Source organism: Pseudomonas sp. USHLN015 (genome assembly GCF_037153275.1).
GTDB lineage: Bacteria > Pseudomonadota > Gammaproteobacteria > Pseudomonadales > Pseudomonadaceae > Metapseudomonas > Metapseudomonas tohonis.
Window position 1 is genome coordinate 271,263 of the sequence record NZ_JBBCKP010000011.1, and the last position, 57,349, is coordinate 328,611.

The following is a 57,349-nucleotide window of genomic DNA, read 5'->3' on the forward strand; positions in this document are numbered from 1 at the left end:
GCGCGGCTGGGAGGCCAGCAGGCGCTCTTCCATCAGCGGCGGGTAGCCGCCACCGATATCCGAATGGACGCCTGGCAGGCTGATCTCCTGGTGATGCGGGGCCACGCTGTTGAGCGCGAAGTTCCAGCGCCGCTCGGAGCCTGCCACCAACTGGACTACCTTGCGCGCGCAACCGGGAGGCAAGTAGAGGTTGATGCCGGGGTTGTCGGCGTTGGCCGGGCTCCAGTCGCCCCGCAGCGGGTCGACCGTGGCCGCCACGGTATCGAACAGGCCGATGAAGTTGAGGCGGGTATCGCGCTGCCAGTCGAAGCTTCTGGCCAGGCCGCCCTGGCCGCCCCGGAGTACCTCGGCCAGCAGGCCTCCATCGGGTTTGAGCACTTCGTTGGCGAAGTGCCGAGCTGCCGCCGCGCCGCGACTGAAACCGAATAGATCGAACTCCAGTGCACGGATCTGGATGCCAGGGTTGGTTTCCAGGAAGCGTCGTATCTGTCCTCTGATCTGATCCGGGCTCTGTGCCACCCGATGCAGGATGCCGGTATCGCCCCGCCCGCTGGCCTGGGCCGGCAGTAGGGAGTCCGAGCCGCCGCTAGTGGTGCCGATGCCTTCCAGGTACACCGGGACGTAGCCGGTATCGGCTTCTGGCCCCAGGCGTATGGTCGTGTTGTCCTGATACAGCCTGCTCAGATGCGCCACATTGCTCGGCGCATTGCCGTAGCTGTTGTCAGGCACTTTGCGGAAGAAACCGCCCTCGTCCGGGTCGCGGTAACCGTAGCGGGCGCAGTGGCTGATGAGGGCGCTCAACGCTTCTTCGTCGAACTGCTGGCGATCCTCGCGCCTGCACTGTTCGGTGAGTGCCGAATTGGCCTGGTTGTTTCCGGTGCCATCGAAGAACAGGCCCAGGCGCAGCGTGATGCCGATGTCCTCTTTCTTCTCTTCCTCGCTTTTCAGCCCATGTCCTTGCAGGTCGCTCCTGGCGGGCTCAGACGTGCTTGTGGCGCGCGTTGTGGCAAATGGTGCCGCGGTGCCTCCAGGTGTCGAGCCAGAGGAGGTGGCGCTCCGATTGGAGTTGTACGTTGCGCTGGATAGCGAGTGGATCAGAAGCGAGCCGCAGGGGCAGCTGCTGGCGCTGTCCAGCGTACCTGCCATCTTTCGTCCTCGGCTGAGCATGTGAGCGATGCCGCCGACGATCAGGTAGACCTTGCCATCCTTGCCACAGGTGACACGGTCGCCCTCCCGGGCGTGGACGACGCCGCGCCATTTGACCTGGTTGTCGCCCTCCAGAACCGTTCCCCCACAGGTGGTTTTGTCGCCTGCGCGAATGAAATGCCCAATAGCCATGTCGATCCCCCATCCCCTGTCGTTGAGCGGAGCCCGCGCGCCTGGAGCGCCCGGCCGTGAACCGCGCCAGCAGCCCGCAATCAGGGCAGGGGCGCGAGGTCTCAAGGCTCGGGATGTGGCAAGGGAAAGGAAATCGGAAAGGGCTGAAGGTGGGGTGTGTCCTGTCCGTAAAGGCTCAACGCATCCGGCCGGGCCTGGAAGGCACGCAATGCGCTGAAGGGTTGGCTGTCACGCGGCGTGGGGCGAGTGAGACCCTTCGCCAAACTAAAGATTGGCTATACCTGCTGTGGGTTCCTGGCCTTACTGGCGGGTGTTAATTATCTGACTCACGGCTTCCCGATTTCGGGGCTGGGTATCGGTCCGCTAAAGGATGCAGGTCAGCGGAAACATGGACATGTTGAACAACAATAACGAGCGGCTCATCCGCCTGCGGGACATAGACAAGCGCTATCGGCTCGCCGAGCAGGAGCTGCGCATCCTCGGCGGCGTCTCCCTGGAGATCGCCCGGGGCGAGAGCTGCGCCATTCTTGGCAGTTCCGGCTCGGGCAAGAGCACGCTGCTGAACATTCTCGGCCTGCTGGACCTGCCCACCAGCGGCTTCTACCACCTCGCCGGGCACGATGTATTCACGGCCAGCCCGGATGACCTGGCGGCGCTGCGCAACCGCCTCATCGGCTTCGTCTTCCAGAGCTTCAACCTGCTGCCCCGGCTCAGCGCGCTGGACAATGTCGCGCTGCCGCTCAGCTACCGCGGCGTGGCCCTGCGCGAGTCCCGCGAGCGGGCTCACGCCATGCTCGAACGGGTGGGGCTCGCGGCCCGCGCCGGGCACTTGCCGGCGGACCTTTCGGGCGGCCAGCGGCAGCGGGTGGCCATCGCCCGCGCGCTGGTGGGCGAGCCGGCGCTGATCCTCGCCGACGAGCCCACCGGCAACCTCGACGCCGCCACCGCCGAAGACATCATGCAGCTGCTGCTGGAGCTCAACCGCGCCAGCGGCGTGACCCTGGTGATCGTCACCCACGACCCCGGCATCGCCGCGCGGCTGGAACGGCGCATCCGCGTGCGCGAGGGCAGGGTGGTGGACGAGGCGGTCCCGGCATGACGCTGCTGAACGCCGCTCCGGCCCCCTCGCTGTCGCAGCTGCTGCACGAGGCGCTGGGCAGCCTGCGCAACCTCGGGCGGCGCTCGTTGCTGGCGCTGCTGGGGATCGTCATGGGCAGTTGCTCGGTCATCGCCTTGCTGAACATCGGGCAGAACGCCGCCGACCAGGCCATGAGCGTGTTCCGCGAGATGGGCACCGAGGCGGTGGTGGTGCAGCTGCCTTCGTCCCCCCGGGGCGCCGATGGCCTGCCGCTGGCGCTGGACGGCCCGACGCTGGAGGCGGACGTGCCCGGCATCGAGCACGCCAGCCCGCTGGTGCTCTACAGCAGCCAGGTGGTGTTCCACGGGCGCACCCGCAACCTGGCGCTGGTCGGCGCCGATGCGTCGCTGGGCGAGGCCGCGCGGTTGCGGGTGGCGCAGGGACGCTACCTGTCGGTTTTCGATGCCCGCCAGACTTTCGTTGTGGTCGGTGCCGAAGCGGCCCTGGCGCTGGGGGTTGCCGGTGATCCGCTGGAGGTGGGCGACAGCCTGCGCATCGACGACTACCAGTTCCAGGTGATCGGCATCCTCAAGCCCCAGGGCGCGGGCGGCATCATCCCCTTCACCGCCGATGAGTCGCTGTTCCTGCCGTTGGCGGGGATGGCGCGGGTCAACCCGGCGCCGAACATCGGCACGCTGATCGCGCGGGTGGTGCCGGGGCGGGACGTGCCCAGCACCGGCGAGCGGCTGCTGCAACGGATCAATCGCGAGATCGCCGGCGAACAGAAGGGCACGCTGCAGGTTGCCCAGCAGATGATCGATGCTATGCAGCAGCAGACCCGCACCTTCACCTACCTGCTGGCGGCCCTGGGCGGCATCTCCCTGGTGGGCGGCGGGGTGGGGGTGATGAACGTGATGCTGATGAACGTCAGCGAGCGACGCCGCGAGATCGGAGTGCGCATGGCGCTCGGCGCGCGGCGGCGGGACATCCGCAACCTGTTCCTGGTGGAGGCGGTGGCGCTGACCGCCGCCGGCGCGGTATCCGGGGCGCTGCTCGGCGTGGCCGCCGCCTGGGGCTACGCGCGTATCTCCGGCTGGGAGTTCGCCATGGCGGCCTCGGCGTTGCCGCTGGGCATGGGCAGCACGCTGCTGGTGGGGCTGTTCTTCGGCCTGTACCCGGCCATCTCGGCGGCGCGCCTGCAACCGGTGGAGGCGTTGCGCGATGCCTAGTCGCCTGCTCGCCGTGCTTCTCCTGGCCCTGGTCCTGCCCGCCCAGGCCAAGCCCTGGGGCGAGGAGCGCCTGGACCCTTCCGCGCCGACCATGGAGCGCCAGGGCAATGGCCCGTTGCTCAGCGAGCAGATGGCCGACCTGACGCTGCTGGACGCCGTGTTCCTCGGCCTGCGCAACAACCGCAGCATCCAGAGCGGCTACCTGCGGCGCATCGCCGAGAAGTTCGACCTGCGCGTCGCCGAGGACGTCTTCAATCCCAAGCTCTACATCACTGGCAGCTACCGGGCCAACCGCAACCACCAGGACCGCTACCGCGATGGCCGCATCGGCCCGACGGCCACCCTGCTGAACGAGTACGGCACGCAACTCGCGCTGGGCTGGAGCACGGGCTACAACGACGCCGACCGGGCCGGGCGCCAGCGCAACGATGGCGTCGACCTGAGCATCATCCAGCCCCTGCTGCGCGGCGCCGGGCGCGAGGTGAACACCGCGCCGGTGCGCCTGGCCCAGCTGTCGGAGCAGGCCAACCGGCTCAACCTGAAGTCCAGCGTGTCGCAGACGGTGACCGCCATCATCAGCGCCTACCGCAACCTGCTGCGCGCCCAGGAGCAGCAGCGCATCGCCCGTGCCGCGCTGGAGCGCACCCAGCAACTGGTCTCGGTCAACCGCTCGATGATCGAGGCCGGGCGCATGGCCGAGTTCGAGATCGTGCAGACCGAGGCCGACCTCGCCACCCAGGAGCTGAGCGTGGAGGAGGCCGCCAACCAGCTGGACTCCGCGCGCCTGGAGCTGCTGCGCCTGCTGGCCCTGGACCTGTCCTCGCAGGTGCGCGCCAGCGACGCCCTGGAAGCCGAGCGCATCGAGGTCAACCGTGAGCAGGCGGTGCGGCTGGCCGAGCAGCAGCAACCGGACTACCTGCGCCAGCTGATCAACCGCCAGCAGGCGGACATCAACCTGGTGGTGGCGAAGAACCAGCGGCTCTGGGACCTGTCCCTGGAAGTGGGCGGCAGCCAGACGCGGGACCGCTACGACTACCCGCACACCAGCGGCAGCGACCGTTCCTGGGACAGCTACGCCGGGGTTCGCGTGGACATCCCCATCGGCGACCTGACGCGGCGCCAGGGCGAGGTGCAGGCACGGGTCAACGTCGAGGACCAGGAGCTGCAGGTGGCCGACGCGCGGCAGGCGCTGGAGCGCAACGTCACCGACGTGGTGCGGGACGTGGGCACGCGCTGGCGCCAGCTGGAGATCGCCAACCGTGCGCTGGAGCTGTCGCGGCGCAAGCTGGACATCGAGCGCGACAAGCTCAACGCCGGGCGCTCCAGCAACTTCCAGGTGCTCAGCTTCGAGAGTGACCTGCGCAACGCCGAGAACGCCCGCCTCAATGCGCTGATCGCCTACCTCGAGGCGCAGACGCAACTGGACCTGGCCCTGGGCATGACGCTCGACAGATGGGACATCTCGCTCAATGACTACTGACCGTTCCCCGCTGGCCCGTCGCGGCCTGCTGCTCGCCGTCGCCGTGCTGGTCATCGCCGGCATCACCTGGGGCCTGCGCGAGGCGCCCGGGGCGGCGCCGGCGGCCATGCACTGGCAGCGTGTGGACCCGGCGCCGCTGGAGCACAGCATCGGCCTGGTGGGGCGCATCGAACCGGACAGGACCCTGGCGCTGGGTGCGCCTTTCGCCGGCATCGTGGCCGAATCCCTGGTGGAGCCGGGGCAGCGGGTCCAGGCCGGGCAACTGCTGCTGCGCATGGACGCGGCCGAGACCGAGGTGCAGCAGCGCGACGCGCTGTCGGCCCTGCTCAAGGCGCGGCGCGCGGTGCAGGAGCTCAAGGACTGGGAAAGCGGCGAGGAGATGTCCCGCGCGCGGCGGACCCTGCGCAGCGCCCAGCTGGCCCTGGCCAGCACCGAGAAGAAGCTCGGCCAGACCCGCGCGTTGTTCGAGCGCGGCATCATCCCGCGCAACGAGCTGGAGGACCTGGAGCAGCAGGCGCGCCTGCAGCGCATGGACCTGAGCGCCGCGGAGCGCGACCTGGCCCGCTCCCAGGCGCGTGGTAGCGGCGAGTACCTGCAGATCGCCGAGATGGAGCTGGCCAACGCGGAGGTCAAGCACGACGCGCTGCGCAAGCTGCTGGAGGCACGGGAGATCAAGGCGCCCTTCGCCGGCATCGTGGTGCCGGCCCCGGGGCTGAGCCTGGATGACGCCGCGCGCGGGCCGGTGCAGGCCGGCTCCCAGGTGACCCAGGGCGCGCCGCTGTTCGGCCTGGCCAGCATTGAGCGTCTGAAGATCGTGGCACGGGTTTCCGAACTGGACGTCAACCAGCTGCGCGAAGGCATGGCGGTGGACGTGCAGGGCGACGGCTTCGAGGGCGAGGCGCTGCACGGGACCGTCAGCGTGGTGGGCGGCCAGGCGCTGCCGAGCACGCAGGGTGGCGCGCAGTTCGAAGTGATGGTCGCCATCCCCGATCTGAACGAGGAGCAGATGCGCCGTGTACGGCTGGGCATGAGCGCACGCCTGTCGATCCTCGCCTACCGCAACGAATCCGCCATGGTCGTGCCCCCCGGCGCCCTGCGCAGCGTGGACGGGCGCTGGCTGCTGGACTACCGCCCCAGCCTGGAACAGCCCGCGCGGGAAGTGCAGGTCCGCACCGGCCGTGCGACGCCGGCGGGTGTCGAGGTATTCGGCCTGGAGCCAGGGTTCGTCGGCATCTCCGGCTGAGCCTCCGCGTTTCGCATCCCCCGCCGGGTATTCCCCGGCCTACGCTGATCCCTCCGCAATCCCCGTAGGTTGGCGCCGAGTGCAGCGAGGCCCAACGCCATGGGGCCCGCTGAGACGCCGATGCGTTGGGCTTGGTGCTTCGGCCCATCGGCTTTCTGCTTCCAATTCGCACGATCGCGCGTACTACCGGGCTTTCTGCCCGCAGATTCGCCGTGGATGGGCGCGGATTCATTTTTCGAACAGTCAATTCATGCACCAGAACGATGCGCGGAGAGGAGGGGTGTCCGTTATGGAAACACCCGTCAAGGCCCGATTTGTCGGGACAGTCAGCTATATGGCGCACGGCCTTTGACGCAGGTGTGTAGGAAGTTCACGTTTTTGCGGCTCCGCTGGCAGGCTCTGGGGCGGGGGTGCCCAACCTTTTGCTAGGTATGAAATGCGGTCCAGCGACCTAATCTCGTTCCCGGCGCTACCCACTGGGAAGTCACCCACGAACGGCACGAGCCCGGGTCCCACAGGTAGATCGCCCACGAGTAACAACCCCTGGCGAGTCGGTAAAGATCGCTACGCATTGGAACGCAGCAGGGAGGTGGCAACGGATGCTCCATTTTTCGCCTGATTCAGGCATCGCCCCTATCACTTGCCGGGAATCTGCCGCCCGGCTCCCTCGCCTCGTATCGAGCCTCGTGCCCGACCCGATGCGTCCTCTCCGCCCCGGTGGCGGAAGCGGTGGAAACCCTCTCGCAGGCCGTCGTGTGTCCATGGCCCTGCATCGAAACGAGCGTGATTGAGCGACAGCGTTGAGGAACTCGTCCGGCACCTGCCTCGGCAGGTACCGGCCCGATCAGTGCCATGCGGACGTTGTTGGATGGATGACATGACGCAGCCTGGATAGCTGCACTTCGATTGTTATTTGTCTGCAACGGAAGTTGGCCTGGGAACTTGCCCGGAAACAGTGTGTGTCGTTGTTGATCGTTATCGGAGTTGGAATGATTTCCGCCGGTAATTCTAACAGCGGGTTGATGGGCAAGTTTGAAAAGCGGTCATGGGTTAAACAGGAAGGTCTTCGTGGTGTATTCCCAGTGACCAAAAACAAAACCATGTTTTGCTTATCAACCAAGGAACGAAAACAATGAAAATGTCCAAACTCTCCGTTGCTACCGCTGCTCTGGCCCTGTGCATGGGTGCTTCCTCGGCCATGGCCGTGACCATCACCCCGGCCAACACCGCCTTCTCCGCCAAGGGTGTTTCGGTGGTCAAGCCCGGTCTGCTGATCCCCGCAGTGACCTGCAACGTTGAATTCATCGGAACCACCTCGGTTGGCGGCGCTGACAAAGCCACCATCACTGCCGTGAACATCACCGGCGGCACCCTCTGCAGCGCAGCAAGCGCCGCTGGCCTGCCCTGGACCCTGACCGCATCCAGCCTCACCGCTGGCAACGTCAGCGGTGTCAAGTTCACCGTGGCCGGTATCAACTGCAGCAGCTCCCCGGTCACCGTGAATGGTGTCTGGAGCAACGCTGACAACAAGCTCACCCTGAACCCGAACCAGCCGGTTGGCTCTTGCACCATCCAGAGCCTGTATGTGAATCCGACCCCGGCATTCACGCTGGTTCCGTAAGCGTGAACGGCCTTCCCATCCCAGGGTGGGAAGGCCGCTTTCATTGTAATTGGAATACTGTCGCGATATGGGTTCAGCACAGTGGGCAAGTTAATAAACGTTTCGAGCCATTAGTGAGGAAGTTTGATTTCCTGAACTATCAGTTGTGCAGGACACGCCCCGTGAGGCAGAAAATTATAATAAGCAAGGAGTTGTCATGAAGACGTATTCGAAGCGCCCCTCTCTTTTCAATTTCACGCGCAAACGCAGTTTGCTGAGCCTGGCCATCCTCGGTGCCGTGATCGGTGCCCAGCAAGCCGAAGCCGGTGCCTTTGCCGTACCCACCTATGGCACGCCCGGTTGGGGCCGCGCCTTCGCCGGCGGTTCGGTGTGGAAGAACGACCCCAGCGCCGCTTTCAACAACCCGGCCGCCATGGCCTTCATCGAGCGGCCCATCGGCCAGGTGTCGGCGATCTATGCCGATATCGACATGAAGTTCAAAGGGCAGGCCTATGACTACCAAGGCAACCCGCGCGTCGAATACGACGACGTGAACGATGTCGGCGGCCCCAACGCCCGGGCATTGGGCGATGGGGGCAACGGTGGCTTCAGCAAGTGGCTGCCTACGCAGTTCCTGGTGATCCCGGTCGGCGATCGTTTCGCTTTCGGTCTCGCGCAGGTCGTACCCATGGGCATGCGCAGCACCTGGGACAAGAATTTCGTCGGCAAGGACTTCGCCCTTGACACCAAGATCGAGACCGCAGCCTTGGCAGGTTCGTTGTCGTTCAAGATCGATGATCAGTGGGCCGTGGGTGGGGGCGTGGTGATCCAGCGCACCCAAGGCTTTGTCGGGCAGAACGTCGACCTGCTGGCCGCTGCCGGCGCTGCGCCCAACTCGCCATTGAACGGTGTGCCGGCAGGCGCGTCGAAGGCGACGATGCGGGTCAAGGTCGATAACATTTCGCCCGGCTGGTTCGCCAGCGTTGCCTGGAAGCCGACCGCGCGGGACACCCTGGGCCTTGCCTATCACGCCAAGATCAAGAACGAGCTGGATGGTGACTACAACTGGCATTTCAACGATGCCACCGGCATGGCTCCCTTCGACTCCATCGGCCTGATGAACCCGGACGCTCTTGCCCTCGTCTATCCGGGCCTGGTGTTGAATCCCAATGGCGACCATGCCGAATCGCGCATGGACATTCCCGCCATGGCCACCCTGGACTGGGTGCATGACTTCAACGACAGCTTCAGCCTGGCCGCCAGCGTGACCTGGACCGAATGGTCGTCCTTCCAGTCCCTGAAGCTGACCTCCCACGGCAACCTGATCGTCGACATCCCCTACAACTACAAGGACACCTGGATGTACTCGGTGGGCGGTGACTACCGCTTCAACGACCAACTGACCCTGCGTGCAGGCGTAGCGATGGACCAGACGCCGACCCGCAACTCCACCCGCGATGCGCGCATCCCCGACGGCGACCGCACCTTCGTCTCCCTCGGCGGCAGCTACCGCTTCGCCTCCGACCCGAACCTGAGCGTGGATGTGGCCTATTCCCGCCAGTTCGTCGACGAGGGGCGCCTGCGCACCCAGAACCAGGATCGCCTGGGTGGTGGCCGCATCGACGGTGAAGTGGAGTCCAAGGGGCAGATCTTCAGCGTCTCGGCCACCTACATGTTCTAACCGCCGTTGAAAAACGCAGACGCCGCAGCGGCAACGCAGTCGGTTTTTCAATAGCCTGCAAGGCTGGAAATTCCCCACCTGTGCTCTCGATCGTCACCCGGTTCCCGGGGCATCGGGCCGATCAGAACAGGCGGGGAAGTTGGGGCGGGTCCGGGCTCGTGTCCTCACCACGGGTGGGCCTGCCCCCTTTTTACGTCGGCCGCCGGAAGGAATCAGCGGCCATTCTCTTTCCGCCGGGCAGGCCTGTCGCCCGTGCCGAAACCCTCGCGCCGCAAAGTCTGAACCCTTGGCCCATCCGGCCCTCTGGATAAAGAGGCGACCGAACGGGGGACGGGGAATGAGACGAGTGGGCCGGCGACCATGAGCTTCCTGCTGTGGATGGCAGTGCTCGGCGTGCTGTTGCTGATCCTGGCGCTGGCCTCGGCTTACCTGCGCTGGCTGCCGGTCACGTCCTCCTTGCTCTATCTCGCCTGCGGGCTGGCCATCGGGCCCCTGGGGCTGAACCTGTGGCGGGACGACTTCATCGACATCGCCCCCTGGCTCGAGCACCTCACCGAAGTCGCCGTGCTGATCTCCCTGTTCATCGGCGGCCTCAAGCTGCGCCTGCCCTTGCGCCATCCGAGCTGGATCAAGGCCTGGGTCCTGGCCGGGCCGGTGCTGGTGCTGACCATCGCCCTGGCCACCTGGATCGGCTACCAGTGGCTGGGGTTCGGACTGGGGGCGGCGCTGCTGTACGCCGCGATCCTGTCGCCCACCGACCCGGTGCTGGCCAGCCTGGTGCAGGTCAACCACGCCCGTGACGATGACGCCCTGCGCTTCAGCCTGTCCGGCGAGGCGGGGCTGAACGACGGCATGGCGTTTTCCTTCGTGGCCGGCGCACTGGTGCTGCTGGGCCTGCGGCAGGACGGGCCCTGGGAGTGGGCATTGCTGTCCTTCGCCTGGGCCGTGCCCGTGGCGCTGGCGCTGGGCTTCTTCCTCGGCAACCGGGTGGGTCGCCTGGCCATCAGCGCGCGGGTGCGCAGTGTCGATACGGCGATCTCCGCCAACGTCTTCCTGGGCATGGCGCTGGTGTCCCTGTCCTATGTCGGAGCGGAGCTGCTGGAGGCCTGGGGCTTTCTCGCCGCCTTCGCCGCCGGGGTCGGCCTGCGCCATGCCGAGATCCGCTCCAGCGGTGGCTCCGAGGTGCCGGCGGAGGAGAGCACGGTGCTCAAGGCCGGGCTGTCCGACGACGGCCTGCCGGTGAGCATCGAATATGGCGAGGATCGCCGCGAGCACCGCAAGATCGCCGCCGGCACCCTGATCGTCGACATCCTCTCCTTCGGCGGATTGCTCGAACGGGCGCTGGAGGTGGTGCTGGTGATGATTCTGGGCGCCACCCTCAGCGCCTGCTGGGACTGGCGCGGCGTGTGGCTCGCCCTGGCGCTGTTCTGCCTGGTGCGACCGCTGGCCTGCTGGCTCCTGTTGCCGCGCACGGGCCTGGATCGCTGGCAACGGCTGCTGGTGGGCTGGTTCGGCGTGCGCGGCATCGGCAGCCTCTACTACCTGTGCTTCGCCCTCGATCACGGCGTGGAAGGCGCGGCGGCGCGCGAGGCCATGGGCATCAGCCTCACCGTGGTGGCCTGCAGCCTGCTGCTCCACGGGCTCAGCACCCAGCCGCTGCTGGACCTCTACGAGGCCCGGCAGCGCAGGGCGGGGGCAAGGCTCAGTCGGCGATGAGGTTGCGGCGGTCGTCCTTGGCGCCGGCGCCCACCAGCACCTGCGCCTCGTCCTCGCTGATCAGTGCGTTGCCGGCCGGGCAATGGATCACCGAGGCGCGCAGGTCGGCGTCGGTGGTGATGACGATGTCGCGGATCGGCATTTCGCTGTGGTTGCCGTCCAGTTCGATGGCGCAGGTGCCGCCATCCAGGTCGATGGTCACGGGCATGTCGGTGTCCTCGTGTGGCTGGGCTCGCTCGGTAGAAGCGCGGCCGCCCGCAAAGGTTCAGGCGGGGCGACCGCAGGCTCAGGAATAGAAGGCCGAGTGGTGGGGGAAATCGCCCACCCGCTCGCCGATGACCATTTCCGCCACCCAGCTCGTCAGCAGGCTGGTGTAGGCCTTCTGGCTGCGGTCGCCGCTGAGCGCGTGGTCGGCGCCATCGAGGATGCGGTGGGTCAGCGAATGGGCCCGTTCGAAGGCCGAGCGGTAGCTCATGATGGTCGGATGCGGCACATAGTCGTCGTGCTCGGACTCGACGATCAGCACGTCCCCTTCGAATGCCGCGCAGGCGGCCAGGGCCCGGTTCTCCGAGGGGCGCACGGCGGTGAGCCGGTAGCTCGCCAGGCGCTGGCGGTCGAGGGCGTCCTTGGGGCGCTGCCACTCTTCGTCCCAGTACAGGGCCGGCACCCGCAGGGCGAGCCAGCGCACCGCGCGCAGGGTGCTGAGGAGGGTGGCCAGGTAGCCGCCGTAGCTGCTGCCGATCACCGCGATGGCCGAGGTGTCGGTGGCCGGATGGCTGGCCAGCAGGTCGTAGGCGGCGACGAGGTCGGCGAGGTTGTCCTCGCGCGTCACCGTCTTCTTCTGCACCTCGGTCTTCTCGTGGCCGCGCAGGTCGAAGGTCAGGCACACGCAACCCAGGCCGGCGATGCCCTTGGCGCGTGCCAGGTCGCGTTGCTGGCTGCCGCCCCAGCCGTGGACGAAGAGGATGCCCGGCACCTTGGCCGCCGGGGTCAGGAAAGTCCCGGCGATCTGCTCGTTGCCCACCTGGATATCCACGCTTTCACTACGCGTCGCCATAAGGTTCCACCCGTGCGAATTTGACGATGGGGCCGACCTCGGCGTCGTGCCCCCGGTAGAGCAGTGCCGCGCCGCCGGGCACCTCGAAGTCGCCGTAGCGCTCGACCGTCGCGGTGCGGATGCGGGTCAGCGCCGGGTCGGCGGCGAAGGCCTCGATGGCCAGCACCTCCGCGGCGCTGGCACCGCCGATGCGCCAGGATTGCTCCAGCACGCCCGAGCGCAACTGGCCGCGTGCATTGATGCCCTGGGCGATGTCGTAGTTGCGTCGCGAGGCGATGAAGCCCGGGAAGCAGGCCTGGGCCGCCTGCTCGTACGCCCGCGCCTGCTCGATGGCCAGGCGCACCGGCTCGTTGCCGGCGAGGCTCAGCAGGTCCTGCCAGCCGCCGCGTGCCACCACCAGCTCGGAGCCGCCATAGACGCAGGTGCCGGCGTTGTCCTCGGTCTGCGACTGGGTGCCGAAGTAGCTGGCGGTGATCCCGGCCAGTTGCACCTGGCCGACGCTGTAGGTGACGACGTCCTCGAGCTGCTCCTCCAGCACCAGGCCCCAGGTGGCGATCTCGTCGAGGTCCTGGGTGGCGATGGCCTCGCGCAACTGCTCGTCGTCGGTCACCCGGCACTGGCCGCGCCCGGCGGTGGCGCGCACCGGCTTGACCCGCAGCGGCCCGTTCAGCAGCAGGCGGATACCGGCCTGCATGGCGTCGTCGATGTTGAAGGCGCTGTAGCCGCCGAGCACGGCGCGCCCGGTGAGGTGGGAGAAGCCTTCCGACCAGCCCGGCGGCGCATGGGCGGCTGGGCCGGGCAGGGGATGGGTGATGGCCTTGGTGGCCATGAAGGGCTCGGCGACCAGGCCGCCGAAGAAGTCGGCGTCGGAGCGGATGCCCAGCTCGCGCGCCGTGCTGCGGCCGATCAGGGTGTCGTTGGGGATGAAGTAGTGCGCCCGGGCGTCGCCCTCCCGGTGCAGACCGAGGAAGGGCGAGCCGAGCAGGGCGGCGATGCGCTCGCCGAGCCATTGGTGGGTACAGCGCTCGTGCTCGGGAGCGTTATGGCGCACATCGAGCAGGGCGACGCCCTGGCGGTTCGATGGGGCATCTGGCATGGATGGCTCCTCATGAGGGGCGGGAGGGGCAGGTCAGGGCGTCTGCCAGGTGCCGCCACCGTTCTCGCAATCGATCTTCGCCTGCGCCGGGTCACGGGCCTGGTAGTGGTAGATGACCACCTTGGCGTCGGCGGGGATGTTCACCGGGTCGCTGCCTTCCTCGCCGCTGGAGCCGGGGTTGGCCAGGGCCTCCTGGGTCAGGGCACCGGTGCAGCGGCCGAACCAGCCGCTCTTGCAACTGGCCACCTTGTGTTTTTCGCTCTGCAGCATGTCCTTGCTCTCGTTGCTGCAGGACCAGTCCACCGAGCCGGCCGGCATGCCCGGGTACTCGTAGCAGGTCTGGGCTTCGACGCCCGGGACCTGGCTGCTGGCCGGTCGGGTCTGCACCTGGCAGGCGTCGGCCAGCGCCAGGGACGAGGCCAGGCAGCCGGCCAGCAGCAAGGGCATCCTGAGGGTCATCGCGTCTCTCCTCGCGCACCGTCGGCGCGCCATCTGTACGGCTACTGCTGGAAGGGGGTCTTCACCAGGCTCGCCGGGCTGACCAGTTGCCTGCCCGGAGGCACACGCTCGACCACCGGCAGGGGGTGCAGCCGATGCACGCTGGCGCGTGGGCGGGCAGGGGCGATGCCACGGTAGAGGGCGGCGGCGCCGACCAGGATGTCGGCGAGCCCGAGCAGACCATGGGTGGCGACGCCCTTGCGGATGAGCAGGAGGCCGCCACCGATGGCGACCAGGCGTTGCAGGCTGGAGGGTTCGGCCATGGGATTCTCCTCGTGGCGAGTGGTGTCAGGATGCCTGTTTCAGCGCTTTCACCAGCTCGTCCTTGCGCATGCTGGAACGGCCGGGAATCTTCTTCGCCCGGGCGCGGATCATCAGGTCCGCCTTGCTGGCATCCTCCAGGCGGGTGCCGGGGCGCGGCGCCCCGTGCCTGGTCGCCACCGCCTGGCGTGCCGAGGATTTGCGCGCAGCCGCCTTGCTCGCCGAGGAGGTGCTGCGGCCCGAGCCGCCGGCCTTCTCTCCGCCGCCCGACTGCTTGTTCACCGTGGCCCAGGCCCGCGCTTCGGCTTCGCCATGGGCGATGCCCTTCTGCTCGTAGCTCGCCTCGATATGGGCGGCCTTGCGCTTCTGTTCTTCGGTGTATTTGGCTTTGCTTCCGCGTGGCATGGGAAACCTCCTTGAATCGCGTTCGTCTCGCCCCGCCGGCGGTGCGCCGCTGCGGAGCCCTCAGGATTTCTGAATGGCGGTACGGGGCAGAGTTCAGGTTTTTTGCCCCCCGGGCATGACCGGCGGTCGCGGTGCGGCGTGCGTAATGCACGATTAGGTTGAACTCCCGGCGCCTTCCGGCGGACTCACTCCCTATGAGGAAATCGCGGCCCCGGCGTGCGCCTGCACGCCCTTGCGCGGGTCGCTCCGGGCTCCGGCGCAGGCCGCTTTCCCGTATCCGATCAGCAGACTGGGCAGAAGGACGAGGTGACATGAAAAGAGATTGGGAGCTGATCCGCGCATTGCTGCTGGAGATCGAGGCGCTCGGCCATGGCCAGCACTTCCACCCGCAGCCGCTCGCCGGCCATGGGCTGGAGATGGTCAGCCACAACCTGCACCTGATGTGCCAGGCGGGGTTGGCCGAGTGCACGCCGCATCATCCCTGGAACGGCGACCCGGTGATGATCGCCAAGGGGCTCACCCTCGCAGGACACGACCTGCTCGACCTCATCCGCGATGAAGCCGCCTGGCGCGCGAAGCGGCAGTTCATCGAGCAGCGCATGGGCGGCGTGAGCCTGGAGACCCTGCGCTCCACCGCCATCCCACCCGCCGTGGGCGACGCGGCGCGCCAGCTGCGCCTGGCGCAGAACGACGCCCAGTTCAGCTGAAGGGCGCAGGGCGCCGGGCACACCGCTCGTGCCACACCCGCCATCCACACCACCGGGCAAGGAGCAGCACATGTCCACCGAGCAAACCAGCGCAACGGCCGGCCCGACCCCGGTCGAGGCGTTCAAGCAGAACATCCTCGCCAAGCTCAAGTACGCCGTGGGCAAGGACCCGCGCAATGCCTACAGCCATGACTGGTTCGAGGCCGTCGCCCTGGCCGCGCGCGACCACCTGGTGGACAACTGGGAAGAGACCGAGGCACAGGTCGACCGCAAGCAGCACAAGCGCGTGTACTACCTGTCCCTGGAATTTCTCATCGGCCGCCTGCTGGTGGATTGCCTGAGCAACCTCGGCCTGCTGGAGACCGCCCGTGCGGCGCTTGCCGAACTGGACGTGGAGCTGGAGACCATCCGCCAGGTCGAGCCCGACGCGGCCCTCGGCAATGGCGGCCTCGGTCGCCTGGCCGCGTGCTTCATGGAAAGCATGGCGACCCTCGGCCTCGCCGCCCACGGCTACGGCATCCGCTACGAGCACGGCCTGTTCAAGCAGGTGGTCAGCGATGGCTGGCAGCAGGAGCACACCGAGACCTGGCTGGACTTCGGCAACCCCTGGGAGTTCGAGCGCCCCGAGGTCAGCTACAACATCGGCTTCGGCGGCAGCGTGCGCACCGAGGATGACGGCGGCGAGATGCCGCGGCTGACCTGGGAGCCCAACGAAACGCTGCGCGCCATCGCCTACGACACCCCCGTGGTGGGGTGGCGCGGCTCCAGCGTCAACACGCTGCGGCTGTGGCGTGCCCGCGCCATGGAAGACCTGCAGCTGGAGCGCTTCAACGCCGGTGACCACTTCGGCGCCGTGGCCGACGTGGTGCGCGCCGAGAGCATCTCGCGCGTGCTGTACCCGGCCGACAGCACCGAGGCCGGCCAGGAACTGCGCCTGCGCCAGGAATACTTCTTCGTTTCCGCCTCGCTGCAGGACCTGCTGCACCGCCACATGGCCGCCCATGGCGACATCCGCTCGCTGCCGGACAAGGCCGCCATCCAGCTCAACGACACCCATCCGGCCATCGCCGTGGCCGAGCTGATGCGCCAGCTGGTCGACGTCTACCGCATCGACTGGAACGAAGCCTGGGGCATGACCGTGGCGACGCTGTCCTACACCAACCACACGCTGCTGCCGGAGGCCCTGGAGTCCTGGCCGGTATCGCTGATGGAACGCCTGCTGCCGCGGCACATGCAGATCATCTACCTGATCAACGCCTACCACATCGACTCGCTCCGGGCGCAGGGCATCCACGATTTCGACCTGCTGCGCTCGGTGTCGCTGATCGAAGAGGACCACGGCCGCCGCGTGCGCATGGGCAACCTGGCCTTTCTCGGCTCGCACAGCATCAACGGCGTCTCGGCGCTGCACACCGACCTGATGCGCGAAACGGTGTTCCGCGACCTGCACCGGCTCTACCCGCAGCGCATCAGCAACAAGACCAACGGCGTGACCTTCCGCCGCTGGCTGTACCAGGTGAACCCGCTGCTCACCGGCTCCCTGGTCGACGCCCTCGGCGAGGACCTGCTGGATGCCCCGGAGGAGCGCCTTCGCGATCTCGAGCCGTACGCCGACAAGGCCGGCTTCCGCAAACAGTTCGCCGCCCACCGCCAGCACAGCAAGCGCGCCCTGGCGAGCCTGGTGCAGGAGCGCCTGGGCATCCACCTCGACACCGAGGCGATCTTCGACGTACAGGTCAAGCGCATCCACGAATACAAGCGCCAGCTGCTCAACCTGCTGCACACCGTGGCGCTGTACCAGGCCATCCGCAACGAGCCGACCACCGACTGGGTGCCCCGGGTGAAGATCTTCGCCGGCAAGGCCGCGGCCAGCTACCACCAGGCCAAGCTGATCATCAAGCTGGCCAACGACATCGCCCGCACCATCAACGCCGACCCGACCGTGCGCGGGCTGCTCAAGGTGGTGTTCATCCCCAACTACAACGTCAGCCTGGCGGAGGTGATCATCCCGGCGGCGGACCTCTCCGAGCAGATCTCCACCGCCGGCCTGGAAGCCTCCGGCACCAGCAACATGAAGTTCGCCCTCAACGGCGCGCTGACCATCGGCACCCTGGATGGCGCCAACGTCGAGATGAGCCAGCTGATCGGTGCCGAGCACATGTTCATCTTCGGCATGACCGCTGCACAGGTGGAGCAGCGCAAGCGCGCCGGCGAGCTGGACATGAGCGCGGTGGTGGCCGGGTCCGAACGCCTGGCCGGCGCCCTGGAGGCGGTGCGGCGTGGCGTCTTCTCGCCGGACGACCCGCAGCGCTACGAAGCGCTGGTGGAGCACCTGGTGCGTGACGACCGCTTCATGGTCTGCGCCGACTTCGACGCCTACTGGCACGCCCAGCGCCGCGTCGACGCCGCCTGGCAGAAGCCCGCGCAATGGTGGAAGTCAGCGGTGCTCAACACCGCCCGCGCCGGCTGGTTCTCCTCCGACCGCACCATCGGCGAGTACGCCGCCGACATCTGGAAGGTGCCCACCAACCGGGATTGACCCGGAACAAGGGGAGGGCGGCGGGCGTCTGCAACAGGCTCCGCCGGTGGAGGTGAAAAGCGACCTCCACCCTACGCAGTGGTCACGCCTCGGGCGGGGCTGCCTGTAGGGGCGACTTCAGTCGCCAAGCGGCGCACAGCGCCGCCAACGCTTCATCCGTCCACCGTCCGAAGCCCCCGTTGGCACGCCTGGAGAGGTGAAATGCAGCCCTACCAGAATCCCGCCTGGCGGCGTTCGGTGACGTAGTCCAGGGGCAGGGCGAAGGCCTTGAGGAAGAAGGCGGCGAGGCGGGTGTCGATCACCGTTTCGTTGATCGAGGCCAGTTGGGCGGGGAGGGTGCGGGTCTCGTCGTTGCAGGCGTAGAACTCCTCGTGCACCACGCCCCGGTTGCCCACGTCGGCGATGATCCGGTAGCTGCTGGTACGCGTCCCCGGGTTGCTCGCGGCGAGGCGCAGCTGGGGCTGCAGCGGGTCGCTGCTGCCCATCTCCACGGTCACTTCGATGCCGCCACGGCGGGCGTGGCGCGCCGCTTCCTCGAACAACGGCAGGGCCTGGTCGACCAGGGCCGCCTCGACGTCGCGGAGAAAGTGGCGGGCGTCCTCGGGGAGAGGGGAGTTGCTCGGTTCCGGGGCGGCTGGATTCATGGCGGTGCTCCGTCGGGTCATGGCCTGAGGGCCTGCCACTCTTCGAGCAGCGTGGGCCCCAGTTCGAATAGAGCCTCGCGGTCGGCATAGGTTTCACGCGTGATGCCCACCACCGTCAGCTGGCGGTCGCCGTCCTGCAGGCGGATGGTCAGGGTGCCGTCCGCTTCGATCACGCAGCGGCCATGGTGGATCGGCTGCAGGCGCTGGTTGAAGCGGTCTTCGATTTCCCGGGCACTGGGCGGATTGCTGGGCACGGCAGCCACCTCGTATCGCTGGGTGAGTGAAGGCTTCCATGCGCTGTGACGTTGCCTCCCAACCTTAAACCCCCAGGCCCGGGCGTAAATGCTGGCCAACGGCCCAATGACCGGTAGGGCCGGGAATCGCCCCTGTTTACATCGGCTTGCGTGGGTGAAAAAAAGCCTGGCGGTTAATTGGCGGCGGCGCCTGTGATTGCGCACGCCTATCGGCCGCTCTGGGCCCGCCATTGAGCCGCTCAATCGTGGCCGCGCGCCCCGGGGCTGCGAGGCGCAAATAGATAGAACCTCTGCGCAGCGGTGCCCTCAGACCTAGTAGGCGCCGGATTGGCGTCTGCTCCACGACAACGTCAGATCAACGTCAGATCAATGACCAGAGAGGACTCGTGCAATGGCTCAACACCGAGGTGGCAAAGGCAACTTCGCAGAAGACCCGCAACGCGCATCCGAAGCCGGCAAGAAGGGCGGACATGTAAGTGGCGGCAATTTCAGGAACGATCCGGCGCGCGCCTCCGCGGCCGGCCGCAAGGGAGGACAGCGCAGCCACAGCAATAGCAACAGCAGCAGTGACTGACGCCCAACGGGGGGCGGCGGCATGCGGCCGCCGCTCCCCACCCTGCCGCACCACGCCGTGATTCGCCGAGCACGCGCAACGCGTCGCCAGAATGAGCGCCTGACTGGGCGCCGTATCCCGCCAGGAGATCCCCATGCCCACCCAGAAGCAGACCGTTAGCCAGCTCGCCGGTACCGACACCCCCGACCGTGAGAACGACAATCGCAAGCTCGAGCAGTTGGAGGCGTTCCGCGAGGACGCCACCGACGAGGCGCTGACCACCAACACCGGCACGCGCATCGCCGACAACCAGAACAGCCTGAAGGCCGGCGAACGCGGGCCCTCGCTGCTGGAAGACTTCATCCTGCGCGAGAAGATCACCCACTTCGACCACGAACGCATTCCCGAGCGCATCGTCCATGCGCGCGGCGCGGCGGCCCACGGCTACTTCCAGGTCTACGAGCCGCTGGCCGAGCTGACCAAGGCCGACTTCCTCAACGAGCCGGGGAAGAAGACCCCGGTGTTCGTGCGCTTCTCCACCGTGCAGGGCCCGCGTGGCTCCGCCGATACGGTGCGCGACGTGCGTGGCTTCGCGGTGAAGTTCTATACCGATGAAGGCAATTTCGATCTGGTGGGCAACAACATGCCGGTGTTCTTCATCCAGGACGCCATCAAGTTCCCCGACTTCGTCCATGCGGTGAAGCCCGAGCCGCACAATGAGATCCCCACCGGCGCCTCCGCCCACGACACCTTCTGGGACTTCGTCTCCCTGGTGCCCGAGTCCGCGCACATGGTGCTCTGGACCATGTCCGACCGCGCCATCCCGGTGGCCTATCGCGGCATGCAGGGCTTCGGCGTGCACACTTTCCGCCTGGTCAACGCCGAAGGGCGCAGCGTCTTCGTCAAGTTCCACTGGCGGCCGCTGTCGGGCGTCTATTCGCTGGTCTGGGACGAGGCGCAGAAGCTCGCCGGCAAGGACCCGGATTTCCAGCGTCGCACGCTCTGGGAAGACATCGAGAAGGGCGACTACCCGGAATGGGAGCTGGGCCTGCAGGTGATCCCCGAGGAGGATGAGCACAAGTTCGACTTCGACCTGCTCGACCCCACCAAGCTGGTGCCCGAGGAGCTGGTGCCGGTGCGCAAGGTGGGGCGCATGGTGCTCAACCGCAACCCGGACAACTTCTTCGCCGAGACCGAGCAGGCGGCCTTCCACCCCGGCCACCTGGTGCCGGGCATCGACTTCAGCAACGACCCGCTGCTGCAGGGGCGGCTGTTCTCCTACACCGACACGCAGCTCTCGCGCCTCGGCGGGCCGAACTTCAACGAGCTGCCCATCAACCGCCCGCTGTGCCCGTTCCACAACAACCAGCGTGACGCCCAGCACCGGCAGACGGTGAACAAGGGGCGAGCCGCCTACGAGCCCAACTCCATCGATGGCGGCTGGCCGAAGGAGACGCCGCCGGCGCCGCGCCATGGTGGGTTCAGCAGCTACCCCGAGCCGCTGTCGGGCACCAAGCTGCGCAAGCGCGCCGATTCCTTCGCCGATCACTTCTCCCAGGCCCGGCTGTTCTACAACAGCCTGAGCGAGACGGAGAAGGATCATGTGGTCGCCGCCTACAGCTTCGAATTGGGCAAGGTCGAGCGGGTGCACATCCGCGAGCGCCAGGTGCACGATATCCTCGCCAACATCGACCTCGACCTGGCCCGGCAGGTGGCGGAGAACCTTGGCCTGACGCCGCCCCAGGCGCCCACGGTGCAGGTGCCGGAAGGCTCGTTGAAGGCCTCGCCCGCGTTGAGCCAGATGAACCTGCTGTCGGGTGACATCAAGTCGCGCAAGGTGGCGATCCTGATCGCCAACGGCGTGCAGGGCAGTGACGTCGAGTTCCTCCAGGGCGAGCTGGCCAAGGCCGGTGCCAGTGCCAAGCTGCTGGCGCCCAGCTCGGCGCCGGTGAACACCGCCGAGGGCAAGCAACTGGTTCCCGACGCCACCATCGCCGGGTTGCCTTCCATCGCCTTCGACGCGGTGTTCGTGCCCGCCGGCGACAGCGCGGCGAAGACCCTGGGCAAAGATGGCGATGCGCTGCACTACGTGCTGGAAGCGTACAAGCACCTCAAGGCCATCACCCTCTGCGGGGCGGCGGGCGACCTGGCCAGCCAGCTCTACCTGGAGGCCGACGAGGGGCTGATCAGCGGTGCGACCGCCAAGGATGTGGTCAAGCCGCTCTTCGAGGCCATCGCCCGGCACCGGGTCTGGGCACGCGAGCCCAAGGCCAAGGCGGTGCCGGCCTAGCGCCGGCCATCACGGGGCGGCGCGAGTCGCCTCGTGTTCCACCTGGACGTGCACGCGCTGGCGCACGTGTGCGGACAGGCGGGCTTCATCCAGTACCGCAGCGGCGAAGCGGCGCAGGGCGCTCACGGCGTCCGGCTCGTTGCTGTGCGCTGGCTTGAGGAAGTCGTCCTGGCCGAACAGGTCGTCGCCACCGATGCCGGGTGCGTCCACCAGGGTCCAGTCGATGTCGCTGTCCACCAGGCGTCGCTGCAACTGCTCGCCGGGCTCGGCGGGGTGGCCCGATTCCTCGTCCAGCCAGTGGAAGTCGGCGATCACCAGCAGGCGCCTGACGCCGGCCACGGCCAGGCCGTCGAGCAGGGCGGTGATGGCGCTGAATTCCACATCGAAGCCGGGGCCATTGCGGCGTGAGGCGAGCAGGGGCTGGCTGCACAGGTTGCACAGCACCAGGTCCATCCCCGCCACCGCGTGGCTGACGCCGAGGGCGTCGAACGGATCGCCGGGCTTGGCGCGGATGCCGGGCCGCGAGGGGATGGCGTTGAGGTCGTCGAGCAGCGCCATCGTTTCCCACTGACGGCTCAGGGCCTCGACCATCAGTGCGCTGCCCAGGCTGCCGAGCGCGCCGAACAGGGCGACCTTGCAGGCGGGTGTTTCGAGGTTCTTCATCAGGGTTCCTCGGTGGGTTGCGGAGGCGTTGCATCTAGACCCCGGCCCCCGCTGCATTGGTTCAGCCAATCGCCCCATGCGGCGCGCGGCGCGGCCTGGCGGAAAAAAGAGCAAACCTTTCGAGGCGCCGCCCCGTCGAAAAAGATGAGTCCGGTTTCATACGGCACCCTGCCGGTGGAGGTGACATGACTCTCTTCTGTCTGATCGGTGGTTGTTCCTGGTCGCCCAGCACCTCGGTGCACATCGGCAAGGAAGACTTGCTGTGCCAGGTCTGCGCACGTTGCGGTGCCTGCCGCTACACGCCCGCCAACGCCGTGCTGGAGCGCGGTGGGTCGTGACCTGGTGGGACCAGGTGCTGGCGACGCTGGCCAACGAGTTCTCCGACCTCGACGACCCGACCCAGGCGACCCGGGTGACCCTGCGCGTGTTGCTGGCCGCGCTGCTGGGCGGCCTGCTCGGGTTCGAGCGCGAGCAGCACGGCAAGGCCGCCGGCATCCGCACCCACATGCTGGTGGCGCTGGGCGCTGCGCTCTTCGTCCTGGCGCCGCAGATGGCGGGGGCCGAATCCGATGCCCTCAGCCGGGTGATCCAGGGGATCGTCGCCGGCATCGGCTTCCTCTGTGCCGGCACCATCCTCAAGCGCGACAGCGAGGCTGAAGTGAAGGGGCTGACCACCGCCGCAGGGCTGTGGCTGACGACGGCCATCGGCGTCACGGTGGGCCTCGGGCGAGAGGCCACCGCAGTGCTGGCGACCCTCCTGGCCCTGGTGATCCTTAACCTGCTGCCGCACCTGGTGTCGCGCCTGGATGGGCGCGACAAGCGATAGGCGAAACTCTTTTCCATCGTCGCGACTCAGAACCTTGTGTGGCAGCCAGCAACAAGGAGTTTTCGCCATGTTCAGAGACTTCAAGCACTGCACCGCGTGGACCGATGCCATGAAGGAAGGGCAGAGCTACGTCGGCCTGATCGAGTACCAGCCCAAGCGCGAGGGCGCCGGCGTGCGGGTGCTCTGGGTGGTGGCACCGGGCTGCGTGTGCGAGAACGAGGCGGAGACCGCCGCCGACAACATGCTGCGGCAGATCCGCGACATCACCGTGGAAGGCAGCGTGATCTACAGCGACGGCGTGGCGCTCTGAGCGCCCCCGCGAGGTGACCCATGGCACGTGCGATCTGGAAGGGCGCCATCAGTTTCGGCCTGGTGCATATTCCCGTGGCGCTGGTTTCGGCCACGTCGTCCCAGGGGGTGGACTTCGATTGGCTGGACAAGCGCAACATGGACCCGGTGGGCTACAAGCGGATCAACAAGCGCACCGGCAAGGAAGTGACCAAGGACGACATCGTCAAAGGCGTGGAGCTGGAGAAGGGCCGCTACGTGGTGATCAGCGAGGAGGAGATCCGCGCCGCCCACCCGGAAGCGACCCAGACCATCGACATCTTCGCCTTCGTCGACAGCGCCGCCATTCCTCTGCAGAACATCGATACCCCCTATTACCTGGCGCCGGTCAAGCGTGGCGAGAAGGTCTACGCCTTGCTGCGCGAGGCGCTCGCCGGCACCGGCAAGGTGGCCCTGGCCAACGTGGTGCTGCACACCCGCCAGCACCTGGCGGCGCTGATGCCGCTGGAGTCGGCCCTGGTGCTGGTGATGCTGCGCTGGCCCGCCGAGGTGCGCGGCCTTGAGAGCCTGGAGCTGGGCACTGCGGTGACCGAGGCCAAGCTGGCCAAGGCCGAGCTGGACATGGCCAAGCGGCTGATCAAGGACATGAGCGCGGACTGGCAGCCGGAGGAGTACGTGGACACCTTCACCGACCGCATCATGGAACTGGTGGAGCGCAAGGCCAGCCAGGGCCGCATCGAGGCGGTGGAAGCAGCGGCCGGCGAGGAGGAGCGGCGCAGCGCCGACGTCATCGACCTCACCGACCTGCTCAAGCGCAGCCTGGGCGGCAAGCCAGGCGCCAGGCCCGCCGCCAAGTCCGAGGCCAAGGCGGCCAAGGGCGCTGCCAAGCCGGCGCGCAAGACCCGAGACAAGCCCACGCGGACCAAGGCCAAGGCCGGTTGAGTCCGCATCCACGCCGAGGTGTCCGCCATGGCCCGCCGTTCCAGCGACTACAACCGCAAGCGCAATTTCGACATCACCTCCGAACCTTGCGAAGAGGCGCGGCCCCGCGGGCGCAGCAAGGCCGGCGCCCTCGGTTTCGTGATCCAGAAGCATGACGCCCGCCACCTGCACTACGACTTCCGCCTCGAGCTGGACGGCACCCTGAAGAGCTGGGCGGTACCCAAGGGCCCGAGCCTCGACCCCAAGGACAAGCGCCTGGCCGTGCACGTCGAGGACCACCCGCTGGGCTATGCCGATTTCGAGGGCAGCATTCCCGCCGGGCAGTACGGTGCGGGGGATGTGATCGTCTGGGATCGCGGCATCTGGCAGCCCCATGGCGACCCCAGGGCCGCCTATGAAGCCGGCAGGCTGAGGTTCACCCTGGTGGGCGAGAAGCTCAGTGGCGACTGGAGCCTGGTGCGCACCCGCCTGCGTGGCAGCGGCGACAAGGAGCAGTGGCTGCTGATCAAGCAGGACGACGAGGTGGCGCGCCCGGCGGAGGAGTACGACATCGTTTCCGCCGAGCCGGCCAGCGTGCTCAGCGGGGCCGATGTCGGCAGCGACGCGCCAGGCGCACGGCCGGGTGCCACACGGCGCGCCGCGAAGGCTGGTGGCAAGACACGCAAGGCTGCGGCGAGCGAGGAGCGCATGCCCGACAGCCTGGCGCCGCAACTGGCGACGCTGGTGGATGCGCCGCCGGCGGGTGACTGGCGCTACGAGATCAAGTTCGACGGCTACCGCATCCTCGCCCGCATCCGTGACGGCGAGGTGCGGCTGTTCACCCGCAACGGCAACGACTGGACCGCGCGCCTGCCCCTGCAGGCCCGTGACCTCGCGGCGCTGGAGCTGGGCGACAGCTGGCTGGATGGCGAGGTGGTGGTGCTCGACGAGGACGGCCTGCCGAGCTTCCAGGGCCTGCAGAACGCATTCGACATCGGTCGCAGCCACAGCATTCTCTATTACCTGTTCGATGCGCCCTTCCTCGATGGCCGTGACCAGCGCCAGCTGCCGCTGGAGGAGCGCCGTGCCGCCCTGGAGAAGGCGCTCAAGGGTCAGCGGCGCAGCCTGCTGCGCTTCTCCGAGGCCTTTTCCGCCAGCCACGAATCGATCCTGGAGAGTGCCTGTTCCATGTCCCTGGAAGGGGTGATCGGCAAGCGCGCGGGAAGCCCCTATCGCTCGGCCCGCAGCCCGGACTGGATCAAGCTCAAGTGCCGTCGGCGCCAGGAGTTCGTGATCGTCGGCTACACCGCGCCCAAGGGCAGCCGCAGCGGCTTCGGTGCCTTGCTGCTGGCCGTCCATGACGAGCCGGGTGGTGAGGAGCTGCGCTATGCCGGGCGTGTCGGCACCGGCTTCGACGAGGCGCGTCTGGCCGACATCCACGGCCGCCTGCAGGCCATCGCACGGGATGACAGCCCGCTGACCAGGGCTCTGCCGGCGGCCCAGCGCCGTGGCGTGCACTGGGTGGAGCCGCAACTGGTGGCCGAGGTGGAGTTCGCCGAGTGGACGGGCGATGCCATCGTGCGCCAGGCCGCGTTCGTCGCCTTGCGCAGCGACAAGCCGGCGGAGCAGATCGTCCGCGAGCAGCCACGCAGCGTGGCCAAGCCGAAGAAGGCCCCCGCGCCCGCCGCCGAGAAGGCCGGCGAGGGAGGGCGCCAGACGCTGGCCAAGGTCTCCATCAGCCACCCGCAGCGGGTCATCGATGACCAGAGCGGCACCCAGAAGCTGGAGCTGGCGCGTTACTACGCGGATGTCGCCGAGTGGGTGCTGCCGCACCTGAAGGGGCGCCCGGTGTCGCTGCTGCGGGCGCCGGAGGGCGTCGGTGGCGAGCTGTTCTTCCAGAAGCACGCCGAGCGCCTGGCGATCCCCAATATCCGCCACCTCGACCCGGAGCTGGACCCGGGGCACGCGCGGCTGATGGAGATCGACACGCTGGAGGCTCTGGTGGGCGCGGTGCAGATGGGCGCCATAGAGCTGCACACCTGGGGGGCCACCAGTGACCGCATCGAACGGCCGGACCGTCTGGTGCTGGACCTGGACCCCGACCCGAAGCTGCCCTGGAAGACCATGCAGGAGGCGACGCGCCTGACCCTATCCGTACTCGACGAGCTGGGCCTGCAGGCCTGGCTCAAGACCAGCGGTGGCAAGGGCATGCACCTGATCGTTCCGCTGGCACGGCATGCCGGCTGGGACGAGGTGAAGGGATTCGGCAAGGCCATCGCCTCCTTCCTCGCGCGCCAGTTGCCGGAACGTTTCGTCGACAAGATGGGGCCGAAGAACCGTGTCGGGCGCATCTTCGTCGACTACCTGCGCAACCAGCGTGGTGCCAGCACCGTCTGCGCCTATTCGGTTCGGGCCCGGCCGGGCCTGCCGGTGTCGGTGCCCATCGAGCGCGATGAACTGGAGCGCCTCAAGGGGTCGGCGCAATGGACCCTGGCCACGCTGCGCCAACGCCTCGACGGCCTCGAGCGCGATCCCTGGCACGACTACCTCGCCCGTCAACGCATCACCCGCGCCATGTGGGATCGCCTGGAAACCGGCCCTGAGGAGTGATGCCGCTGGAGGGGATTTCCTGAACCCCCTGGCGCGGCGCCAGTCCTGTTGAGTAGCAGGCAACGATTCAGGAGATGACCATGAGCGACGAACAGACCCTTCCACCCCAGCACCAGGACCGGCAGCCGGGTCACGAAACGGAGATGCGACCACAGCCGCTGACCATTGGCGAGTACTACCAGGCGGCCGGCAAGCTGGAGGGCATGACCGCGATCGTCACCGGCGCCGACAGCGGCATCGGCCGCGCCGTGGCGGTGCACTACGCCCGTGAAGGGGCCAATGTCGCGGTGCTCTACCTGGACGAGGTGGAGGATGCCGAGCAGACCCGCCTGGAAGTGCAGGCGGCAGGGCGCGAGGCGTTGCTGTTCGCCGGGGACGTGGCCGACGGCGGGTTCTGTCGCGCGGTCCTTGAGGCGGTGATCGCCAAGTGGGGCAGGGTGGACGTGCTGGTCAACAATGCCGGCGAGCAGCATCCCCAGGAGCGCCTGGAGGACATCAGCGAGGAGCAGTGGGAGAAGACCTTCCGCACCAACATTTTCGCCATGTTCCAACTCACCAAGGCGACCCTGCCGCACCTGCGCCCAGGGGCGAGCATCATCAACACCACCTCGGTGACGGCCTACAAGGGCAACCCGACGCTGCTGGACTATTCCTCTACCAAGGGCGCGATCACCTCCTTCACCCGCTCCCTGGCGCTGAACCTGGCCAAGCGCGCCATCCGCGTCAACGCCGTGGCTCCGGGGCCGATCTGGACGCCGCTCATTCCCTCGACCTTCGATGCCGAGAAGGTCGGCCATTTCGGTGCCGAAACCCCGCTGGGCCATCCCGGCCAGCCGGCGGACGTGGCACCGGCCTACGTCTACCTGGCGAGCGCGGACTCGGCCTACGTCAGCGGCCAGGTGCTGCACGTGAATGGCGGCATCGTGGTGAACGGTTAGGGCACTGCGCGTGGGTTGGCGCCGCGAGGTCCAACGCAGCGAAGTCCGCAGTTGCAGGCCCTCCCCGTGGGAGCGGCCTCAGCCGCGAAAGACCCGGCGCAGGCACTGGGCTGCGAGCCGGCCGGGCACTCCATCGCGAATGAATTCGCTCCCACAAATTGGCACCGCGTGTAGGTTGGTGCCGCGAGGCCCAACGCAGCGACGTCCGCAGTTGCAGGCCCTCTCCGTGGGAGCGGCTTCAGCCGCGAAAGACCCGGCGCAGGCACTGGGCCGCGAGCTGGCCGGGCACTCCATCGCGAATGAATTCGCTCCCACAAATTGGCACCGCGAGTAGGTTGGCGCCGCGAGGTCCAACGCAGCGAAGTCCGCAGTTGCAGGCCCTCCCCGTGGGAGCGGCCTCAGCCGCGAAAGACCCGGCGCAGGCACCGGGCCATGAGCTGGCCGGATGCTCCATCGCGAATGAGTTCGCTCCCACAAAATGCACCACGCCCGGCGGCACCGAGCGGGGTAAATCGCAGGCAAGAAAAAGCCCCGCTCATGCGGGGCTTTGGGTCGACGTGCCGGGCGTCAGGCGGTGAGGGCGCGCTGGGCGCGGTCGATCACCTGCTGGAGCTGGCTGGAGTTGCTGTACTGCTCCGGGTAGATGCGCTGGCTGTGGCAAGCGACACCGTACTCGCTGACGATGGTGAAGCTGAAGCCGCCCTTGCGGGAAGGCGCGTTGATCTGGCACTGGAGCGGTGCGAAGGCGCGGGTGAGTGCGCTGATGGCTTGTTCTGCCTGGTGATGGATAGTCATGTGGTTAGGTCCTGCAAAATGCGGCAATCGGGCCGCGAAATAAAACTCCGAATCCGTCGCCCACCGTGGGCACACAGGATGATCCTTATCGGAGCGAATGAGCTGACGGAAAGTTCCGCCTGTCAGCGGAGCGAGCCAGCCAAGTACTTTGGATGCCAGGTTGTAATCGTGGGCAAGGTTCTGGCCCGTTGATTGTCCTGATCAGACTTCTGGATGGGAGGCCAGGACTGATGCGTTGCCAGTGGGTGGCGGGGGCATCGGTCAGGTAACCATCGAGGAGACCGGTATCGCGTTGCGCCTGGGTGGCGCTGCCTGCGATTGGCCGGATTGACTTACAGCTAGGTACTAGGTGCGAGATCATACGGCAAGCTCCGATGATTGGATAGGGCCACAGGAGCCCGGTTGTATCCGAATCCTTCTGTTTTTTAGCGCCTCTTCATGACAATCCGTCGATTTTGGCTTCCTTGCCCCCTGCTGCCCATCTGACCTGTCCGATTCGCGGGCAAAAAAAAGCAGCTCGGGGGGCGAGCTGCATATTGGCCAAAGGGGGGGGATGGCCATGGGAGGAGCATGCAATCTGGGGTGACTCAGCCCTTGCTGGGCTGCACGTCGCGGATGGCGTTGGACATCCGTTGATCCTGTTTCAACAGCGCCCGCCGGATCTTGGCCAACTGCTCGGGCGGCAGGCCGCTCTTGCCGAACATCTCCAGGGCGAACTGGCGGACCTGCGCATCGGTGTAGGGCGTCTCCTCGCTGTACTGCGGCGAGGTGCAGCCAGCCAGGGCGAGGGCGGCGAGCAGGGCGAGGCGTGTGATCGACGTGTGCATCCGGCCCTCCTGTTCGGCTGTCTGCGTGGCAATGGGCGCAGATTAGCCAAGCGGCGGCGGAGGCAGAAATCATCAGGCTTGATAGTGATTATCGGGGTGGCGCATCGCGCGCCGGGGGAGGGTGCCGCCGGTTGGCGGCACCCGGCGGGATCAGCGGTTGACGTCCACCACCACGCGGCCGCGCACCCGGCCTTCGAGCAGCTCGCCGGCGGTGAGCACCGCCTCGCCCAGGCCGATCTCGCGGGTGATCGCGTTCAGCAGCGCGAGGTCGAGGTCACGGGCCAGGCGATCCCAGGCCTCGATGCGGTCGGCGCGCGGGCGCATCACGCTGTCGATGCCCGCCAGGGTCACGCCACGCAGGATGAAGGGCGCGACGCTGGCGGGAAAATCCATGCCCTGGGCCAGGCCGCAGGCAGCGACCGCGCCGCCGTAGCGGATGCCGGCGCAGACGTTGGCCAGGGTGTGGCTGCCGACCGAGTCGATGGCACCGGCCCAGCGCTCCTTGCCCAGCGGGCGGCCGGGTTCGGCGAGGCTGGCGCGGTCGATGATCTCGCTGGCGCCCAGGCGCTTGAGGTAGTCCGCTTCCTGCGGTCGGCCGGTGGAGGCCGCCACCTGGTAGCCGAGGCGGGCGAGCAGGGCGATGGCGAAGCTGCCGACGCCGCCGTTGGCGCCGGTCACCAGCACCTGGCCCTTGTCCGGGGTCACGCCGTTGCGCTCCAGGGCCAGCACCGAAAGCATCGCGGTGTAGCCGGCGGTGCCGATGGCCATCGCCTGGCGCGAGGTGAAGCCGGCCGGCAGCGGGATCAGCCAGTCGGCCTTGAGACGCGCCTTCTGAGCCAGGCCGCCCCAGTGCGTCTCGCCCACGCCCCAGCCGTTGAGCAGCACCTTGTCACCGGCCTTGAAGGCGGGGCTGTCGCTGGCCTCCACGGTGCCGGCCAGGTCGATGCCGGCGACCATGGGGAAGCTGCGCACCACCGGGCCCTTGCCAGTGATGGCCAGGCCGTCCTTGTAGTTCAGGGTGCTGTAGTCGACCTTCACGGTGACCTCGCCCGCGGGCAGTTGCGCCTCGTCCAGCTCGGCCAGCGTGGCGCGGTAGCCGGTGTCGTCCTTGTCGATCAGGATGCCTTTGAACATCGGGTGTCTCCTCATGCGGAACCTAGGGAAAGGGACGGGCTAGCGCGGCAGCCCGGCGAGAAATCCTTCGATGAAACAGTCCAGCGGCGCGTTGCCCTGCACCAGCCGGGCGCGCAGCACGGCGCCTTCCCAGCCGATCCAGAAGAACGCGGCCCAGCGCTCGCAATCCGTGTCCGGAGCCAGCTCGCCCTCGGCCTTGGCGGCCTCCAGGCACAGGGCCAGGCGCTGCTGCCAGCTGAGCAGGATGGCCTCCAGGGACTCGCGGAAGGCCTCCGGCAGCTGGGTCACCTCCTGGCCCAGGTTGCCCACCAGGCAGCCTCGGCGGAATTCGAAACGCAGCATGCCGGCCTTGGCGTCCTCGACGAAGGCGGCGATGCGCGCCAGCGGAGGGCGCGACGCGTCCAGCAGGCAGCGGTCCAGCTTGCGCGCGAAGTAGTCGGCGTAGTTCGCCAGCACCGCGTGGCCGAAGTCTTCCTTGCTCTGGAAGTAGTGGTAGAACGAGCCCTTGGGCACGCCGACGCGGCTCAGCACCGCATCGATGCCGGTGCTGAGGAAACCCTGCTCGGTGAGGATCTCGGTGCCGCAACGCACCAGGGCGTCGCGGGTGTCGGGGTTGTCGCGATTGACCTTGGGCGGTCGGCCGCGACGGGGCGGGGGTATGGAATCGGTCATGGCGGGGGATATTAGACCGATTGTCTATAAAATCAATGGCGGGTGCGTCGCATCGCTCGCACCCGCCTCGCGCAGCCCCTTATCCGGCAGCGACGAGCTGGCGGATCGCCTGTTCGAAATACTCCGCCGGCTGGCCACCGCTGATCAGGTGGCGACCGTTGAGGATCACCGACGGCACCGAGCGGATGCCGTGGCTGGTGTAGAAGTGTTCCTCCTCGCGCACCTCCTCGGCGAAGCGGCCGGACTCCAGCACCTCGCGCGCCGCCGCCGCGTCCAGCCCGGCGGCTGCGGCCACTTCCACCAGCACCGCGCGGTCGCTGGGGTTGCGCCCCTCGCTGAAGTAGGCGGCCAGCAGGCCCTGCTTGAGCGCCAGTTGGCGGCCTTCCAGCCCGGCCCAGTGCAGCAGGCGGTGGGCGTCGAAGGTGTTGTAGATGCGCCCGCGCGCCTGCATGTCGAAGCGGAAGCCCACCTCGGCGCCGCGCTGGCGGATGTGCTCGCGGTTGGCCGCCACCTGCTCCGGCGTGCTGCCGTACTTCTGCTGGATGTGCTCGACGATGTCCTGGCCTTCCGGCGGCATGTCCGGGTTCAGCTCGAAGGGCTTGAAGGCGAGCGTGACCTTCACCTCGTCGCCGAGGTTGGCGATGGCCTGCTGCAGCGCGCCCAGCCCGACCGCGCACCAGGGGCAGACCACGTCGGATACGAAGTCGATGCTGATGGCCTTGCTCATGGGAAATGCTCCGTGATGGGGGAAGGCGCCCAGTCTATGCCTCGAAAGCGTGCACCGCGACGTATCGCACGACTGTCATCGGCCGGCGGTAAAAAAACAGCGGCCTGACGACGCTTCCAGGCTTGCGTCGGCGGCATCTTCAACCATGCTTGGTAATCCGCCCCGGCTGCTTCGCCGCTCGCGTCCCCGAGCGGCCGTGCCGTTCCCGTCCCGAACCCATCCCGACCATTACGAGGTGTAGACAATGGCCCGCGCGACCCCCATCAACCGCTACCGCAACATCGGCATCGTGGCCCACGTGGATGCGGGCAAGACCACCACCACCGAGCGGATCCTGTTCTACACCGGGGTCAACCACAAGATGGGCGAAGTGCACGACGGCGCCGCCACCATGGACTGGATGGTGCAGGAGCAGGAGCGCGGCATCACCATCACCTCGGCCGCCACCACCGCCTTCTGGTCCGGTTCGGCCAAGCAGTTCGACAAGTACCGCTTCAACATCATCGACACCCCCGGGCACGTCGACTTCACCATCGAGGTGGAGCGCTCCCTGCGCGTGCTCGACGGCGCGGTGGTGGTGTTCAGCGGCGCCGACGGCGTCGAGCCGCAGTCCGAGACCGTGTGGCGCCAGGCCAACAAGTACGGCGTGCCGCGCATCGCCTACGTCAACAAGATGGACCGCGCCGGCGCCAACTTCCTCTGGGTGGTCGGGCAGATCAAGCAGCGCCTCGGCCACACCCCGGTGCCCATCCAGCTGCCCATCGGCGCGGAGGAGAACTTCGAGGGCCAGATCGACCTGCTGAAGATGAAGGCCATCTACTGGAACGATGCCGACCAGGGCACCAGCTTTCGCGAGGAGGAGATCCCCGCCAACCTGCTCGCCGAAGCCCAGGAATGGCGCGAGAAGCTGGTCGAGGCCGCCGCCGAGTCCAGCGAAGAGCTGATGAACAAGTACCTCGAGGGCGAGGAGCTCTCCATCGAGGAGATCAAGGCCGGCCTGCGCCAGCGCACCATCGCCTGCGAGATCGTGCCCGCCGTGCTCGGCTCCTCGTTCAAGAACAAGGGCGTGCCCCTGGTGCTCGACGCGGTGATCGAGCTGTTGCCGGCGCCCATCGAGATCCCCGCGATCAAGGGTACCCACCCGGACGACGAAAACCGCCACGACGAGCGCCATGCCGACGACGACGAACCCTTCTCGGCGCTAGCCTTCAAGATCGCCACCGACCCCTTCGTCGGCACCCTGACCTTCACCCGCGTGTACTCCGGCGTACTGAGCTCCGGCGACTCGGTGCTCAACTCGGTCAAGGGCAAGAAGGAGCGCGTCGGCCGCATGGTGCAGATGCACGCCAACACCCGCGAGGAGATCAAGGAAGTGCGCGCCGGCGACATCGCCGCGCTGATCGGCATGAAGGACGTCACCACCGGCGACACCCTGTGCGACCTCGACAAGCCGATCATCCTCGAACGCATGGACTTCCCCGAGCCGGTGATCTCGGTGGCGGTGGAGCCCAAGACCAAGGCCGACCAGGAGAAGATGGGCATCGCCCTCGGCAAGCTGGCCCAGGAAGACCCGTCCTTCCGCGTGCGCTCGGACGAGGAATCCGGCCAGACCATCATCTCCGGCATGGGCGAGCTGCACCTGGACATCCTCATCGACCGCATGAAGCGCGAGTTCAACGTCGAGGCCAACATCGGCAAGCCCCAGGTCGCCTACCGCGAGAAGATCCGCAACCGCTGCGAGATCGAAGGCAAGTTCGTCCGCCAGTCCGGCGGCCGCGGCCAGTTCGGCCACTGCTGGATCCGCTTCGAACCGGGCGAGGAGGGCAAGGACACCCTGGAGTTCGTCAACGAAGTGGTGGGCGGCGTCATCCCGCGCGAATACATCCCCGCGATCCAGAAGGGCATCGAGGAGCAGATGAAGAACGGCGTGCTCGCCGGCTACCCGCTGCTCGGCCTCAAGGCCACGGTGTTCGACGGCTCCTACCACGACGTCGACTCCAACGAGATGGCGTTCAAGATCGCCGCCTCCATGGCCACCAAGCAACTGGCGCAGAAGGGCGGCGCGGTGCTGCTGGAGCCGATCATGAAGGTCGAGGTGGTCACCCCCGAGGACTACATGGGCGACGTCATGGGCGACCTCAACCGCCGGCGCGGCCTGATCCAGGGCATGGACGAAGCGCCGGCCGGGCGCATCATCCGCGCCGAAGTGCCGCTGGGCGAGATGTTCGGCTACGCCACCGACGTGCGCTCCATGTCCCAGGGCCGCGCCAGCTACTCCATGGAGTTCTCCCGCTACGCCGAAGCCCCGGCCAACATCGCCGACGCCATCGTCAAGAAACAGGGCTAGCCTCGCGCATGGCCCTCTCCACGGGGAGGGCCATCCTGTAGCCCGGGCTTCAGCGCGGGAACTCCCCGCGACAATCCCCTAATTTTTCCTTGCGCCCCGACGTCATCTGTTGCACAGACCTCCATTTCGCGAGCCTCCCATGCCCCAGCAGACCCCCCTGTCGAACCTCCCGCTGCCCGGTGGGCAGAGCCTCGGCGCCGACGAAACCGACACCCGCCTGCACCTCACCCTCGACGGCCAGGCGCTGATCGACCTGGTGCTGCAATGCGGTGCAGAACCGCGCCTGCAGGTGCTCGGCACCCAGCCGGATGTGCACGCCCTGCACGCCGCCTGCTACTGGTTGCTGGCCCGCGACCCGGCCTGCCAGCGCCTGCACTGGCAACTGCCCCAGGTGCCCACCGAGGCCCTGGCCAGCGGCCTGCTGCTGGCCAGCGGGGCAGGGGAGTACCGCTGCGAGCGCGGCCAGTTCTGGCAGCTGCCGGCGCCCTGGATCGCCGCCGCCAGCCCCTACCCGGAGCGCATGGTCGTCAGCGACGGCAAGCGCCACCCGCAGCGCCCGCCCAAGCCCGGCGGCGAGCTCTACCGGCGTTTCGACGCGCGCCTGGGCAGCTGGATTTCCCTGCGCGCGCTGGATATCGACAGCGACCTGGAACGCTTCAACCGCTGGCAGAACTCGCCCCGCGTGCTGGCGTTCTGGCAGGAAGGCGGCGACCTCGACCAGCACCGCGCCTACCTGCAGAAGCTGCACGACGACCCCCACGCGCTGACCCTGATCGGCTGCTTCGACGACCAGCCCTTCGCCTACTTCGAAGCCTACTGGGCCAAGGAAGACCGCATCGCGCCGTTCTACGCGGTGGACGACTACGACCGCGGCATCCACATGCTGGTGGGTGAGGAGAGCCATCGCGGCCCGCACAAGGTGGCCAGCTGGCTGGCGGCGCTGACCCACTTCCTCTTCCTCGACGACCCACGTACCCGCCGCGTAGTGGCGGAGCCCCGCGCCGACAACGCGCGGATGATCGGCCACATGCAGCACCTGGGTTACTACCGGGAGAAGGAGTTCGACTTCCCGCACAAGCGCGCCGCACTCATGGCCATCGGCCGCGAGCGCTTCTTCGACCATTGCGTGCTGGCCTGAGCAAGCCACGTTCTCGATAGGTAGCCCGGGCTTCAGCCCGGGACCGTGGTCGCAGCAATCCCCGGACTGAAGTCCGGGCTACGGGCTGCGGGGCTGGCCTGAGGCGGGGACTCTCCGGGGCCTTCGCCCCGGGATGACGATCCGGGGGAAGGATCAGGCGGATTTTTCGCGGCGCTCCCCGTCGTTGCCGGCGGCCTTCTCGGCTTCGGCGCGGGTCACCTTGCGGCAATGCACCAGGGCATCGCGGATCATGAAGTTGACCAGGGTCGGGGAGACGCCCAGCTCCTTGGCGATGTCCTTCTGCGGCACGCCGTGCAGGCGGTACATCTCGAAGGCGTAGCGGGTGCGCGCCGGCAGTTCGGCCAGGGCATCGGCGATGTGTTCGAGGGTCGCGTAGTTGATGTGCGAAGCCTCGGGCGAAGCCCCCAGGGTCACCACCACGTTGAGGCCCTCCTCCTCGGTGCCGGAATATTTCTGCTCCAGGGCCTGCTTGCGGTAGTGGTCGATGGCCAGGTTGCGCACGATCTGGAACAGGTAGCTGAGCTGCGCCTTGAACGACGAGGTGATCTGCGGGGCCGAATGCAGCCTGAAGAACGCATCCTGCACCACATCCTCGGCGCGGGAACGGCATCCGGTGATACGCGCGGCGATCTTCACGAGGATCGAGCGGTTATCGATGAATGCCTGGAGTAAGGGTGAATCGCACCTGCTTGTGGACAGTTGATCCGTCATGGAAATCACCTTGCGCTTGGGGAGGCAGAGGGCGCCGGGAAGGGGGCGGCCTGTTCAGCGGGGTAACAAATTATGTCCAATGATAATCATTGTCAAATGCGATGAATAATTAATATTCGACTTTCTGCAGCAGAGCACGGGCAGGCTTCAGCTCTGTTGCAGCGCCGCTCTGCGTCGGCCCTTCCGATCAACGGCGCAGCGCGGCCCCGGGGCGGGGACGATCCGCTAATTATTTTCGGGCTCCATCCGTTCTCCTCTGTGAAAGCGCGGGCAGGTGGCCCCGCTGCATGGGTTTCGCAGACAGGAGAACGACATGGTGTTCGATCGTGATGACGTGGTGTTCCAGGTGGTCATCAACCACGAGGAGCAGTACTCGATCTGGCCGGACTACAAGGCCATCCCCGCCGGCTGGCGCGCCGCCGGCAAGAGCGGGCTGAAGCAGGAGTGCCTGGCGTACATCGAGGAGCACTGGACCGACATGCGCCCCCTGAGCCTGCGCAAGCAGATGGAACAGGCCGAAGGGGTGGCCTGAGGTGAGCGCGCCGATCAGCCTGCGCCTGTTCTGCCTGCCGTATTCCGGCGCCAGCGCCATGGCCTACAACCGCTGGCGGCGCATCCTGCCCGCCTGGCTGGTGGTGCAGCCGCTGGAGCTGCCGGGGCGCGGCATGCGCATGGACGAGCCGCTGCACACCCGCCTCGACACGCTGGTGGCGCAGCTCGCCCGCGAGGTCGCGCCCCAGGTGCAGCAGCCCTACGCGCTGTTCGGCCACAGCCTGGGCGGGCTGCTCGCCTTCGAGCTGGCCCATGCCCTGCGCGAGAAGGGGCTGCCCGAGCCCCTGGCGCTGTTCCCCTCGGCCACCGCCGGCCCAGCCCGGCGCAATGTCGATGACTACCGCGATGCCAAGAGCGACGCCGAGCTGATCGCCAGGCTGCGCAACCTCCAGGGCACCCCCGAGGAGGCGCTGGCCAACGAGGAGCTGCTGCGCCTGACGCTGCCCATCCTGCGTGCCGACTTCCTCGTCGCCGGCAGCTACGCCTACCGCCGGCGCGAGCCGTTGCAGGCGCCCATCCATGTGCTCGGCGGCAAGGCCGACGAGCTGCGCGTGGATGAGCTGCTGGACTGGCAGGACGAGACCGCCACCGGCTTCTCCCTCGACCTGTTCGAGGGGCACCACTTCTTCCTCCAGCAACAGGAGGCCGCCGTGCTGCGCACCCTCAAGCGCTACGCCGAGCAGCACCTGCTGCGCCTGCGCGCCCGCACCTCGCGCCAGGTTCCGCTGGCGGCCGGCTGAGCCGCCCGGCGCGGCCGTCGTGCCGGGCGCGCCCCTTCGCTTCAACGAACCCCGAATTCAAGCCGCATCAGGCAGGACGACAACATGATGGACGCCTTCGAACTCCCCAGCACCCTGGTCCAGGCCCTGCAGCGCCGCGCTGCCGAACAGCCGGAACGCCTCGCCTTGCGCTTTCTCGAAGGCGAGGGCGACGGCGTGGTCATCAGCTACCGGGAGCTGGACCGGCGCGCCCGGGTGATCGCCGCCGCCCTGCAGGCGGAAGCGGAGTTCGGCGACCGCGCGGTGCTGCTGTTCGACAGCGGCCCCGATTACGTCGCGGCGTTCTTCGGCTGCCTCTACGCCGGCGTCATCGCCGTGCCGGCCTACCCGCCGGAGTCCGCACGCCGCCATCACCAGCTGCGCCTGCTGTCGATCATCGACGACGCCGAGCCGGCCCTGGTGCTGACCAGCGCCGCCCTGCGCGAACCCCTGCAGCAGCTGAGCACCGACCTGGGCGCCGCCGGGCCGGCGCTGCTCTGCGTCGAGGACCTGCAGGACGAACTGGCCGACGCCTGGTGCGAGCCGCTGCTGGCCGCCGACGACATCGCCTTCCTGCAATACACCTCCGGCTCCACCTCGCTGCCCAAGGGCGTGCAGGTGAGCCACGGCAACCTGGTGGCCAACGAGCTGTTGATCCGCCGTGGCTTCGGCATCGGCGCGGACGATGTGATCGTCAGCTGGCTGCCGCTCTACCACGACATGGGCCTGATCGGCGGCCTGCTGCAACCCATCTTCAGCGGCGTACCCTGCGTGCTCATGTCGCCGCGCTACTTCCTCGAACGCCCGGTGCGCTGGCTGGAGGCCATCGCCCAGTACGGCGGCACCGTCAGCGGCGGCCCCGATTTCGCCTACCGCCTTTGCTGCGAGCGGGTCAGCGCCGCGGCCCTGGCGCGGCTGGACCTCAGCGGCTGGCGCGTGGCCTTCTCCGGCTCCGAGCCGATCCGCCAGGACAGCCTCGAACGCTTCGCCGGCCAGTTCGCCGCCTGCGGCTTCTCCGCCGCCAGCTTCCTCGCCTGCTACGGCCTGGCCGAGGCGACCCTGTTCGTCACCGGCGGCGTGCGCGGCCAGGGCATTCCCGCCCTCGGCGTGGACGGCGCCGCACTGGCTCGGAACCGTATCGAGCCGGGCGCCGACAGCCTGCTGCTGAGCTGCGGCTTCGGCCAGCCCGGGCACGCGGTGATGATCGTCGAGCCGGCCACCGGCGCCGTACTCGGTGAGAACCAGGTGGGCGAGATCTGGGCCAGCGGCCCGAGCATCGCCCACGGCTACTGGCGCAACCCGGAAGCTACTGCCAAGGCCTTCGTCGACCGCGATGGCGTGAGCCGGCTGCGCACCGGTGACCTGGGCTTTCTGCGCGATGGCGAGCTGTTCGTCAGCGGCCGCCTCAAGGACATGCTCATCGTCCGTGGCCACAACCTCTACCCGCAGGACATCGAGCGCACCGTCGAGACCGAGGTGGCGCAGGTGCGCAAGGGCCGCGTCGCCGCCTTCGCCGTCGAACAGGACGGCGAGGAGGGCATCGGCATCGCCGTGGAGATCGGCCGCAGCGTGCAGAAGGCCCATGCGCCGGAAACTCTGATCCGCATGATCCGCCAGGCCGTGGCCGAGGCCTGCCAGGAGGCGCCTCGCGTGGTGGCGCTGCTCAACCCCGGCGCGCTGCCCAAGACCTCCAGCGGCAAGCTGCAACGCTCCGCCTGCCGCCGCGGCCTGGACGACGGCAGCCTCGACGCCTACGCCTGCTTCCCCGCCATCGACTCCAGCGCTGCATCCACTGCCCCGGTCGAAGCCGCCGGCGAGCTGCAACAGCGCATCGCCGCCCTCTGGGCCGAACAGCTGCAGGTGCCGGTGGTGAACGCCGACGACAGCTTCTTCCTGCTCGGCGGCAACTCCATCGGCGCCGCCCAGGTGATGGCGCGCCTGCGCGACGAACTGGGGCTGGAGCTGGAATTGCGCCAGCTCTTCGAAGCCCGCTCCCTGGCCGAATTCACCGCCGCCGTACAGGCCCAGCAGGCTGCCGGCGTGCCGCGCCAGGGCGCCATCCCCCGCCTGCCGCGCAACCAGGACCTGCCGCAATCCCCGGCGCAGAACCGCCTCTGGTTCCTCTGGCAGCTGGACCCGCAAAGCGCCGCCTACAACATCCCCGGCGGCCTGCGCCTGCGTGGCGAGCTGGACGAAGGCGCCGTGCTGCGCAGCTTCCAGCAATTGGTGCAGCGCCATGAAGCGCTGCGCACGCGCTTCCTCGAACGGGACGGCGTCGCCCTGCAACGCATCCTGCCGTCCCAGGAACTGACCCTCTCGCGCCTCGACCTCAGCCACCTCGACGGTGCCGAACGCGATGCCCGCGCCGCCCAGCTGCGCGAGGAAGAAGCCCAGGTGCCCTTCGACCTGGAGCAGGGCCCGCTGCTGCGCCTGACCCTGGTGCGCCTGGACGACGAACAGCACCAGCTGTGGCTGACCCTGCACCACATCGTTGCCGATGGCTGGTCGCTGAACCTGCTGCTGGACGAATTCTCCCGCCTCTACGGCGCCGCCTGCGGTGGCCCGGCGGCGGACCTGGCGCCCTTGCCCCTGGGCTACGCCGACTTCGCCGCCTGGCAGCGCCAGTGGCTGGCCGAGGGCGAGGCCGAGCGCCAGCTGGCCTGGTGGCGCGAGCAACTGGGCGACGAAGCCCCGGCCCTGCAACTGCCCACCGACCGCCCGCGCACCGCCCAGCGCAGCCACGCTGCCGCGCGCCACAGCCTGCGCCTGGACGACGACCTGGCCAAGGCCCTGCGTGCGCTGGCCCAGGCCGAGCATTCGACCCTGTTCATGGTGCTGCTGGCGGCTTTCCAGGGCCTGCTGTTCCGCCTCAGCGGGCAGGCGGACATCCGCATCGGCGTGCCCGGCGCCAACCGCCAACGCCTGGAAACCCAGGGCCTGGTCGGCTTCTTCATCAACACCCTGGTGCTGCGTGGCCAGCTCGACGGCCGCCGCACCTTCAACGCACTGCTGGCCCAGGCCCGCGAGGCCACCCTCGGTGCCCAGGCGCATCAGGACCTGCCCTTCGACCGCCTGGTGGACGCCCTCGGCGGCGAGCCGTTCCAGGTCATGTTCAACCACCAGCAGCGCGACCTCTCCGCGCTGCGCCGCCTGCCGGGCCTGCTCGCCGACGAGCTGCCCTGGCACAGCCGTGAGGCCAAGTTCGACCTGCAATTGCACAGCGAGGAAGACGCCCGTGGCCGCCTGACCCTGGCCTTCGACTACGCCACCGAACTGTTCGACGCCGGCAGCGTGCGCCGCCTGGCCGAGCGCTTCGTCAGCCTGCTGCGCCAGGTGGTTGAGCAACCTGAGCGGGCCCTGGGCGATATCCAGCTGCAGGACGAGGCCGAGCGCAGCCAACTGGCCGACTGGGCCCGCGCACCGCAGCCTGTCGCCAGCCGCTGGCTGCCCGAGCTGCTGGAACGGCAGGCTACCGCCGCTCCGCAGCGCATCGTCCTCAGGTGGGCCGATGGGCAACTGGACAGCGCCACGCTGCACCGCCGCGCCAACCGCCTGGCCCATCGCCTGCAGGCCCTGGGCGTCGGCCCCGACGTGCCGGTGGCTATCGCCGCCGAGCGCTCGCCGGAACTGCTGGTCGGCCTGCTGGCCATCATCAAGGCTGGCGGCGCCTATGTGCCGCTGGACGTGGACTACCCCCGCGAACGCCTCGCCTACATGCTGCAGGACTGCGGCGCGAGACTGTTGCTGACCCAGTCGCACCAGGTGGAGCGCCTGCCCATCCACGAAGGCGTTCGCGTCATCGAGCTGGACCGGGAGGAGGGCGACTGGCCCGACAGCCCGCCGACCGCCGCCGTGCACGGCGACAACCTCGCCTACGTCATCTACACCTCCGGCTCCACCGGCCAGCCCAAGGGCGTCGGCAACACCCACGCCGCCCTGGCCGAACGCCTGGCCTGGATGCAGGCGCAGTACCGCCTGGACGCCAGCGACGTGCTGCTGCAAAAGGCACCGGTGAGCTTCGACGTCTCCGTCTGGGAATGCTTCTGGCCGCTGGTCACCGAGGCGCGCCTGGTCTTGGCCGCGCCCGGCGAACACCGCGACCCGCGCCGCCTGGTGCAGCTGGTGCGCGAACACGGCGTGACCACGCTGCACTTCGTGCCGCCGCTGCTGCAACTGTTCATCGAGGAGGCGGGCGTCAGCGAATGCACCTCCCTGCGCCGCCTGTTCTCCGGTGGCGAGGCGCTGCCCGCCGCCCTGCGCGACCGGGTGCTGGAGCGCCTGCCGGCGGTGCGCCTGGACAACCGCTACGGCCCCACCGAAACCGCCATCAACGTCACCCACTGGCAATGCCGCGTCGAAGACGGCGAGCGCTCGCCCATCGGCCAGCCCCTGGGCAACGTGCTCTGCCATGTGCTGGATGCCGAACTCTCGGCCCTGCCGGTCGGCGTGCCAGGCGAGCTGTGCATCGGTGGCGCGGGTCTCGCCCGTGGCTATCTGGGCCGCGCGGCGCTGACCGCCGAACGCTTCGTGCCCGACCCCTTCGGCGAGCCGGGCGCACGCCTGTACCGCACCGGCGACCGCGCCCGCTGGGGCGCCGACGGTGCGCTGGACTACCTCGGCCGCCTCGACAGCCAGGTCAAGCTGCGCGGCTTCCGCGTCGAGCCCGAGGAGATCCGTGCGCGCCTGCTGGCCCAGCCCGGCGTCGGCCAGGCGGTGGTGGTGCTGCGCGACGGCCCCGGCGGCCCGCGCCTGGTGGGCTACTACTGCGCCAACGGCGCTGCCGAAGAGGAAGCCCGGCAGGCCGAGCGCCTGCTGCAGGCCCTGCGTGACGAGCTGCCGGAGTACATGGTGCCGGCGCAACTGGTGCGCCTGGACGCGCTGCCTGTCGGCCCCAGCGGCAAGCTGGACCGCCGCGCGTTGCCCGAACCCGCCTGGCAGCAAGCCGAGCACCGCGAGCCGGCCACTGAGCTGGAGCAACGGGTCGCCGCCATCTGGCGCGAGGTGCTGGGCATCCAGCGCATCGGCCTGGACGACGACTTCTTCGCCCTCGGCGGCCACTCGCTGCTGGCCACCCAGATCGTCTCCCGCACCCGCCAGGCCTGCGACGTCGAGCTGCCGCTGCGCGCGCTGTTCGAGGCCAGCACCCTGGAAGGCTTCTGCGCCGAGGTGGCGCGCATCCAGGCCAGCGGCCAGGTGGACAGCCAGGGCGTGATCGCCCGCGTCGACCGCAGCCGCCCGGTGCCGCTGTCCTATTCCCAGCAGCGCATGTGGTTCCTCTGGCAGCTGGAGCCGGACAGCCCCGCCTACAACGTCGGCGGCCTGGCGCGCCTCAGCGGGCCGCTGGACGTGGCCCGCTTCGAGGCGGCCTTGCAGGCCCTGGTGCAGCGCCACGAGACCCTGCGCACCACCTTCCCCAGCGAGAACGGCGTGCCGCGCCAGCAGGTGGCCGAGCAATCGTCCCTGGTCATGGGCTGGGAGGATTTTTCCGCCCTCGATGCCGCAACGCGCGAAGCCCGCCTGCAGGCGCTGGCCGATGACGAGGCCCACCGACCCTTCGACCTGGAGACCGGCCCGCTGCTGCGGGTGGTGATGGTCAAGGGCGGCGAACGCGAGCATTTCCTCGTAGTGACCCTGCACCACATCGTCACCGAAGGCTGGGCGATGGATATCTTCGCCCGCGAGCTGGGCGCGCTCTACGAGGCCTTCCTCGACGACCGCGAGTCGCCCCTGGCGCCCTTGCCGGTGCAGTACCTCGACTACAGCGCCTGGCAGCGCCAATGGCTGGAAGGCGGCGAGCGCCAGCGCCAGCTGGACTACTGGACGGCCCAGCTGGGCCACGAGCACCCGCTGCTGGAGCTGCCGACGGACCGCCCACGCCCGCCGGCCCAGAGCCACCGGGGCGAGCTGTACCGCTTCGACCTGCCGGCCGCACTGGCCGAGCGCGTGCGCGCCTTCAACGCGGCCAACGGCCTGACCCTGTTCATGACCATGACCGCCACCCTGGCCGTGCTGCTGCACCGCTACAGCGGCCAGCAGGACCTGCGCATCGGCGCGCCGGTGGCCAACCGCATCCGCCCGGAAAGCGAAGGGCTGATCGGCGCTTTCCTCAACACCCAGGTGCTGCGTTGCCAGCTCGACGGGCAGATGAGCGTCGCCGCGCTGCTGGAGCAGGTGCGCCACACCGTGATCGAGGGCCAGTCGCACCAGGACCTGCCCTTCGACCAGCTCGTCGAGGCCCTGCAACCGCCGCGCAGCAGTGCCTACAACCCGCTGTTCCAGGTGATGTGCAACGTGCAGCGCTGGGAGTTCCAGCAGACCCGCGAGCTGGCAGGGATGAAGGTCGAGTACATCGCCAACGACGCCCGCGCCACCAAGTTCGACCTCAACCTGGAGGTCACCGACCTCGACCATCGCCTCGGCTGCTGCTTCACCTACAGCTCCGACCTGTTCGACGAGCCGCGCATCGCGCGCATGGCCACCCACCTGTGCAACCTGCTGGAGGCGCTGCTGGGCGACCCCGCGCGGCGCCTGGCCGAGCTGCCGCTGCTCAGCGACGGCGAGCGCCTGGCGCAGCTCGAAAGCCTGGGCGAGGAGCCCGGCGAGCACCGCCTCGACGGCTGCATCCATCGGCTGTTCGCCGAGCAGGCCGCGCGCGCACCGACAGCGCCGGCCCTGACCTTCGCCGGCGAGACCCTCGACTACGCCACCCTGGATGCCCGCGCCAACCGCCTGGCTCACCTGCTGCGCGAGCGCGGCGTCGGCCCCGAGGTGCGCGTCGGCCTGGCCCTGGAGCGTTCGGCGGCGATGGTGGTCGGCCTGCTGGCCATCCTCAAGGCCGGTGGCGCCTACGTGCCGCTGGACCCGGAATACCCCACCGAACGCCTGCACTACATGATCGAGGACAGCGGCATCGTCCTGCTGCTGGGCCAGGCCGCGCTGTTCGACACCCTCGGCGAGCTGCCGGCCGGCGTGGGCCGCTGGTGCCTGGAAGAGGACGAGGCCGCGCTGGCCGCTTACCCCGCCAGCGCGCCGGTGGACCTCGCTCGGCCGCAGCACCAGGCGTACCTGATCTACACCTCCGGCTCCACCGGCAAGCCCAAGGGCGTGGCCGTCAGCCACGGCGAGATCGCCATGCACTGCCAGGCGGTGATCCGCCGCTTCGGCATGCGCGCCGACGACTGCGAGCTGCACTTCTATTCCATCAACTTCGACGCCGCCAGCGAGCGCCTGCTGACGCCGCTGCTGTGCGGCGCGCGCCTGGTGCTGCGGGCCCAGGGCCAATGGGGCGCCGAGGACATCTGCCAGCTCATCCGCGAGCAGGGCGTCACCATCCTCGGCTTCACCCCCAGCTACGGCAGCCAGCTGGCCCAGTGGCTCGGTGCGCGGGGCGAGACCCTGCCGGTGCGCCTGGTGATCACCGGGGGCGAGGCGCTGACCGCCGAGCACCTGCAGCGCATCCGCGCGGGCTTCGCGCCCCAGGCCTTCTTCAACGCCTACGGCCCCACCGAGACGGTGGTAATGCCCCTGGCCGCCCTGGCCCCGGCGCAGCTGGAGGGGGGCGCCGCCAGCGTGCCCATCGGCCGCATGGTCGGCGCGCGGGTGGCCTGCATCCTCGACGCTGATCTGGCCCTGGTGCCGCCCGGTGCCATCGGCGAGCTCTATGTCGGCGGCGCCGGCCTTGCCCGTGGCTACCACCAGCGCCCGGGCCTCACCGCCGAACGCTTCGTGCCCAACCCCTTCGCCACCGATGGCGGGCGCCTGTACCGCACCGGCGACCTGGTGCGCCAGCGCGACGACGGCCAGCTGGAATACCTCGGCCGCATCGACCAGCAGGTGAAGGTGCGCGGCTTCCGCATCGAGCTGGGCGAGATCGAGGCGCGCCTGCTGGAACACCCGGCGGTGCGCGAAACCGTGGTGCTGGCCCTGGACAGCCCCAGCGGCAAGCAGCTGGCCGGCTACGTGGCCTGTGCCGCAGCGGAAGAGGGCGCCGATGCGCAACACGCGCTGCGCGAAACCCTCAAGGCGCACCTGCGTGCCCAGCTGCCGGAGCACATGGTGCCGGCGCACCTGGTGCTGCTCGCCAGCCTGCCGCTGACCCCCAACGGCAAGCTCGACCGCCGCGCCTTGCCGGCGCCGGACCCGGAGCACAACCGCCAGCAGTACCTGGCACCGACCAGCGAGCTGGAGCAGAGCCTGGCGGCCATCTGGCGCGAGGTGCTCAACGTCGAGCAGGTCGGGCTCGCCGACAACTTCTTCGAGCTGGGCGGCGACTCCATCCTCTCCATCCAGGTGGTCAGCCGTGCGCGCCAGCAGGGCATCCACTTCAGCCCGCGCGACCTGTTCCAGCACCAGACGGTGCAGACCCTGGCCGCCGTCGCCCGCCGCGAGGCGCTGACCCAGGCGGACCAGGGCCCGGTGACCGGCAGCATGCCGCTGACGCCGATCCAGCACTGGTTCTTCCAGCAGGCGCCGGAGAACGTCGGCCACTGGAACCAGTCGCTGCTGCTGGAAGCCGGCGAGCGCCTGGATGCGGGCCATCTGGAGCAGGCCCTGCAAGGCCTGGTGCAGCATCACGATGCCCTGCGCCTGTCCTTCACCCGTGACGGCGACACCTGGCACGCCGAGCACCGCGCCCCCGCCAGCGAGGCCGACGGCCTGCTGTGGCAGGCGCAGGTGGGCGATTTCGCCGAGGCCGACACCCTGCTGGCTGATGCCCAGCGCAGCCTCGACCTGGCCCATGGCCCGCTGCTGCGCGCCTTGCTGCTGGAAGGCCCGGACGGCCGGCAGAAACTGCTGCTGGCCATCCACCACCTGGTGGTGGACGGCGTCTCCTGGCGCGTGCTGCTGGAAGACCTGCAAACCGCCTATCGCCACCTGCAGGCCGGGCAACCCCTGGCGCTGCCGGCGCGCACCAGCGCCTTCAAGGCCTGGGGCGAACGCCTGGCGGCCTATGCCGGCAGCGAGCCGCTGCGCGAAGAACTGCCCTGGTGGCAGGCGCAGCTCGGCGGCGACGACGCGCCGCTGCCCTGCGACCGCGATGCCGAGCAGGACCTGGAGCGTGACGCCCAGCGCCTCACCCTGCGCCTGGATGCCGAGCACACCCGCCAGCTGCTGCAGCAGGCGCCGGCCGCCTACCGCACCCGCGTCGACGACCTGCTGCTCACCGTCCTGGCCCGCGTGCTGTGCCGCTGGGCCGCGCGTGATTCGGTGCTGGTGCAACTGGAAGGCCACGGCCGCGAGCCGCTGTTCGACGACATCGACCTCAGCCGCACCGTCGGTTGGTTCACCAGCGCCTACGCGCTGCGCCTGGCCCCGGCCCAGGGGCTCGGCGCTGCCATCAAGGCGATCAAGGAACAGCTGCGCCAGGTGCCCCACAAGGGCCTCGGCTTCGGCGTGCTGCGTTACCTGGCCGACCCGGCCACCCGCGCCGCCATGGCGGCGCTGCCGCCGGCGCGCATCACCTTCAACTACCTGGGCCAGTTCGACGGCAGCTTCGCCGAGGGCGCGCTGCTGCGCCCACTGGAAGAGAGCGCCGGCCCGGCCCACGATGCCGACGCCACGCTGCCCAACTGGCTGAGCGTGGACGGCCAGGTGTTCGGCGGCGAGCTGCTGCTCAACTGGACCTACAGCCAGGCGCGCTACGACCGCGCCACGGTGCAGGGCCTGGGCGAAGCCTTCATCGCCGAGCTGCAGGCGCTCATCGCCCATTGCCTGGAGGAGGGCGCCGGTGGCCCGACGCCGTCGGACTTCCCCCTGGCGCACCTGAGCCAGGAGCAGATCGACCAGTTGCCGGTGCCGGCCGCCACCATCGACGACATCTACCCGCTCACGCCCATGCAGGAAGGCCTGCTGCTGCACACCCTGCTGGAGCCGGGCACCGGCATCTACTACATGCAGGACCGCTACCGCATCAACAGCGCGCTGGACGTGGAACGCTTCACCCGCGCCTGGCGCGCGGTGGTGGCGCGGCACGAGGCGCTGCGCGCCTCCTTTGTGTGGAACGCCGGGGAAACCATGCTGCAGGTGATCCACAAGCCCGGCGCCACCGAAGTGGACCTGCTGGACTGGAGCGACCTGCCCGAGGAGGGCCACGAGGAGCGCCTGCAAGCGCTGCACCGCACCGAGCGCGAGGCCGGCTTCGACCTGCTGCACCAGCCGCCCTTCCACCTGCGCCTGATCCGCCTGGGCGAGGCGCGCTACTGGTTCATGATGAGCAACCACCACATCCTCATCGACGCCTGGTGCCGTGGCCTGCTGATGAGCGACTTCTTCGAGGTCTACGCCGCCCTGGGCGAGGGCCGCGAGCCGCAGCTGCCCCTGGCGCCGCGCTACCGCGACTACATCGGCTGGCTGCAGCGCCAGGACCTGGGCCAGGCCCGCGCCTGGTGGCAGGGCAACCTGGCGGGCTTCGAGCGCACCACGTACCTGCCGAGCGACCGGCCGATCCTCCGCGAGCACGCCAACGACAGCGGCGGCATGCAAGTGGGCGACCGCATCACCCGCCTGGACGCCGCCGACGGCGCCCGCCTGCGGGAACTGGCGCAGCGTCACCAGCTCACCGTCAACACCCTGGCCCAGGCAGCCTGGGCCCTGGTGCTGGCGCGCTACAGCGGCGAGCGCGACCTGGTCTTCGGCGTCACCGTGGCCGGGCGCCCGGTGGGCCTGCCCGAGATGCAGCGCACCGTCGGCCTGTTCATCAACAGCATCGCCCTGCGGGTGAAGCTGCCCGCACCGGGCCAGCGTCTGGGCGTGCGTGACTGGCTGCAAGGGCTGCTGGCCAGCAACCTGGAGCTGCGCGAGCACGAGTACCTGCCGCTGGTGGCCATCCAGGAATGCAGCGAGCTGCCCAAGGGCCAGCCACTGTTCGACAGCCTCTTCGTGTTCGAGAACGCGCCGGTGGAAGTCGCGGTGCTGGACCGGGCACAGAGCCTCTCGGCCAGCTCGGATTCCGGCCGCACCCACACCAACTTCCCGCTCACCGTGGTCTGCTACCCGGGCGACGACCTGGGCCTGCACCTGTCCTACGACCGGCGCTACTTCGAGGAAGCGACCATCGATCGCCTGCTGGGCGAGTTCAAGCGCCTGCTGCTGGCCCTCGGCGAGCACATCGAGGCCGACATGTACGCGCTGCCGCTGCTGGGGGATGCCGAGCGCGAGCTGCTGCTCAACGGCGTCAACCAGAGCGCCCGCGACTACCCGCTGGAGCAGGGCTACGTGCGCCTGTTCGAGGCCCGCGTCGCCGCGCACCCGCAGCGCATTGCCGCCCGCTGCCTCGACCGCCAGTGGAGCTACGCCGAGCTGAACCGCCACGCCAACCGCCTGGGCCACGCCCTGGGCACCGCCGGCGTCGGCCTCGACCAGCCGGTGGCGTTGCTGGGCGAGCGCGGGCTCGACCTGCTGGGCATGATGGTCGGCACCTTCAAGGCTGGCGCCGGCTACCTGCCGCTGGACCCGGCGCTGCCCACCCCGCGCCTGACGCGCATCCTCGAACTCAGCCGTGCCCCGGCGCTGGTGGCCACCCGTGCCTGCCGCGACCAGGCCATGCTGCTGCTGGAGGAGCTCGGCTGCGGCCAGCGTCCGCGCCTGCTGGTGTGGGAGGACGTGCTGCAAGGCGCCTGGCCGGAGCAGGACCCGGGCATCCACAGCGGCCCGGGCAATCTGGCCTACGTCATCTACACCTCCGGCTCCACCGGCCTGCCCAAGGGCGTGATGGTCGAGCAGGCCGGCATGCTCAACAACCAGCTGAGCAAGGTGCCGTACCTGGCGCTGACCGAGGCGGACGTGATCGCCCAGACCGCCTCGCAGAGCTTCGACATCTCGGTGTGGCAGTTCCTCGCCGCGCCGTTGTTCGGTGCGTGCACCGAGATCGTCCCCAACGCCATCGCCCACGACCCGCAGGCGCTGCTGGCCCATGTGCGCGAGCGCGGCATCACCGTGCTGGAGAGCGTGCCGTCGCTGATCCAGGGCATGCTCGCCGAAGACCGCGCCGTACTCGGCGCCCTGCGCTGGATGCTGCCCACCGGGGAAGCCATGCCGCCGGAGCTGGCGCGCCAGTGGCTGGAGCGCTACCCAGCGGTGGGGCTGGTTAACGCCTACGGCCCGGCCGAGTGCTCGGACGACGTGGCCTTCTTCCGTGTCGACGCCGCCTCCACCGAGGGCACCTACCTGCCCATCGGCAGCCCCACCGACAACAACCGCCTGTACCTGCTGGACGACGCCTTCGAGCTGGCGCCCCTGGGCGCCGTGGGCGAACTCTGCGTCGCCGGCACCGGCGTCGGCCGTGGCTACGTCGGCGACCCGCTGCGCACCGCCCAGGCCTTCGTGCCCAGCCCCTTCGGCGCCCCGGGCGAGCGCCTGTACCGCACCGGCGACCTGGCCCGCCGCCGCGCCGACGGCGTGCTGGAGTACGTTGGCCGCGTCGACCACCAGGTGAAGATCCGTGGCTACCGCATCGAGCTGGGCGAGATCGAAGCCCGCCTGTTCGAGCGCCAGGACGTGCGCGACGCCGCCGTCAGCGTGCAGGAAGGCCCCACCGGCAAGTACCTGGTGGGCTACCTGGTGCCGCGCGAGGCCGAGCGCTTCGCCCGCGCGCCCTCGCCGGCCAGCCGCCTGGCGGAAGAGGGCGCCTGGTTCGAAGCCATCAAGCAGCAGCTGCGCGGTGATCTGCCGGACTACATGGTGCCGCTGCACTGGCTCGTGCTCGAGCGCATGCCGCTGAACGCCAACGGCAAGCTCGACCGCAAGGCCCTGCCGCCCCTGGAGTTCGGCCCGCTGCAGGCCCAGGACTACCTGGCCCCGCGCAACGAGCTGGAAACCACCCTGGCGGGCATCTGGGCCGAGGTGCTCAAGGTCGAACGGGTCGGCGTGCGCGACAACTTCTTCGAACTCGGCGGCCACTCCCTGCTCGCCACCCAGATCGCCTCCCGCGTGCAGAAAACCCTGCAACGCAACGTGCCCCTGCGGGCCATGTTCGAGTGCAGCACGGTGGAGGAACTGGCGAGCTACATCGAATCGCTGGAAGGCAGCGTCGTAACCGAAGAGAAGGCCGCACGGCTGGAGGACCTGATGGCCAGGCTGGAGATGCTGTAACGGCAGCAGGGCACGCGGAGCGGGGAGGGCTCCGCGTGCGCCGGCTGGATGGGCAGGTGCACGGTGTTTTCAGAAAATACCTGAACGCCTGCACATAAATGGCTGATAAACCGCTTAAGAAGAACGTGCTAGCGCCGATAGCAAGGGACGCCCCTGCGTCCGTGCCCGGTCGATTGCCGACCGGACGCCGACAACGCCTGTGGCCACCTCATGCCTTTGCACTTTTTTGAGCGAGTTCCTCCATGCGAACCCTGAAATTCAGCCACAAGATCATGGTGGCAGCCTCCCTGGTGGTGATCGCTGCCTTCGCGTCCTTCGCGCTGTACAACGACTACCTGCAGCGGAACGCCATCCGCCAGAACCTTGCCAACTACCTCAACGATGTGGGCCAGGTCTCCACGGGCAACATCCAGCACTGGCTGGTGGGCCGCATGCAACTGCTGGAGAACCTGGCCGAGTCCATCGAGGACGACAGCAGCGAGGCCGCCTTGGCCAAGAGCCTGCAGCACCGCAGCATCGCCTCCGCCTTCCTCTATGCGTACTACGGCCAGGCGAGCGGCACCTACACCCAGTTCCCGCCCAGCGAACTGCCCGCCGGCTACGACCCGCGCCAGCGGCCCTGGTACAAGCAGGCGGCGCAGACCAGCGGCCCCGGCCTGACCGAGCCCTACCTGGCCGCCGACCCGCGCGACGGCCTGCTGATCACCATCACCCGCCCGGTGAACGCCTCGGGCGCCCTGCAGGGCGTCGTCGGCGGTGACCTCAAGCTGAAGACGGTCGACGAGATCCTCAACTCCTTCGACCTGGGCGGCATGGGCTACGCCTTCCTGGTGGACGACAAGGGCACGGTGCTTGTCCACCCCGATCAGCAGCTGGTCCTGAAGAAGCTGCCGGACCTGTTCGCCGGCACCGCGCCGCGCCTGGAGTCCGCCCTGCAGAGCGTGAGCGACCGCAACGGCGAGGCGCGGATCGTGACCTTCCTGCCGGTGGAAGGGCTGACCGGGGTGCGCTGGTACGTGGGCCTGTCCGTCGACGAGTCCAAGGCCTTCGCCGCCCTGCAGGAGTTCCGCGTTTCCGCGCTGATGTCCACCATCATCGGCGTGGTCGCCATCCTCCTGCTGCTTAGCGGGCTGATCCGCATCCTGTTGCGCCCGCTGCACGTGATGAGCCACGCCATGAGCGGCATCGCCGAGGGCGAGGGCGACCTGACCCAGCGCCTGTCGATCGACTCCCGTGACGAGTTCGGCGAGCTGGCCGATGCCTTCAACCGCTTCGTCGAGCGCATCCACAAGTCGATCCGCGAAGTGGCGTCCGCCACGCGCGAGGTGCACGAACGGGTGACCACCGTGGTGCAGGCGTCGAACGCCTCCATGACCAACTCCAGCGAACAGGCCGCCCGCACCGACAGCGTGGCCGCCGCCATCAACGAACTGGGCGCTGCCGCCCAGGAAATCGCCCGCAACGCCGCCGACGCCTCCGAGCAGGCCAGCGACGCCCGCCGCGACGCCGAGGAAGGGCAGGGCATGGTCGAGCGCACCCTGGTGGCGATGGGCGAGCTGTCGGAGAAGATCCAGGCGTCCAGCAACCACATCGAAGTGCTCAGCCAGAAGAGCAACGACATCGGCCAGATCCTCGACGTGATCAAGGGCATCTCCGAGCAGACCAACCTGCTGGCGCTCAACGCCGCCATCGAAGCCGCCCGCGCCGGCGAGGCAGGACGCGGCTTCGCCGTGGTGGCCGACGAAGTGCGCAACCTGGCCCAGCGCACCCAGAGCTCGGCGCTGGAGATCCAGCAGATGATCGAGCAGCTGCAGACCGGCGCCCGCGAGGCCGTGGCGACCATGGGCGAAAGCCGCCACTTCAGCGACGACAGCGTGCGCATCGGCGGCCAGGCCGGCGAAAACCTGCGCGGCGTGACCCGCCGCATCGGCGAGATCGACGGCATGAACCAGTCCGTGGCCACCGCCACCGAGGAACAGACCTCGGTGATCGAAAGCCTGAACATGGACATCACCGAGATCAACGTCCTCAACCAGGACGGCGTGCACAACCTGCAGGCCAGCCTGAAAGCCTGTACCGAGCTGGATCAGCAGGTCGGCCGGCTGAAGCAGCTGGTGGATACGTTCAGGATTTGATGGGGTGGTCCTGGCCCGGTGAACGGGCAGTGGATCGAGTCTTAGCGAATGAAACAGCCCGCCTGATGGCGGGCTGTTTTTTTAGCGTGAAAATTGCTCGCCTTACATCAAGGAACTGAGTCCATGCATGACATCACCGATACCGAATCCGTAATACGAGAAGCGGAACGATTGCTGGATGAGGGGAACCCGCAGGTGGCACGCTCGATCCTCCCTCCCTACGTCGCGCAGCGAGTACCCGCAGCGCTGTTTCTCTATTCGTCGGTCAGTGCTCCCGGGGAGGGTATCGAGGCGTTCGAACGCAGAAGCTTCGAGATGCTCAGTGAGGCGGCTGAGCTGGGCCATGTCCCCGCGATCACTGCCTTGGCGAAGAGCTTCGATACAGGGGATCGGGTTGAGCAGGATTGCCAGCGGGCAGCCATCCTGTTCGAGCAGGCTGCTGCCTGTGGCCACCCGCAGGCGAAGCTCTATCACGGGTTGAATCTGTTCTACGGGTCGAATGGCATCAGGGCAGACCTGAAAGAGGCCATACGACTGCTGCAAGAGGCTGAAGCCGAGGGTGTGCAAGATGAGCGGACAGCACTCAGGTGAAGGTGCGCCGTAGTCGGTCGCAGTATGAGGAGTGGTATGCGTGTAGATGTTGAGAGTGACGCCGAGCAGCTAAAGGCTTACGACAGTTTCGAGCAAAGCATCGCCACTGCCGGCAGGCAGGGGCAGGACGTGCTTGATCGCTGCATCAATCGAAGCCTCTGGAAAGCGCATCACTACAACGGGCGAGAACTGCTGGTCGAAACGGATGGCGGACGTTTCCTGCATGTCCATTGTCACGCGGGAAAAGTCGTGTGGCAGGTGCTGGAGTCGAGGCCCGTTGGCCTTGAGCCTTGCTTATTGGATGAGTTGATCGTTTTCAGACTCCCAAGCGGCGAGGAGGTTGTGTGGCGCTGGCGGGAAGTGCTGGGCAGCTTTTGTGGAAAGCCATTCGCCCTTGCCGTGAGTGATGCGCTGTTGTTCATGTTCTGGCGCGACGGCCCTGAATATCTTTTCAGCTGTTATCGGTCCCAGAGCGACCTTTATCTGGTGCTGGGTGAGTGCTGAGCAGATGGGCCCACGCTGTTCAGGTAACTGAGGAATGTTTCCTCCGGCGCCGCATAGAACCTGATTCACCCCCCACGCGGGTCGAGGGCGGGGCCTTCTGCGACCAGGTACTGAAGAAGGCAACGGCTCATCTGCTCACGCGCGCGCCGTGGTCCGATTTTTCTGTGCCTTGTTTCGAGAGGCTGGATGGCGTTTCCCGGTGCCCAAGGCTACCTGGCATCACCCAGCCACTTCTCCTCCAGCGCCACCAGCCGTCCATCCGCGCGCATCTTCTCCAGCGCTTGCTGCCAGCGGGCGACGATGCTTGCGTCGGTCTGCCGGGAGAAGGCGATGTAGTTGCCCTGGTGCATCACCGGCGCGGCGTAGCGCAGCTGATCGGGGGCGAGGCCTTCCTCGCGGGCCATGGTTTCGACGCTGAGGGTATCGGCGGCCACCAGGTCGGTTCGGCCCAGGCGTAGCAGGCGCATCATCTGTTCGGGGGTGTCGACGCCGTAGAGGTTGGCGAAGCCCATCTCCTGCAGGCGGCGATAGACCAGCCATTTGCGCGGGGCGGCGATGCGCTGCACCTTGCGCGCCTCGTCCAGGCCGGTGATGGCGGGGGTGTGGTCGGTGCGGGCGTAGAGTGCGGTCTCGACCTCCAGCAGCGGGCCGACCAGTTGGTAGTCGGCCTCGCGCTCCGGGGTGCGCAGGATGGTGAAGACGGCCACGTCCGGGCTTTCGCGGGTGATCAGCAGGGCCCGCAGCAGCGGTACTCGCTCCAGCTGGAGCGTGTCGCCGGTCTCCTGGGCGATCTCGTGCAGCAGGTCGACGGCGAAGCCCACCAGCTCGCCATCGCGCTCGAAATGCAGGGGCGGGTGGTTGTCGGTGAGCAGGCGCAGTTCGGCGGCGCCTGCGGCCTGGATAGCGAGCGCGGCACCGAGCAGCAAACGGGTGAAAAGCCCTTTCATGAGGCGGTCTCGAAAACTCTCGGATTGAGCGTAGCCGGGCGGCGCGTTATCGGACGCGATGGAGCACCAGGCTGCCGAGGTCGATCAGGCGGCCAGGCTCGTAGCGCTCGATCACCAGCTTCTCATCCCAGCGTTTTTTCCTGAACGCATCCGGCTCGTGGGTCAGGGTCAGCAGGTTGCCCTTGAGGGTGAAGCGCAGGGTCGCCTGGACGCGGTTGCGCACCTCCATGCCCTTGCGGTCCATGCGCACGGTGCTGGAACCGAATACCCAGTAGCCACGCAGCGGCGAGGCGAAGTCCAGGTCCGACCAGGTGCCTTGCAGGTCGGCCAGGGTCATCAGCGGGGGATTGGCCTGCTCGGCCGCCGCGTAGCTCGCCTCGGTGTCGTCTTGCGGTGCGGCATTCCCGGCGGGGCGCTCGGCGCTGCCGGGAGCCGGTGCCGGGGCGGGGGGCTCGTGGGCGATCTCTTCCTGGTTTCCCGGGGTGCCGCAGGGGCGATCGGAAAACTGGGTGGCGCCGTTGGCGGCCTTGCATTTGAAGATGGCGGCGGATGCAGGCGTGGTGGGTGCGAGGAGCAGGGCGCAGGCGAGCAGGACGGAAACGAGGGGCGGGCGCATCGAACATCCTTGTGACGGGGCCGGGATGGCGGTGGAGTCTATCCATTGTCCCGGGGCGACGACAGTCTCCTGTCCGCAGGCTGTACCGAGGCCGATCTGTACAGCGGGGGTTGGTTGGGGGCGCTCGTGTTCCCGGTACGCACGCTCATGAGCCTCCGCCCATCGCCTGCCGGTACTGCCGTGGCGTAAAGCCGGTGAGCTGCTTGAACTGGCGGCTGAAGGCGCTGTGGTCGGTGTAGCCGCATTGCAGGGCGACGTCGGTGATGGGCCGGTCGGTCTGCAGCAGGCGGTGGGCGTGTTCCAGGCGGGCCTTGGTGATCATCTGCCGGGGCGTCAGCTGGAACGCGCGGGTGCAGTAGCGCTCCAGCTGGGCGACCGAAAGCCCGGCGATGCGGGTCAGGGTGTCCAGGGTGATGGGTTCGTGGAAGTGCGTGCGGATGTACTCGTCCACCTCCGCGAGCCGCGCGTAGGCCGGGTGGGCGGTGGCGACCGACTGCAGGTCCACCGAGATGCCCACCAGGCCGATGATGGCGTCGCTGCGGTCCAGCAGCGGGCGCTTGTGGGTCAGGCACCAGCCGGGTTCGCGGCTGCCGTAGAGGTGCAGCTCCAGCTGGTCCTCCAGCACCTGGCCCTGTTCCAGCACGCGGCGGTCCTGCTCGGTGTAGCCGGGGCCGAGCTGGGCGGGGAAGACCTCCGCGCTGGTCCTGCCCAGCAGCGGCTGCAACTGCTTGAGGCCGCAGCGCTGCACCAGGGTGCGATTGGCCAGCACGTAGCGGGCCTGGGTGTCCTTGATAAAGATCGCCGCATTGGAAATCGCATCCAGCACCGGCAACAGCAGCTCGGCGCTGGCCAGCAGATCGTCCAGGGATGCCGGACGGCGCTGGGGCTCTATCGCGGCCAGGGCCGCCAGTGTTCTGCGCACCATGCCTTGCACCTCTCTCGAAGCCTGATCGCCAGGAGAGTGCCGCAGCCCGGAGGGGCTGTCGAGCGAGCTCGTGCGGGCCCGTCTCATTGTGCTGATTTCGTCATCGGACCTGGGGAAAAGCATCAAGCCCCGCGCCGCCCGGCCAGTCCACTCTATGGCCGTCGCATGCGGCGTGGCGCCGGCGGGCGAAGGGGCATGGCTTGCCCGATTCGTCTTCCACGTAAGCGCTGCAGCGGGATCTTCCAGCCCATCCAATAACGCACAAGAAGGCTACGCCATGTCTGGAAAGTTCAAGAAACAGCTGTCCCTGACGGACCTCACCTTCATCGGCCTGGGGGCCATCTTCGGCTCCGGCTGGCTGTTCGCGGCCAGCCACGTCTCCGCCATCGCAGGCCCGGCGGGCATCTTCTCCTGGCTCCTCGGCGGCTTCGCGGTGCTGCTGCTGGGCATCATCTACTGCGAGCTGGGCGCAGCGCTGCCGCGTGCCGGCGGCGTGGTGCGCTACCCGGTGTTCTCCCACGGCCCGCTGCTGGGCTACCTGATGGGCTTCATCACGCTGATCGCCTTTTCCAGCCTGGTGGCCATCGAGGTGGTCGCCTCCCGCCAGTACGCGGCGGCCTGGTTCCCGGGCCTCACCGAGGCGGGCTCCAGCGACCCGACGCTGATCGGCTGGCTGGTGCAGTTCGGCCTGCTGTGCCTGTTCTTCTGGCTCAACTACCGCAGCGTCAAGACCTTCGCCCGCGCCAACAACCTGGTCAGCGTGTTCAAGTTCATCGTGCCGCTGCTGGTCATCGGCGTGCTCTTCACCTTCTTCAAGCCCGAGAACTTCCAGGTGCAGGGCTTCGCGCCGTTCGGCCTCTCGGGCATCGAGATGGCGGTGTCGGCCGGCGGCATCATCTTCGCGTACCTGGGGCTGACGCCGATCATCTCGGTGGCCAGCGAGGT

At 68.3% G+C, this 57,349-nt stretch carries 46 protein-coding genes and 1 pseudogene (2 of these 47 only partly in view); 28 read left to right on the plus strand and 19 right to left on the minus strand.

From position 1 onward, the window contains the following. Positions 1-1,338: the 5' portion of a phospholipase effector Tle1 domain-containing protein gene (locus WFQ67_RS23445; protein ID WP_337058350.1), read on the minus strand. Its footprint begins 522 nt before the window's first position; only the first 1,338 of its 1,860 coding nucleotides appear in the window; it begins with the start codon at positions 1,336-1,338; its stop codon lies beyond the left edge, outside the window. 394 nt (positions 1,339-1,732) lie between these two features. Between WFQ67_RS23445 and WFQ67_RS23450 the strand changes: the two genes are divergently transcribed. The 8 genes from WFQ67_RS23450 to WFQ67_RS23485 all read left to right on the plus strand — a co-directional run bounded on the left by WFQ67_RS23450 (position 1,733) and on the right by WFQ67_RS23485 (position 11,365). After that, positions 1,733-2,437, plus strand: a complete 705-nt coding sequence (locus WFQ67_RS23450) for an ABC transporter ATP-binding protein (RefSeq protein ID WP_111260006.1) — start codon at positions 1,733-1,735, stop codon at positions 2,435-2,437. Between the two features lie 5 nt (positions 2,438-2,442). Continuing rightward, positions 2,443-3,645: an ABC transporter permease gene (locus tag WFQ67_RS23455; protein WP_337058386.1), complete on the plus strand. Its 1,203-nt coding sequence runs from the start codon at positions 2,443-2,445 to the stop codon at positions 3,643-3,645. After that, positions 3,638-5,125, plus strand: coding sequence for a TolC family protein (locus WFQ67_RS23460; protein WP_173174159.1), 1,488 nt, complete (start codon positions 3,638-3,640; stop codon positions 5,123-5,125). Before WFQ67_RS23455 ends, WFQ67_RS23460 begins: the two co-directional genes overlap by 8 nt. After that, the gene (locus WFQ67_RS23465) at positions 5,115-6,368 is read left to right on the plus strand and encodes an efflux RND transporter periplasmic adaptor subunit (RefSeq protein WP_337058351.1); all 1,254 of its coding nucleotides are present in this window, start codon (positions 5,115-5,117) and stop codon (positions 6,366-6,368) included. The genes WFQ67_RS23460 and WFQ67_RS23465 overlap by 11 nt, the downstream gene beginning before the upstream one ends. A gap of 959 nt (positions 6,369-7,327) precedes the next feature. After that, positions 7,328-7,504: a hypothetical protein gene (locus WFQ67_RS23470; protein WP_158545570.1), complete on the plus strand. Its 177-nt coding sequence runs from the start codon at positions 7,328-7,330 to the stop codon at positions 7,502-7,504. After that, entirely contained in the window at positions 7,501-7,989 is a 489-nt protein-coding gene (praA, locus tag WFQ67_RS23475) for an alkane oxidation protein activator PraA (protein ID WP_111259954.1), read from the plus strand. Before WFQ67_RS23470 ends, praA begins: the two co-directional genes overlap by 4 nt. A 196-nt stretch (positions 7,990-8,185) precedes the next feature. After that, complete coding sequence (locus WFQ67_RS23480) at positions 8,186-9,649, plus strand: outer membrane protein transport protein (protein ID WP_213629861.1); 1,464 nt, start codon at positions 8,186-8,188, stop codon at positions 9,647-9,649. A 360-nt stretch (positions 9,650-10,009) separates the two neighbouring features. Further along, positions 10,010-11,365: a cation:proton antiporter gene (locus WFQ67_RS23485; RefSeq protein WP_213629863.1), complete on the plus strand. Its 1,356-nt coding sequence runs from the start codon at positions 10,010-10,012 to the stop codon at positions 11,363-11,365. On the opposite strand, the gene WFQ67_RS23490 is transcribed toward WFQ67_RS23485, so the two are convergent. The 6 genes from WFQ67_RS23490 to WFQ67_RS23515 form a co-directional block, all read right to left on the minus strand. Then, positions 11,352-11,573, minus strand: coding sequence for a DUF3203 family protein (locus tag WFQ67_RS23490; RefSeq protein WP_173174151.1), 222 nt, complete (start codon positions 11,571-11,573; stop codon positions 11,352-11,354). The genes WFQ67_RS23485 and WFQ67_RS23490 overlap by 14 nt on opposite strands. Positions 11,574-11,651: 78 nt before the next feature. Continuing rightward, positions 11,652-12,422, minus strand: a complete 771-nt coding sequence (locus WFQ67_RS23495) for an alpha/beta hydrolase family protein (protein ID WP_263154110.1) — start codon at positions 12,420-12,422, stop codon at positions 11,652-11,654. Beyond that, complete coding sequence (locus WFQ67_RS23500; RefSeq protein ID WP_337058352.1) at positions 12,409-13,518, minus strand: DUF3182 family protein; 1,110 nt, start codon at positions 13,516-13,518, stop codon at positions 12,409-12,411. Before WFQ67_RS23500 ends, WFQ67_RS23495 begins: the two co-directional genes overlap by 14 nt. A 33-nt stretch (positions 13,519-13,551) precedes the next feature. Next, on the minus strand, positions 13,552-13,977 hold the full coding sequence (locus WFQ67_RS23505; RefSeq protein ID WP_337058353.1) for a hypothetical protein: 426 nt from the start codon (positions 13,975-13,977) through the stop codon (positions 13,552-13,554). A gap of 41 nt (positions 13,978-14,018) precedes the next feature. Further along, the gene (locus WFQ67_RS23510) at positions 14,019-14,279 is read right to left on the minus strand and encodes a hypothetical protein (protein WP_337058354.1); all 261 of its coding nucleotides are present in this window, start codon (positions 14,277-14,279) and stop codon (positions 14,019-14,021) included. Positions 14,280-14,304: 25 nt separating this feature from the next. Then, a complete protein-coding gene (locus tag WFQ67_RS23515; protein WP_213629872.1) occupies positions 14,305-14,682 on the minus strand; it encodes a termination factor Rho in 378 nt (125 codons plus the stop codon). A gap of 311 nt (positions 14,683-14,993) precedes the next feature. Here WFQ67_RS23515 and WFQ67_RS23520 point away from each other — a divergent pair, with 311 nt between their 5' ends. Next, positions 14,994-15,389, plus strand: coding sequence for a DUF2513 domain-containing protein (locus tag WFQ67_RS23520; protein ID WP_173174139.1), 396 nt, complete (start codon positions 14,994-14,996; stop codon positions 15,387-15,389). Positions 15,390-15,459: 70 nt separating this feature from the next. After that, positions 15,460-17,928 (plus strand): glycogen/starch/alpha-glucan phosphorylase, encoded by a 2,469-nt coding sequence (locus WFQ67_RS23525; protein ID WP_337058355.1) that lies wholly within the window; start codon positions 15,460-15,462, stop codon positions 17,926-17,928. Positions 17,929-18,137: 209 nt separating this feature from the next. Here WFQ67_RS23525 and WFQ67_RS23530 read toward each other — a convergent pair whose 3' ends face one another. Both WFQ67_RS23530 and WFQ67_RS23535 read right to left on the minus strand, forming a co-directional pair. Beyond that, entirely contained in the window at positions 18,138-18,572 is a 435-nt protein-coding gene (locus WFQ67_RS23530) for a hypothetical protein (RefSeq protein ID WP_337058356.1), read from the minus strand. A gap of 17 nt (positions 18,573-18,589) precedes the next feature. Continuing rightward, entirely contained in the window at positions 18,590-18,826 is a 237-nt protein-coding gene (locus WFQ67_RS23535; protein ID WP_213629877.1) for a DUF1652 domain-containing protein, read from the minus strand. Positions 18,827-19,217: 391 nt separating this feature from the next. Between WFQ67_RS23535 and WFQ67_RS23540 the strand changes: the two genes are divergently transcribed. Together WFQ67_RS23540 and katE are read left to right on the plus strand one after the other, a co-directional pair. Continuing rightward, positions 19,218-19,400, plus strand: a complete 183-nt coding sequence (locus WFQ67_RS23540) for a general stress protein (RefSeq protein WP_173174131.1) — start codon at positions 19,218-19,220, stop codon at positions 19,398-19,400. Between the two features lie 133 nt (positions 19,401-19,533). Then, entirely contained in the window at positions 19,534-21,669 is a 2,136-nt protein-coding gene (gene katE, locus WFQ67_RS23545; RefSeq protein ID WP_337058357.1) for a catalase HPII, read from the plus strand. 9 nt (positions 21,670-21,678) lie between these two features. On the opposite strand, the gene WFQ67_RS23550 is transcribed toward katE, so the two are convergent. Beyond that, on the minus strand, positions 21,679-22,332 hold the full coding sequence (locus WFQ67_RS23550; protein ID WP_213629880.1) for an NAD(P)-dependent oxidoreductase: 654 nt from the start codon (positions 22,330-22,332) through the stop codon (positions 21,679-21,681). A gap of 185 nt (positions 22,333-22,517) precedes the next feature. Between WFQ67_RS23550 and WFQ67_RS23555 the strand changes: the two genes are divergently transcribed. From WFQ67_RS23555 to WFQ67_RS23580, 6 genes are all read left to right on the plus strand, one after another. Continuing rightward, entirely contained in the window at positions 22,518-22,670 is a 153-nt protein-coding gene (locus WFQ67_RS23555; protein WP_213629882.1) for a PSPA7_2676 family Cys-rich small protein, read from the plus strand. Continuing rightward, entirely contained in the window at positions 22,667-23,158 is a 492-nt protein-coding gene (locus WFQ67_RS23560) for an MgtC/SapB family protein (protein ID WP_213629884.1), read from the plus strand. Before WFQ67_RS23555 ends, WFQ67_RS23560 begins: the two co-directional genes overlap by 4 nt. Before the next feature lie 67 nt (positions 23,159-23,225). Beyond that, entirely contained in the window at positions 23,226-23,468 is a 243-nt protein-coding gene (locus WFQ67_RS23565; protein WP_173174122.1) for a hypothetical protein, read from the plus strand. Positions 23,469-23,488: 20 nt separating this feature from the next. After that, complete coding sequence (gene ku / locus WFQ67_RS23570) at positions 23,489-24,388, plus strand: non-homologous end joining protein Ku (RefSeq protein WP_213629886.1); 900 nt, start codon at positions 23,489-23,491, stop codon at positions 24,386-24,388. Positions 24,389-24,415: 27 nt separating this feature from the next. Next, positions 24,416-26,977, plus strand: coding sequence for a DNA ligase D (gene ligD / locus WFQ67_RS23575; protein WP_337058358.1), 2,562 nt, complete (start codon positions 24,416-24,418; stop codon positions 26,975-26,977). Between the two features lie 80 nt (positions 26,978-27,057). Further along, positions 27,058-27,915 (plus strand): SDR family oxidoreductase, encoded by an 858-nt coding sequence (locus WFQ67_RS23580; RefSeq protein WP_337058359.1) that lies wholly within the window; start codon positions 27,058-27,060, stop codon positions 27,913-27,915. A gap of 567 nt (positions 27,916-28,482) precedes the next feature. On the opposite strand, the gene WFQ67_RS23585 is transcribed toward WFQ67_RS23580, so the two are convergent. From WFQ67_RS23585 to WFQ67_RS23605, 5 genes are all read right to left on the minus strand, one after another. After that, entirely contained in the window at positions 28,483-28,710 is a 228-nt protein-coding gene (locus tag WFQ67_RS23585) for a hypothetical protein (protein WP_111259975.1), read from the minus strand. Between the two features lie 587 nt (positions 28,711-29,297). Continuing rightward, on the minus strand, positions 29,298-29,537 hold the full coding sequence (locus tag WFQ67_RS23590) for a hypothetical protein (RefSeq protein WP_337058360.1): 240 nt from the start codon (positions 29,535-29,537) through the stop codon (positions 29,298-29,300). A gap of 150 nt (positions 29,538-29,687) precedes the next feature. Beyond that, the gene (gene acuI, locus WFQ67_RS23595) at positions 29,688-30,671 is read right to left on the minus strand and encodes an acrylyl-CoA reductase (NADPH) (RefSeq protein ID WP_337058361.1); all 984 of its coding nucleotides are present in this window, start codon (positions 30,669-30,671) and stop codon (positions 29,688-29,690) included. A 39-nt stretch (positions 30,672-30,710) separates the two neighbouring features. After that, positions 30,711-31,343, minus strand: coding sequence for an acrylate utilization transcriptional regulator AcuR (gene acuR / locus WFQ67_RS23600; protein ID WP_213629898.1), 633 nt, complete (start codon positions 31,341-31,343; stop codon positions 30,711-30,713). A gap of 79 nt (positions 31,344-31,422) precedes the next feature. Continuing rightward, entirely contained in the window at positions 31,423-32,070 is a 648-nt protein-coding gene (locus WFQ67_RS23605) for a DsbA family oxidoreductase (RefSeq protein WP_213629900.1), read from the minus strand. 244 nt (positions 32,071-32,314) lie between these two features. On the opposite strand from WFQ67_RS23605, the gene fusA reads away from it, so the two are divergent. Together fusA and WFQ67_RS23615 are read left to right on the plus strand one after the other, a co-directional pair. Then, complete coding sequence (gene fusA / locus WFQ67_RS23610) at positions 32,315-34,417, plus strand: elongation factor G (protein ID WP_173174103.1); 2,103 nt, start codon at positions 32,315-32,317, stop codon at positions 34,415-34,417. Positions 34,418-34,556: 139 nt separating this feature from the next. Next, on the plus strand, positions 34,557-35,555 hold the full coding sequence (locus WFQ67_RS23615) for a GNAT family N-acetyltransferase (RefSeq protein WP_337058362.1): 999 nt from the start codon (positions 34,557-34,559) through the stop codon (positions 35,553-35,555). Between the two features lie 153 nt (positions 35,556-35,708). On the opposite strand, the gene WFQ67_RS23620 is transcribed toward WFQ67_RS23615, so the two are convergent. Next, the gene (locus WFQ67_RS23620) at positions 35,709-36,287 is read right to left on the minus strand and encodes an RNA polymerase factor sigma-70 (protein ID WP_111259982.1); all 579 of its coding nucleotides are present in this window, start codon (positions 36,285-36,287) and stop codon (positions 35,709-35,711) included. A gap of 313 nt (positions 36,288-36,600) precedes the next feature. Between WFQ67_RS23620 and WFQ67_RS23625 the strand changes: the two genes are divergently transcribed. From WFQ67_RS23625 to WFQ67_RS23650, 7 genes and pseudogenes are all read left to right on the plus strand, one after another. After that, the gene (locus WFQ67_RS23625) at positions 36,601-36,819 is read left to right on the plus strand and encodes an MbtH family protein (RefSeq protein ID WP_044404743.1); all 219 of its coding nucleotides are present in this window, start codon (positions 36,601-36,603) and stop codon (positions 36,817-36,819) included. Between the two features lies 1 nt (position 36,820). Continuing rightward, positions 36,821-37,579, plus strand: a complete 759-nt coding sequence (locus WFQ67_RS23630; RefSeq protein WP_160481109.1) for a thioesterase II family protein — start codon at positions 36,821-36,823, stop codon at positions 37,577-37,579. A gap of 84 nt (positions 37,580-37,663) precedes the next feature. After that, positions 37,664-50,686, plus strand: a complete 13,023-nt coding sequence (locus WFQ67_RS23635) for a non-ribosomal peptide synthase/polyketide synthase (RefSeq protein ID WP_337058364.1) — start codon at positions 37,664-37,666, stop codon at positions 50,684-50,686. 272 nt (positions 50,687-50,958) lie between these two features. Then, a pseudogene (locus WFQ67_RS30515) lies at positions 50,959-51,963 on the plus strand (HAMP domain-containing protein); the annotation flags it as partial. 93 nt (positions 51,964-52,056) lie between these two features. Next, complete coding sequence (locus tag WFQ67_RS30520) at positions 52,057-52,821, plus strand: methyl-accepting chemotaxis protein (protein ID WP_442969623.1); 765 nt, start codon at positions 52,057-52,059, stop codon at positions 52,819-52,821. A gap of 123 nt (positions 52,822-52,944) precedes the next feature. Beyond that, a complete protein-coding gene (locus WFQ67_RS23645; protein WP_337058366.1) occupies positions 52,945-53,412 on the plus strand; it encodes a tetratricopeptide repeat protein in 468 nt (155 codons plus the stop codon). 36 nt (positions 53,413-53,448) lie between these two features. Next, the gene (locus WFQ67_RS23650) at positions 53,449-53,916 is read left to right on the plus strand and encodes a hypothetical protein (RefSeq protein WP_337058367.1); all 468 of its coding nucleotides are present in this window, start codon (positions 53,449-53,451) and stop codon (positions 53,914-53,916) included. A 209-nt stretch (positions 53,917-54,125) separates the two neighbouring features. Here the strand turns inward: WFQ67_RS23650 and WFQ67_RS23655 are convergent, their stop codons facing one another. The 3 genes from WFQ67_RS23655 to WFQ67_RS23665 all read right to left on the minus strand — a co-directional run bounded on the left by WFQ67_RS23655 (position 54,126) and on the right by WFQ67_RS23665 (position 56,404). Continuing rightward, a complete protein-coding gene (locus WFQ67_RS23655) occupies positions 54,126-54,863 on the minus strand; it encodes a substrate-binding periplasmic protein (protein ID WP_337058368.1) in 738 nt (245 codons plus the stop codon). Between the two features lie 46 nt (positions 54,864-54,909). Further along, positions 54,910-55,479, minus strand: coding sequence for a DUF4124 domain-containing protein (locus WFQ67_RS23660; RefSeq protein ID WP_337058369.1), 570 nt, complete (start codon positions 55,477-55,479; stop codon positions 54,910-54,912). Between the two features lie 145 nt (positions 55,480-55,624). Beyond that, entirely contained in the window at positions 55,625-56,404 is a 780-nt protein-coding gene (locus WFQ67_RS23665; RefSeq protein ID WP_337058370.1) for an AraC family transcriptional regulator, read from the minus strand. 277 nt (positions 56,405-56,681) lie between these two features. Between WFQ67_RS23665 and WFQ67_RS23670 the strand changes: the two genes are divergently transcribed. Next, positions 56,682-57,349, plus strand: partial view of an APC family permease gene (locus WFQ67_RS23670; RefSeq protein ID WP_337058371.1) — the start only. The gene runs 955 nt beyond the window's last position; only the first 668 of its 1,623 coding nucleotides appear in the window; the start codon lies at positions 56,682-56,684; the stop codon falls past the right edge of the window.

Coding starts and splice junctions, on each gene's coding strand:
- WFQ67_RS23450 (WP_111260006.1), top strand. CDS start 1,733: ATGTTGAACAACAATAACGAGCGGCTCATCCGCCTGCGGGACATAGAC.
- WFQ67_RS23540 (WP_173174131.1), top strand. CDS start 19,218: ATGGCTCAACACCGAGGTGGCAAAGGCAACTTCGCAGAAGACCCGCAA.
- WFQ67_RS23665 (WP_337058370.1), bottom strand. CDS start 56,404: ATGGTGCGCAGAACACTGGCGGCCCTGGCCGCGATAGAGCCCCAGCGC.
- WFQ67_RS23585 (WP_111259975.1), bottom strand. CDS start 28,710: ATGACTATCCATCACCAGGCAGAACAAGCCATCAGCGCACTCACCCGC.
- WFQ67_RS23580 (WP_337058359.1), top strand. CDS start 27,058: ATGAGCGACGAACAGACCCTTCCACCCCAGCACCAGGACCGGCAGCCG.
- WFQ67_RS23565 (WP_173174122.1), top strand. CDS start 23,226: ATGTTCAGAGACTTCAAGCACTGCACCGCGTGGACCGATGCCATGAAG.
- katE (WP_337058357.1), top strand. CDS start 19,534: ATGCCCACCCAGAAGCAGACCGTTAGCCAGCTCGCCGGTACCGACACC.
- praA (WP_111259954.1), top strand. CDS start 7,501: ATGAAAATGTCCAAACTCTCCGTTGCTACCGCTGCTCTGGCCCTGTGC.
- WFQ67_RS23465 (WP_337058351.1), top strand. CDS start 5,115: ATGACTACTGACCGTTCCCCGCTGGCCCGTCGCGGCCTGCTGCTCGCC.
- WFQ67_RS23655 (WP_337058368.1), bottom strand. CDS start 54,863: ATGAAAGGGCTTTTCACCCGTTTGCTGCTCGGTGCCGCGCTCGCTATC.
- WFQ67_RS23650 (WP_337058367.1), top strand. CDS start 53,449: ATGCGTGTAGATGTTGAGAGTGACGCCGAGCAGCTAAAGGCTTACGAC.
- WFQ67_RS23510 (WP_337058354.1), bottom strand. CDS start 14,279: ATGGCCGAACCCTCCAGCCTGCAACGCCTGGTCGCCATCGGTGGCGGC.
- WFQ67_RS23625 (WP_044404743.1), top strand. CDS start 36,601: ATGGTGTTCGATCGTGATGACGTGGTGTTCCAGGTGGTCATCAACCAC.
- WFQ67_RS23500 (WP_337058352.1), bottom strand. CDS start 13,518: ATGCCAGATGCCCCATCGAACCGCCAGGGCGTCGCCCTGCTCGATGTG.
- acuR (WP_213629898.1), bottom strand. CDS start 31,343: ATGACCGATTCCATACCCCCGCCCCGTCGCGGCCGACCGCCCAAGGTC.
- fusA (WP_173174103.1), top strand. CDS start 32,315: ATGGCCCGCGCGACCCCCATCAACCGCTACCGCAACATCGGCATCGTG.
- acuI (WP_337058361.1), bottom strand. CDS start 30,671: ATGTTCAAAGGCATCCTGATCGACAAGGACGACACCGGCTACCGCGCC.
- WFQ67_RS23480 (WP_213629861.1), top strand. CDS start 8,186: ATGAAGACGTATTCGAAGCGCCCCTCTCTTTTCAATTTCACGCGCAAA.
- WFQ67_RS23490 (WP_173174151.1), bottom strand. CDS start 11,573: ATGCCCGTGACCATCGACCTGGATGGCGGCACCTGCGCCATCGAACTG.
- WFQ67_RS23460 (WP_173174159.1), top strand. CDS start 3,638: ATGCCTAGTCGCCTGCTCGCCGTGCTTCTCCTGGCCCTGGTCCTGCCC.
- WFQ67_RS23590 (WP_337058360.1), bottom strand. CDS start 29,537: ATGCACACGTCGATCACACGCCTCGCCCTGCTCGCCGCCCTCGCCCTG.
- WFQ67_RS23495 (WP_263154110.1), bottom strand. CDS start 12,422: ATGGCGACGCGTAGTGAAAGCGTGGATATCCAGGTGGGCAACGAGCAG.
- WFQ67_RS23645 (WP_337058366.1), top strand. CDS start 52,945: ATGCATGACATCACCGATACCGAATCCGTAATACGAGAAGCGGAACGA.
- WFQ67_RS23530 (WP_337058356.1), bottom strand. CDS start 18,572: ATGAATCCAGCCGCCCCGGAACCGAGCAACTCCCCTCTCCCCGAGGAC.
- WFQ67_RS23660 (WP_337058369.1), bottom strand. CDS start 55,479: ATGCGCCCGCCCCTCGTTTCCGTCCTGCTCGCCTGCGCCCTGCTCCTC.
- WFQ67_RS23620 (WP_111259982.1), bottom strand. CDS start 36,287: ATGACGGATCAACTGTCCACAAGCAGGTGCGATTCACCCTTACTCCAG.
- WFQ67_RS23550 (WP_213629880.1), bottom strand. CDS start 22,332: ATGAAGAACCTCGAAACACCCGCCTGCAAGGTCGCCCTGTTCGGCGCG.
- WFQ67_RS23555 (WP_213629882.1), top strand. CDS start 22,518: ATGACTCTCTTCTGTCTGATCGGTGGTTGTTCCTGGTCGCCCAGCACC.
- WFQ67_RS23605 (WP_213629900.1), bottom strand. CDS start 32,070: ATGAGCAAGGCCATCAGCATCGACTTCGTATCCGACGTGGTCTGCCCC.
- WFQ67_RS23615 (WP_337058362.1), top strand. CDS start 34,557: ATGCCCCAGCAGACCCCCCTGTCGAACCTCCCGCTGCCCGGTGGGCAG.
- WFQ67_RS23505 (WP_337058353.1), bottom strand. CDS start 13,977: ATGACCCTCAGGATGCCCTTGCTGCTGGCCGGCTGCCTGGCCTCGTCC.
- WFQ67_RS23520 (WP_173174139.1), top strand. CDS start 14,994: ATGAAAAGAGATTGGGAGCTGATCCGCGCATTGCTGCTGGAGATCGAG.
- ligD (WP_337058358.1), top strand. CDS start 24,416: ATGGCCCGCCGTTCCAGCGACTACAACCGCAAGCGCAATTTCGACATC.
- WFQ67_RS23515 (WP_213629872.1), bottom strand. CDS start 14,682: ATGCCACGCGGAAGCAAAGCCAAATACACCGAAGAACAGAAGCGCAAG.
- WFQ67_RS23635 (WP_337058364.1), top strand. CDS start 37,664: ATGATGGACGCCTTCGAACTCCCCAGCACCCTGGTCCAGGCCCTGCAG.
- ku (WP_213629886.1), top strand. CDS start 23,489: ATGGCACGTGCGATCTGGAAGGGCGCCATCAGTTTCGGCCTGGTGCAT.
- WFQ67_RS30520 (WP_442969623.1), top strand. CDS start 52,057: ATGACCAACTCCAGCGAACAGGCCGCCCGCACCGACAGCGTGGCCGCC.
- WFQ67_RS23525 (WP_337058355.1), top strand. CDS start 15,460: ATGTCCACCGAGCAAACCAGCGCAACGGCCGGCCCGACCCCGGTCGAG.
- WFQ67_RS23485 (WP_213629863.1), top strand. CDS start 10,010: ATGAGCTTCCTGCTGTGGATGGCAGTGCTCGGCGTGCTGTTGCTGATC.